The following is a 56,780-nucleotide window of genomic DNA, read 5'->3' as shown; positions in this document are numbered from 1 at the left end:
CGCTCCCGCCATTTGCCCCGTACCGAAGGTCACCGCCGTGGCGTGAAGTCGGCGCGCACGGTGATCGAGGCGTGCGCGCAGCGCGGTGTCGAAGTGTTGACCCTGTTTGCTTTCAGCAGCGAAAACTGGCGGCGCCCCAAAAGCGAGGTCAATGCCCTGATGGAGCTGTTCATCACGGCGTTGCGCCGGGAGATCGGCACGCTTGCGGAACAGGGCATTCGCATGCGGTTCATCGGCGCGCGCGAAGCCTTTTCGGAGCGGCTGCAGGCTGCGATGGCCGAAGCTGAGGCGCGCACGAGCGACAATCGTGCCATGACGCTGGTGGTGGCGGCCAATTATGGCGGGCGCTGGGATATCGTACAGGCCGCGGAGCGTGCCGAGTTGACGGGTGGCACGCCGGGGAGCCGCGAACACGGTCTCGCAGAGAATCTGACAACCTCCGGCCTGCCCGACCCCGACCTGTTCATCCGCACGGGCGGTGAGCGCAGGCTTAGCAATTTTCTCCTTTGGCAGCTGGCCTATACCGAACTCTACTTCACCGATGTATTGTGGCCCGATTTCGGCGTGGCCGAGCTGGACCTGGCCTTGGCCGACTATGGTCGGCGTCAACGGCGATTCGGCCGCACCGGTGAGCAGGTGGAAGCGCATGTTTAAGCAACGGCTGGTCACAGGATTGTTGCTGGCGGGCGCGGCTCTGGCAGCGATCCTCGGCCTGCCCAGCATCGCTTTTGCCGCGCTGGTGCTGGTGACATTCCTGATTGGCGCCGACGAGTGGTCGCGTCTGACGGGTGGACAATCCGTCTGGGTGCGATCGAGTTTCGTGCTGGTGGTCGCCGTGGCGGCCGGCGTGGCCTGGCGGGTGGCTATGCATGGCGATATCCGTCTGCCGATCCTGATGGGCGTGATCTGGTGGCTGGCCGTTGCCGGTCTGCTGCTGATCTACAGCCCAGGCCGATCCCTGAATGCCATCGGGGGGCTGCGGACGGTCTTGCGCATAGCCGTGTTGCTTTCGTTGGTGCCGGCATGGCTCGCCATCGTGTGGCTCCAAAGGTATGATCCTTGGCTGCTCGTGTTCCTGATCGTGCTGGCGGCGGTAGGCGACAGCGCCGCCTATCTGGCGGGCAGACGTTTCGGGCGTCGTCGCATGGCGCCCCGCCTGAGCCCCGGCAAAACATGGGAAGGCTTGATGGGAGAGATGCTGATATCGTTGCTGCTGGCCGTCGCGGGCGCCTGGTATTTCGTCGCCGGCGACAACTGGGCGCGCGTTGGGTTCGTATGTCTGTGCCTGGTTACGGTATTGGCTTCGGTCATCGGCGATCTGTTCGAAAGCCTGCTCAAGCGCGTGGCCGGCGCCAAGGACAGTGGGTCGCTGTTGCCGGGACATGGCGGCGTGCTGGATCGGTTCGACAGCCATCTGGCCGCGGCACCGGTCTTTCTGCTGGGCTGGCTATGGTTGCGTGGGGGCGGTTTGTGACCCAGGCGGTGCAGCGATTGACCATTCTCGGCGCGACCGGGAGTATCGGAGCCAGCACCCTGGACGTCGTGGCTCGACATCCCGAGCGGTTCCGGGTCGAGGCGCTGACGGCACATCGCGACAGCGCACGGCTGTTTGAACTCTGTCTGAATCATCGACCTGCCTATGCCGTCATGGCGGACCCGGCCGCCGCGCGGGATCTAGCGCAGCGCATACAAGGCGCCGGGCTTGATACCCGTGTGCTGAGTGGTCCGGCGGGATTGATCGAAGTCGCTTCGCTGCCGCGGGTGGATACCGTGATGGCCGCCATCGTCGGCGCGGCAGGGCTGCTGCCGACTTTGGCCGCCGTACGCACCGGCAAACGCATTCTGCTGGCCAACAAGGAGGCACTGGTGATGGCCGGCGGCCTGTTCATGGCCGAGGTTGCCGAACACCAGGCGCTGCTGTTGCCCATCGACAGCGAGCACAATGCCGTGTTCCAGTGCCTTCCAACCGGTCCCCACGCCGAGGGCCTGCCGGCTCGGGGAATCGATCGGATTCTGCTGACCGCCTCGGGCGGCCCATTCCGATGCTGCGACATCGAAACCCTGCATACGGTGACGCCGGATGCTGCCTGTGCGCATCCCAATTGGTCGATGGGGCGCAAGATATCGGTCGATTCGGCCACCTTGATGAACAAGGGCTTGGAGGTGATCGAGGCTTGCTGGCTGTTCGACATTGCGCCCGAGCGCGTGGACGTGGTGGTTCATCCGCAGAGCGTGATCCACTCTCTGGTCGGCTACAGCGACGGCTCGGTGCTGGCGGAACTGGGCAATCCCGACATGCGCACGCCGATCGCGCATGCCTTGGCCTGGCCCGAGCGGATTCGTTCTGGAGTCGGGCCGCTCGACCTGGTGTCCATCGCACGGCTGGACTTCGAAGCCGTCGACAAACAACGCTTTCCCTGCCTCGAACTCGCCTATCAGGCGATGCAGGCGGGAGGTGCCGCCACGGCGATTCTCAATGCCGCGAACGAAATCGCCGTGGCGGCGTTCCTGGATCGCAGAATGCGCTTTACCGATATACCAGGTGTCATTGAAGACACCCTATCCGCGCTGGCTCCCGGCGACGCCGAGGACCTTGACCACATCCTGGAATGGGATGCCCGCGCCCGACAATCTGCGCAGCGCAGCGTCGATGCGCGCCACCGCCGGACGCAGGCCGTCTCATGAACATTCTCTGGGATATCGCCGCCTTTATCGTGGCCGTCAGCATTTTGGTGACGGTGCACGAGTTCGGGCATTTCTGGGTCGCACGTCGCCTGGGCGTGCGCGTACTGCGTTTTTCTGTCGGTTTTGGCAGGCCGCTGCTGCGTTGGCATGGCCGCGACGAGGTCGAGTACGTGATCGCGGCTTTGCCCTTTGGCGGCTACGTCAAAATGGTCGACGAGCGCGAGGGCGAGGTGCCGGAGGCCTTGCGCGAGCGGGCGTTCAACCGGCAGCCCGTCACGCACCGCATGGCGATCGTGGCGGCCGGGCCAGTGGCCAATTTCCTGTTGGCGATCCTGCTGTATGCCGGCATGTTCATGGTGGGCGTGCAAGGTATTCGGCCTTATGTCGGTGCCGTAAGCCCGGGCAGCCCAGCCGCACTGGCCGGCTTTCACGAGCGCGATCTGATTCTCGACGTCAACGGAAGTCCGGTCCAGACATGGGAACAGGCACGTCTCATGTTGCTGGCCGACGGCATCAGCCATGGCAGTCTCGTGCTGCGAGTGCGCACGCCGGGCGGCCATCTGGAAACGCGTGAGATTCCGACCGCGGGACTGGGCTTGCTGCGCGAGGGCGACAAGGTTTTGCAGCTGATGGGGCTCTCGGTCTGGCGGCCGTCGATGCCCGTGATCGCCAAAGTCATGCCGGGCGGGGCCGCCGCGAAATCCGGCCTCAAGCCAGGTGATCGCATATTGAGCATGGATGGCAAGGCGATCACCTCGACCACAGCCTGGATCAAGGAGATTCAGGATCATCCCGGGCAAAGGATGCCGCTCACCGTCGAGCGGGACGGCAAACGGCTCGCGCTGGCACTCACGCCGCGCCCGAAGACTTCCGACGGACATGTGAAGGGCTTTATCGATGCGCAGATCGGCGGCATCGTTCCCGAAGCGGCGCGAAAACTGTTGAGCACGGAAGTACGTTATGGCCCGCTGGAGGCGCTGGTCCAGGGTGCGGTCAGGACTTGGGATATGACGGTATTGACGCTGCGGGTGATGGGCAAGCTTGTGGTCGGCGAAGCTTCGGTGCGCAACCTCAGCGGTCCGGTCACCATCGCCGAATATGCCGGCATCACGGCAGCGATAGGGCTATCCGCCTTCCTCGGCTTTCTGGCAATCGTCAGCCTCAGTCTCGGCGTGCTGAACCTGCTGCCGGTGCCGATACTGGATGGCGGTCATCTACTCTATCAAACCATTGAGCTGCTGCGCGGAAAACCGCTTTCCGAACATGCGGAACTGATTGGCCAGAAGATCGGACTGGTATTTCTCGGGGCGCTTATGTCGCTCGCCTTTTACAATGACATTTCCAGGTTGCTGACTTAATGATTTTAAAGCGTTCGCTGTGTATCCCTGTCCTGATGACGCTGCTGTGTGCGGAAGCGCATGCCGCGACCGGGGCCGATAAATTCAAGGTTTCCGGTATCGAAGTGCAAGGCCTGCAACGGATATCCGAGGGCACGGTTTTCGCGTATTTGCCGATCCATGTTGGAGAAACATTCGATGATGCGGAATCCAGCAAAATTATCAGCGCGCTTTATCACACGGGTTTTTTCAGCGACGTAAGTCTTTACCGGCAGAATCACGTGCTGATCGTGAAGGTCAAGGAGCGGCCGGCGATCAACGACATCAAGTACAGCGGCAACAAGGTCATCAGTAATGACCAGCTCAAGCTGGTGCTCATGCAGGCCCATGTCGCCAAGGCTCAGATCTACAAACCCGAAGTGCTCGAGCAATTGCAGAACGCATTGCGCGATCAGTATTTTTCGCGTGGAAAATACAACGTGAAAATCGACACCACGGTGAAGCACCTGCCGCGTAATCGCGTGAATATCGATATCAAGATCGTCGAAGGGCGCACGGCCAAGATCAAGCAGGTCAATATCGTTGGCAACCATGCCTACAACGAGCAGCATCTGCGCGATTTGCTGGATGTCGGCATTCCGCCTTGGTGGGCGTTTCTGAGCGATCGGGATAAATATTCCAGAGAGCGCCTCAACAAGTCCCTGGAAAGCCTGCGTTCAGAATATCTCGACCATGGGTATATCGATTTTGCGCTCGATTCCACACAGGTGGCGCTGACTCCTTCGCATCGGCATATCTATGTCGATATCAATATTCACGAAGGCGATCAGTACAAAGTATCTAGCGTGAAGCTTGCCGGCAATCTGCTTTATCCAAAGGCGGAGCTGGAAAAGCTGATCTCCATCAAGCCTGGTGAAATATTTTCGCGCAAAAAAGTGACCGACAGCATCAAGGCCTTGACCAAGCTTTATGGCGATCACGGTTACGCATTCGCGAACATCAATCCAATTCCTGAAATCGACCGCAAGAACAAGACGATAGGGTTGGCGTTTTTCATCGATCCCGGCAAGCGGGTTTACGTTAACCAGATCCATTTCTTCGGTAATAAGAGCACGCAGGGCGAGGTGCTGAGGCGCGAAATGCGCCAGCTGGAAGGCTCGCAATATTCCGCCAAGGAAATAGAACGCTCCAAAATACGCCTGCAGCGCCTGCCGTTTATCGAGTCGGTGAACATCGATACGCAACGCGTACCCGGTAGCGACAATGAAGTCAATCTGGATGTGCACGTGAAGGAGCGCCTGGCAGGCAGTTTCATGGCCAGCGTAGGCTATTCGCAATTCGAAGGCGTGATTCTGTCGACGAGCGTGAGTACCAACAACTTCCTTGGCGAGGGCAAGGCGATTCAGCTGGGTGTCAATACCAGCGCCATCAATACGCTCTATCAGCTGAATTACCGTAATCCCTATTACACGCTCAACGGGGTGAGCCGAAGCGTCAACCTGTATTACCAGCGCACCAATACCACGCAGGTTTACGTGGTCGACTACAGCTCCGACCGCCTCGGCGGCACCGTTACCTATGGCATACCGATTTCGGAATACGATCGCCTGGACGCCAGCTATGGTTATCAGGGCATCAAGGTTCAGCCGGGGACAACGCCTTCGCAGACCGTGACCGACTTCATCGCGCGTCACGGCAACAATTACAGCATGTTCAAGCTCGGCCTGGGCTTTTCGCACGATTCGCGCAACCGGACGGTATTCCCCACCGAAGGTAACTACCAGACATTGGATCTGAGCCTGATTACTCCCGGCAGTTCGATCAAGTACTACAAGCTCGGTTACGATAATCACCAGTACCTGCCAATCACGCATGCGCTGACGCTGTCGCTCAGCGGTACGCTTGGCTACGGTGCCGGCTACGGCGGTACGCATACGTTGCCGTTCTTCGATACCTATTATGCTGGTGGTATCAACAGCGTGGCAGGCTACCAGGATTATTCGCTGGGTCCGCAAGATCCGGTTTCAGGACTTCCCGTCGGTGGTGACCTGAAGGTCGTCGGCAGAATGAGCCTGATTTTCCCGATGCCATTCCTGAAGAACTCCAGTTCGGTGCGTTTGAGTACTTTCGTCGATGCAGGCAATGTGTTCGCCACGCCACAAACATACAAAACCAAAGACCTGCGCGCATCCGCCGGTATCGGTCTTGAGTGGCTGTCGCCCATAGGGCCCCTGAGTTTCAGTGTGGCGAAGCCGCTCAATGCCAAGCCGGGCGACCATTTGCAATTATTCCAGTTCAATATTGGTACCTACTTCTGAGGTGTTCTATGTCCGTACGTAAAAGCCTGTTGAGTTCGTTCGCGCTTACCGCGTTGCTTTTGCTGTCCCCGGTCAGCGAGGCCGCGAGCGGGAAAATCGGTTTCGTCAATGTCGCCGAAATCATGGCCAAGGCGCCGCAAGCAGAAGCGGCACGCGCTGAACTGCAGAAGGAATTCAAGCCGCGCGAGGAAAAACTTGGTCAGCTGCGCGACGAAATTCAGAAGGAGGAGGCCGATCTCAAGCGCAATGCGGCCGCGATGTCGGCCGAACGCAAGAAGCAGGCGGAAATTTCGCTGCAGAAGAAAGAGAACGATTTCAATCGCGAACTTTCTTCCTTCCGTGAGGATTTTGGCGTCAAACGCAACCAGGTGCTCCAGGCGCTGCAGAAAAAAATATCCCAGGTCATTCTGGGCATTGCGAAGAAGGGTGATTACGATATGATTCTGAGCGATGGCGTGGTGTACGTAAGCGACAAGATCAATCTGACGGACAAGGTGCTTGCGGAACTGAAGAAGTCGGCAAAATAAGACGAAACGAAAGGGGGCTGAGTCGGTGAGCATGACCCTGGGGCAGTTGGCCCAGGCCGTCGGCGCCAGCGTTGCAGCGGACGACGCCGAGAAACTGGTGACGCATGTGGCTCCGCTGCATGGCGCGGGTTCCGGTGCGTTGAGCTTCGTGGCCGATGATCGCAACCTCAAGGGATTGGCCGTGACGCAAGCGACGGGTGTGTTGCTGCGGGCAAGGCACGCGGATCAGTCTCCGGTGGCGTGTCTGATCTGCGACAATCCGCACGTGGCTTTCGCACGCGCGGCGACGCTACTGCATCCTGCCGCCCACCCTCCCGCCGGGATTCACCCGAGCGCGGTGGTCGACGAGCAGGCTTACGTGGACCCAACGGCACACGTCGGCGCACAATCGGTCGTCGCGGCCGGCTGTCACATCGGCGCAGGTGCGGTTGTCGGGCCAGGCTGTGTGCTGCTGGCGGGTGTCGAGCTTGCTAGCGATGTTCGACTGGTCGCCCGCGTGACTATCGGGCCCGCCTGTCGTATCGGTGCGCGTACGCAGATCCACCCGGGTGCGGTGATCGGCGCCGATGGTTTCGGGTTCGCCGTGGATCAAGGGCGTTGGCTCAAGGTGCCTCAGCTGGGTAGGGTCATCCTCGGCGAGGATGTCGAGGTCGGCGCCAATACCACGATTGACCGCGGCGCACTGGATGACACCGTGATCGGCGATGGCGTCAAGATAGACAATCTCGTTCAGGTCGCGCACAACGTGCGAATCGGCGAGCATACGGCGATTGCCGGCTGCGTCGGCATTGCCGGCAGTGCCGAAGTCGGGGCCTATTGCACTATCGGCGGTGGAGTCGGTATCGCCGGACATTTGCGACTGACCGACCATGTGCACGTGACGGGGATGAGCCTGGTGGCGCGTTCGCTGGATGAACCGGGCGCCTATTCGTCCAGCATGCCGGCGCAGCCGATGCGCAGTTGGCAGCGCAATGCCGCGCGTTTCCGTCATCTGGACGAAATGGCGAAACAGATCAAGCGACTTGAAGAGCAAGAAAAAAATGACCGACATGAAGACTCGTGAGTCGCGGTAGATGGAATCCTTTGAGGCGAGAACTTTGAATTCTTTCAACATCCAGGAAATTTTGAATTATCTGCCGCATCGCTACCCTTTTTTGCTGGTGGACAAGGTGGTGGATTGCGTGCCCGGGGAATGGCTGACGGCGGTCAAGAACGTCACTGTCAACGAGCCCTTTTTCCAGGGGCATTTTCCCAATCGTCCCGTGATGCCCGGCGTGCTGATACTGGAAGCGATGGCGCAGGCAACGGGACTGCTGGCATTCAAGACACGTGGCGATGCGCCGCCGCCGGAGAATTTCCTGTACCTGTTCGTATCAGTCGACCGTGCGCGCTTCAAGCGCCAGATAATACCCGGCGATCAATTGATCATGCGTGTGGAGCTGCTTCGCGTGAAGCGGGATATGTGGAAATTTTCTGCCGAGGCGCGGGTTGACGGCGATCTGGCGGCGGAGGCAGAGTTAATGTGCGCAGGGCGAGAGGTGGTGTCTTGATTCACCCACAGGCGATCATCGATCCCGGCGCCGAGCTCGCCGAGGATGTCAGCATCGGGCCGTTCAGTGTGATCGGTCCCCATGTCACCATCGATGCCGGCACGCAGATCGGGCCGCATGTCGTGATCCAGGGACCGACCCGCATCGGTCGCGACAATCGTATTCTGCAGTTCACCTCGCTTGGCGCCGATCCGCAGGACAAAAAATATCGCGGCGAGCCGACCGAACTTGTGATCGGTGACAGAAATCTCATACGCGAAAGCGTCACGATCAATCGTGGCACGGTCAATGGCAACGGCCGTACAGTGGTCGGCGACGACAATCTGCTGATGGCCTATATCCACATCGCCCACGACTGTCGCATCGGCAATAACACGATATTCTCGAACAATGCCTCGCTGGCGGGGCATGTGCACATCGACGACTGGGTGATCCTCAGCGGTTTCACCCTGGTGCATCAATTCTGCAGTATCGGCGCCCATGCCTTCACCGGCATGGGCAGTGCGGTCGCCAAGGATGTGCCGCCTTATCTGATCGTGTCCGGCAATCCTGCGCGTCCGCACGGGATCAACAAGGAAGGCCTCAAGCGGCGCGGCTTCACGCCTGAGCAGATCAATTGCCTGAGGCGGGCATACAAGCTGCTTTACCGCCAGGGACTGGCGCTTGAGGCGGCCGTGGTAGAATTGGGCGTGCTGGCCGCCAGCGAGCCAGCCGTGCAGCCGATGCTGGAATTTCTGCAGCAGGAAGTCCGCCGCAGCATCATCCGCTGAGCGGTCTTCCTCAAGTCCGGCCCTGGGGCGCGCCGAGCATTTCCAGGGCCAGGCTGGCGATGTCGGTGCTGCGGCCGTCTCCGGCCAACTGCTCGCGCAAGCGTTTGAAGCCTTCGCGGACGCGCGCCGCATACGCCGCGTCGTTCAGCAGCCGACCCAGCTCTCGCGAGATCGCTTCGGCTGTTGCCTCATCCTGTATCAGTTCAGTGGCGACGCGCTGCCCGGCGACGATATTGCATAGCGCGATGTGATCCACGCGGATCAGCCGGCGCATGATGCGATAGCTGATCGGGTTGACCCGGTAGACCACTGCGAGCGGCTTGCCCATCAGCGCGATTTCGAGCGTTGCGGTGCCGGAAGCGCTGACGATGGCATCGCAACTTTGGATCACGTCGTAGAAATGACCGGCAACCCGCGTGATCTCGACGGCCGCGCCACGCAGATGCATATCGATGGCCTCCTCGCTCAGGGTCGATGCCCGTGGCAGGATGAACTGCACCGCCGGCATTTCCGCCTGCAGGCGGCGGGCCGCCTCGATTTGCAGCGGCAGCAATCGTTGCAGTTCGCCGCGTCGGCTGCCCGGAAAGAGACCGACGACCGGTCGCGCGGGGTCGAGCCCGAATCGTGTTGCCGCCTGGTCGCGCGTCAGCGTCGAATGGGCCTCTTCGGCCAGTGGGTGGCCGACGAAGCGAGCGGGAACCCCGGCCGCTTCGTAAAACGGCAGCTCGAAGGGAAACACCACGGCCATCATGTCCACGCGCTCCCGGATGGTGTGTACGCGCTTGCGGCGCCAGGCCCAAACCTGCGGGCTGATGTAATAAAGCACCTTGATGCCCAGCGCGCGCGCGGTTTTGGCGAGGCGCAGATTGAAGTCCGGGTAATCGACCAGGATGAGCAGGTCGGGGCGTTCGTCGCGCAGACGTCGGCGCATCTGCTCCAGCGCCGCGCGCAGGGTGCGGTAGTGGATCAGCACCTCGACCAGGCCGACGACCGCGAGCGTGGCGGCATCGACGAGGATTTCCACGCCCGCGCGGCGCATGGCTTCGCCACCGATACCGGAAAATACGGTCTCCGGCGCGCGCCGCCTAACGGCTGCGACCAGTTGTGCCGCGTGCTGGTCGCCGGAGGCCTCGCCGCTGACGATCAGCACGCGGTGTGCGCGTGTCAGCGCGTCGGCGGGCGCGGCGGTGTCGTTCATCGTGCGTGGCCGGTTCAGGCGAGGCAGGCGCCTATCGTTTCGGTGATGCGATCCACGTCGGCGTCGGCCAGTTCCGGATAGACGGGTAGCGACAGGCACTCGCTGGCGACGCGCTCGGCGACCGGCAGGCGGATGTCGCGGCAGGCGTCCGCAAACACGTCCTGCCGGTGCAGGGGGATCGGGTAGTACACGGCACAGGCGATGTCGGCCGCCTGCAGCGCGGCCATGATTTCGTCACGGCGCGGGCTGAGCAGGGTGTACTGATGGTAGACGTGTTCGCCGGCCACGGCTTCGTGCGGCGGCGTGACGCCGTCGATCGCGGCGAGTGCCCGTGTGTACCGGTGGGCGACGCGGCGGCGGCCTGCATTGAATGCGTCTATGCGCTTGAGCTTGACGCGCAGGATGACGGCCTGGATTTCATCCAGGCGGCTGTTGAAGCCTAGTTCGGAATGGTGGTAGCGCTGCCAGGAGCCGTGGTTGCGCAGCACGCGCAGGTGCTCCGCCATTTCGGCCGAGCCGGTGCTGATCAGGCCGCCGTCGCCGTAGCAGCCGAGATTCTTGCTGGGGAAAAAGCTGAAGCAGCCGGCGGCGCCCAGTGTGCCGGTCTGGCGGCCGCCGGATGCGGCGCCAAAGGATTGCGCACAGTCTTCCACCAGCGTGAGCCCGTGGTGCTCGGCCAGCGCGCCAAGTGCGACCATGTCCGCCGGCTGGCCGAACAGGTGCACCGGCAGGATGGCGCGGGTGCGCGGGCCGATCGCGGCGGCCACCTGCTCGGGATCGAGATTGAAGGTCTGAGGGTCGATGTCCACGAACACCGGCGTGGCACCCACGTAGAGGATGGCTTCGGCGGTGGCGATAAAGGTGAACGGCGAGGTGATGACCTCGTCGCCGGGTTTGATGCCGGCAGCGATCAGGGCGAGGTGCAGGGCGTCGGTGCCGGAAGCGACACTGACCGCGTGCGCGGCGCCGAGGTAGGCTGCAGCTTCTTCCTCGAAGGCGCGCACATTCGGGCCGAGAATGAACTGGGTCGACTCGAGTGCCTGCAGGATGCCCCGGTCGATCTCCTCGCGCAGCGCCAGGTACTGGGTTTTAAGGTCTACCATCGGGATCATGCCGGTGTCTCCGCGAGTCGCGTGTCGTGGGGCTGTGGGGGCGGGATCAGCTGGGTGCCGAGGCGAGCAGTTCGGAAATCCGAATCGCCGTCTGCAGGGCCAGGCGGCCGTCCTCGCCGGTCACCGGCGGCGAGATATCGCGCCGGATGGCGTCAAGGAAGGCGGCGATTTCGTCGCGGATCGCGTCGCTGCTTTCGAACAGGCTTTCCTGCGAGGTGATCTCGGGAATGCCGGGGAATATCTCGCGTTCGCCCTTGCGGTGTACGCTCAGGATCTTGTCCTGGAAATCGATCGAGATGTAGGCGTCGTTCTGGAACACGCGCATCTTGCGTTGCGGCTTCATGCTGACTCGGCTGGCGGTGACATTGGCCACGCAGCCGTTTTCGAAATGCAGCCGTGCATTGGCGATGTCGATCTCGGCGGTGAGGACCGACACGCCGTTGGCGTCGATCTTGTCGATCGGCGAGCGCACCAGCGTCTGGATGATGTCGATGTCGTGGATCATCAGGTCGAGCACGACGTTGACATCGGCACCGCGAGGGTTGAAGGCGGCGAGACGATGCGACTCGATGAAACGCGGGGTGTCGAGCACGCCGTTGAGGGCGAGTACCGCGGCGTTGAAGCGCTCAAGATGGCCGATCTGCAGGACCAGATTGCGTTCGCGGGCCAGGGCGATCAGCTCGTCCGCCTCGGCCACGGTGGTCGTCATCGGCTTTTCGAGCATGACGTGGATGCCATGGGACAGGCAGTCGCGGGCTACCGCGTGGTGCAACTGGGTCGGTACGACCACGCTGACGGCGTCGACGGCGCCGAGCAACTCGCGATAATCGGTGACGGCGCGCGTGCCGCATTCCTCGGCGACGCGTTCCGCCTGTCCGCGATTGGGATCGGCGACCGCCACCAGCTCCGCTTCGGGCAAGGCGGCATATTTCTGCGCGTGGAATCGGCCGAGATAACCCACGCCGATGACTGCTGTCTTTAGTGTTTCGCTCAAGATCGAGGGCTTGCCATGAATTCGGGTTTGCGAAAACGGTGTCCGCTGCCGGGCGCCGCAGTGTTCGCGTCGGCGCATGTTCGCATTTACCGGGGGGCTTAGGCAATGCGAACCGCCTTCGTCGATGCTATCGTGCGCGCCGGGAGTAGCGACAGGATATCGGCATGGGCAACCAGCGAGCGCAGGAACCGTTCGACGGCGAAGGGCGATTGTGGACGGCGGGTGTCGACGAGGCAGGGCGCGGGCCGTTGGCCGGGCCGGTGATTGCCGCGGCCGTCGTGCTCGATCCCGCGCGGCCGATCGAGGGCTTGGCCGATTCCAAAAAGCTCAGTGCCCGGCGGCGCGAAACCCTCGCCGTGGCGATACGCGCGCACGCGTTGGCCTGGGCCGTCGGCCGCGCCGAGGTCGAGGAAATCGACCGCTTGAATATCCTGCACGCGAGCATGCTGGCGATGCAGCGGGCGGTGGCTGCACTGCCGCGGCTGCCCGAACGGGTGCTGATCGATGGCAACCGCTGTCCGGTACTGGATTGCGAGAGCCAGGCGATCGTGGGGGGCGACGACAAGGTGCCTGCGATCAGCGCGGCCTCGATCCTGGCCAAGACGGTGCGCGACGCCGAGATGCTCGCGCTGCATGCGCGCCATCCCGAATATGGTTTTGATCGTCACATGGGCTATCCCACCGCGCAGCACAGGGAGGCGCTTCGCCTGCATGGACCCGCCGACTGTCATCGACGCAGCTTCGCGCCGGTACGCCGCTGTCTGGAGTGATCCACGGCCGTTTCAGGATTGGCGCGCGCGCAGCGCAAGCAGCGCAGCGCCGTAGGCGGCCGCCTGGTGTGCGGGTGGCAGCAGCGGTACGCCGAGACGGTCGGCGCGGATGCGTGTCCAGCCGGCGTTGAGCGCGCCGCCGCCGATACTGCGCACGCTGAGCAGGCGCTCTCCGCCTGCAGCCTGCAGTCGCGCGTAGCCCAGGCGTTCGATTTCCGCCATGCCTTCCAAGATGCCCTGGAAGAAGCGGCAGCTGTCGTCAGGCCGCGGCGTCAGGCGCGGCGGCAGGGCCGGGTCGGCGATCGGAAAGCGCTCGCCCGGGTGCAACAGCGGGTAATAATCCAGCCCGGTCGGTTTCGTGGGTTGCAGCGCCTTGCTGCAGCGGGCGATTTCGTCGTCGGCGAAAAACGCGCGCAGCACCGCGCCGCCGCTGTTGGATGCGCCGCCGGCCAGCCACAACTCGCCCAGCCGATGGCTGTAGATCCCGGATGCCGGCTGGAAGACCGGTTGCTGGCATAGGAGCTTGAGCACCAGCGTGCTGCCGAGCGAGGTCACCGCCTCGCCGGGCGCAGAGGCGCCGGTGGCGAGGAAGGCGGCAACGCCGTCGGTGGTGCCGGCTACTAGCGCAATGCCGGCCGGCAGACCCAGCGCACGCGCCAACGCCGGGCTCAGCGTGCCGACGGGCGTGCCGGGTGCGTGGACCCTGGGCAGGGAGCCGGCCGGTACGCCTAGCTGTGTCAGCCACGCCGGCCAGGCGCGGGCGACGGGGTCGTAGCCGAGCTTGAGCGCGTTGTTTTCATCGCTGGTGCCCAGCGGCGCACCCAGGCGCGCGAGCAGCCAGTCGGCCTGGTGCAGGACGCGAAATGGGATGGCCGGTGGGCGTTCCCGCAGTAACCAGAGCAGTTTGGCCAGGGCCGAGCTGGCACCGTGCGCGCCGCTTTCCGCCGGCGCGGTATCGGCGATGCGCGTGGCTTCCGCTTGGGCGCGCTGGTCGGCATACATCAGCGCGGGTCCCAGCGGCTCGCCTTTGCGGTCGGACAGCAGCAAGGTGCCGGAAGTGCCGTCCAGCGCGAGCGTGCGCGCCGCAAACCCCGCAGGTATCGCACGCGCCACCGCCGCCAGCGTCGCGTGCAGCGTCAGCCACCAGATCGCAGGCGCCTGCTCGAGTCGGCCGTGGCTGCCGAGCGGCGCCGGCATCGGGCACTGGGCCTGCGCGCGCACAGCGCCGTCGTCGTCGATGGCGAGCGCGCGCACGCCAGAGGTGCCCACGTCGATGCCGATCGCGAGCGGTCGCGTCACCCGGTATCCGCCTAGGGCAGGGTGATCGGCGTGGGCGGCGCCCAGTCTGCGGCGCGATGCTCGGCGACGACGGTGGTGTAGATCCCGCCCCGCACGTTGAATTCGGAAGTCAGACGCACGAAGCGGGGCGCGATGGCCGCGACGATGTCGTCCACCATGCGGTTGGTAACCGCCTCGTGGAAGGCGCCTTCGTCGCGGTACGACCATACGTACTGCTTGAGCGACTTGAGTTCGACGCAACGCGACTCGGGTACGTATTCGAGATGCAGCGTGGCAAAATCCGGTTGCCCGGTCACGGGGCACAGGCAGGTGAACTCCGGGATGCGGATGCGAATGGTATAATCCCGATTTGGTTCCGGGTTGGCGAAGGTCTCAAGCGCCTTGCTCGGTTGACTCGGCATGGGTATATCCTGACAGGGGTGGGAAAAACCATGCAGTATATCACCAGCCCGGCGTCGACCACGCCGGCCTCCTGGCACAATTAGCGCATGCGTCTGAGCAAAATCAAACTCTCGGGTTTCAAGTCCTTCGTCGATCCGACCACGATCCCCCTGTCCAGCCAACGTGTCGGTATCGTCGGCCCGAACGGCTGCGGCAAATCCAATACCATCGACGCGGTGCGCTGGGTGATGGGCGAGTCGTCGGCCAAATACCTGCGCGGCGAGTCGATGGAAGACGTGATCTTCAACGGCTCGTCCGCCCGCAAGCCGGTAGGACAGGCTTCGGTGGAGCTGGTGTTCGACAACAGCGACGGCACCCTCGGCGGCGCCTATGCGCAGTATTCCGAGATATCCGTCAAACGGGTGGCCTCACGCGACGGCCAGTCGCAGTACTACCTCAACGGCACGCGCTGCCGTCGCCGCGACATTACCGACATCTTTCTCGGCACTGGCCTGGGGCCGCGCAGTTACGCCATCATCGAGCAGGGCATGATTTCTCGCCTGATCGAGGCCAAGCCCGAGGAACTGAGGGTCTATATCGAGGAAGCGGCGGGTATTTCGAAGTACAAGGAACGTCGCCGCGAGACCGAAAATCGCATCCGGCACACGCGCGAAAACCTCGACCGGCTCAACGACCTGCGCGAGGAGATCGACAAGCATCTGGCTCACCTCAAGCGCCAGGCGCAGACGGCCGAGCGCTTCAAGAGCCTGCGCCAGGAGGAGCGCCGTGCGCAGGCGGAGCTGATCGTGCTGCGGCTCGAGGGTCTGGGGGCGGACATCGCTCGCCGCGAGCAGGCCATTCGTGAGGCGCAGACGGCGCTGGAGGAGGCGGTGGCCAGGCTGCGTGCGCGCGAGACTGATCTGGTGCAGGGGCGCGAACGTCTCAATGCCGCCAACGAATCCTTCAATGAGGTGCAGGGGCGGTTCTACGAGGCCGGCGCGGAAATATCGCGCATCGAGCAGGCCATCCAGCACGCGGAGAACCTGCGTGCGCAGCGCGGTCAGGCCCTTGAACAGGCCGAAGCCGCGCTGAGGGAATCGCGCCGGATACTGGAGGCGGACGAAAGCAAGGCCGACAGCCTGAACCAGACCTTGAGCGCACGTGCGCCGGAGGCGGCCGATGCCGAGGTATTCGAGCGCGAGACCATGCAGGCACTCGAAGGCGCCGAACTGGCGATGGCCGACTGGCAACGCCGCTGGGACGATTTCAACCACCGTGCCAACGAGCCGGCGCAGCGCGCGCAGGTCGAACGGACGCGGATGGAGCATCTGGAGCGCCAGCTCCACGGGCTCGGGGAACGTCACGAACGCCTGAGCCGCGAGACCGATAGCCTGGATACCGCCGGCACCGAGCTGGAGATATCGCGCATCGAGGCGGACGTGCAGGCGCAGCGCCAGGGCGTCGAGGATCTCGACCGGCGTCTGACCGCCATACTCGAACGGATAGAGACCCGCCGCACCGGCATCCGCGAAGACACGCAGGCGCTGGATCAACTTCGCCGTCAGGTACAGACCATCGGCGGGCGGCTGGCTTCGCTGGAGGCCCTGCAACAGGCCGCGCTCGGCAAGCGCGAGGGTGGTCAGTCCGCCTGGCTGTCGCAACAGGGCCTGGGCGACGCGCGACGTCTTGGCGAATGCCTGCGCGTCGATGCCGGCTGGGAGTCGGCCGCCGAGGCCGTGCTCGGCGGACTGCTGGGCGCGATCTGTGTGGACGACCTCGCGGCAGTGGCCGATGTCGCCGGCGGGGACGAACGTGCACCGCGCACCTTTGTCGATCAAGCCGCCCGCGCGGGCGGCGAGACCGTTGGCCTCGCCGCGCACGTGCGCGCCCCATGGCCACTGACCGACTTGCTTGCCGGCGTCGGTACGGCCGTGGATCTTGCCGATGCACTGGCGCGGCGGGCTTCGCTGGTAGCGGGCGAGTCGTTGGTCACGCCCGCGGGCGAGTGGGTCGGTCCCGGTTGGTTGCGTCTACCGGATCGCGACGAAGCTCATGCCGGCGTGCTGGCACGCGCGGAGGAGATCGAATCCCTGCGAACGCAACGCGAATCGCTGGAGGCCGAGGCGCGCACGCGCGTCGCTTCGCTGGATGCGGGGCAGGCCGAGCTGCGCGAGTTGGAGGCCGAGCGCCAACAGGTTCAGCAGGCGGTCAATCAGGCCCATCGGGAGTTGGCGGCTGGCGAGGGCCGATTGAACAGTCAGCGCGGGCGCCTGCGCCAGCAGCGCGATCGCGCGCATGCGATCGCTCAGGAACTGGCCGAACTGGATACGCGGCGCCAGAACGACCGCACGGCGTTGGACGAGGCCACCGCTGCGCGCAATCGCGCGGTCGCGGAAATGGAGCGGCTGAGCAGCGAGCGCGCGGCATTGGAAACCGAGCGCGCTCGGTGTCAGGAGGCATTGGGTGAGGCGAGACAAGCCGCGCAGACGGCTCGCGAGACCCGACACCGTTTGAGCCTGTCGCTGGAATCGTTGCGTGTCGAAACTGCCGCCACCGAGCAGGCGCTGGCGCGCGGCCGCGCGCAGTGCGCGGAACTGGATCAGCGCGTGAACGGCCTGCGCGAAACGCTGGAGGCCGACTGCGCGCCGGTGGCCGATCTGCAGGCCGAGCGTGCGCAGGCGCTTGAGCGCCGCAGCCAGCTCGAACGCGAATTGACTGCGGCGCGCAGCAGCGTGCAGGCGGTCGAAAACGGTCTGCGCGAGGCCGAGCAGGCACGCGTGGCCATCGAGCGCGAGGTCGAGGCATTGCGCGAGGCGCTGGGTACCCGCCGCGTCGAGCTCGAATCGGTGCGTGTGCGCCACGAAACCCTGCTCGAACAGTTGGCGGAAACTGATTTCGAACGGGAAGTCCTGCGCGCCGAGATGGCTCCGGAGGCCGATATCACCGCCTGGGAGAAGCGCGTAGCCGATCTTGAACAACGCATCCAGCGCCTGGGGTCGATCAATCTGGCCGCCATCGACGAATTCAAGACCGAGAGCGAACGCGCCGAATATCTGGCCGGCCAGCACGCCGACCTCAGTGCGGCGCTGGAAACCCTGGAGTCGGCGATCCAGAAGATCGATCGCGAAACGCGGCAGCGTTTCCGCGAAACCTTCGATCAGGTCAGTGCCGGCCTCAAGGACATGTTCCCACGTCTGTTCGGCGGTGGCGAGGCGCGTCTGGAAATGACCGGCGAGGATCTGCTCAGCACGGGCGTGGCCGTGCTGGCGCGGCCGCCGGGCAAGCGCCTGTCGACCATCAATCTCATGTCGGGTGGAGAGAAGGCTTTGACCGCCGTGGCGCTGGTGTTCGCAATTTTCGCGCTCAACCCGGCGCCTTTCTGCATGCTCGATGAGGTCGATGCGCCGCTCGACGAGGCCAATGTGGGGCGTTTCGCGCGGCTGGTCCAGGAGATGTCCGAGCGCGTACAGTTCATCATGATCACTCACAACAAGGTCAGCATGGAGTCCGCCGATCACTTGATCGGCGTGACCATGCGTGAAGCCGGGGTGTCCCGCCTGGTAGCCGTGGATATCGACGAAGCGGCCCAGATGGCAGCGGGCTGAGGATTTTCCATGGATGCATTGCGTTGGATATTGCTGTTGCTCGGAGCGGTCGTGCTGATCGCGATCTATGTGCTGGGCAAGCGCGCCGAGGTGCGGCGAACCCGGCACGACGATGGGCGCGACGAGCCGCGTTTCGGAGATGAAGCGGGTTTTCAGGAGACGGATGAACCGGTCGCGCCGGAGGATGAGTGGGAAATCATCCCTGTGCACCGGCACGAGCCGGTCGCGCCGCCGCTGACGGCGCATGACGACGCGGAGCCGCAGGAACCGCAAGAACCGCGGGTCGCGCCGCCGCGCGAGGCGCAGGCCGTCGAACCCATGCGCGAAAAACCTGCCGCTGACGCTCGTTCCGGCGGGCGGGAACCCGCGGACACTGGGCGCGCACCAAGCGACGATTTCGAGGATATCCTGATCGTGCACGTGGTGGCGGGCGAGGTGCCGCTGGCTGGTACCGCGCTGGCGGAGGCCTTTGCCGAACTCGACCTCAGCCTGGACGAGCGCGGCGTCTACATCCGCGCCGACGAGCGCGGCGAAGCGCCGCTGTTCGGTGTGGTCAATATGGTCAAGCCCGGGGTGTTCGCCGTGGACGCGCTGGACGATCTCGAAACGCCCGGCATCAGCCTGTTCCTCACGCTGCCTGGCCCCGAGGCGCCGATGCGGGCCTTTCGCTCGATGAGCGACTGCGCCAAGCGGCTTGCCGAGCGCTTGGGCGGACGTCTTGAGGACGAGACCCACAGCGCGCTGAGCGCACAGACGTTGACCCACATGGAGGAACGCGTGCGTTTGTTCATCCAGCATCGTGCGCGCGTCGCGGGGCCGCTGCGGTGAGCGCGGCCGAGGCGCCCGTCGAGCGGGCGCGAATGCTGCGCGAACGTATCGAGCATCACAACTATCGTTACTACGTCCTTGACGACCCGGAGGTTTCGGACGCCGAATACGATGCCCTGCTGCGCGAGCTGCAGACGCTCGAATCGGCATATCCCGAGCTGATCACGCCGGATTCCCCGACGCAGCGCGTCGGTGCCAAGCCCGCTGGAGGCTTTGGCGAGGTACGCCACCGCGTCCCCATGCTGTCGCTGGAAAACTGCTTCGACGAGACCGAGCTGCGCGCTTTCGACCGGCGCGTGCGCGAGCGGCTGGGGCTGGGCGGGGAGATCGAGTACATGGCCGAGCCGAAGCTCGACGGTCTCGCCGTGAGTCTGCGCTATCTGTCCGGCCGGCTGGTGCAGGCGGCAACGCGCGGCGACGGCGTCATCGGCGAGGACATCACGCTCAATGCCCGCACCATCGCCAGCATTCCGTTGCGTCTGCGCGGCGAGGCGCCAGCCGTGTTGGAGGTGCGCGGCGAGGTCTACATGCCGCGCAGCGGCTTCGAAAAGATGAACGCGGCCGCGCGCGCGCGCGGCGAGAAGGTTTTCGTTAATCCGCGCAATGCCGCGGCCGGCAGCCTGCGCCAGCTGGATCCGCAGATCACCGCCGCGCGTCCGCTGGCGTTCTATGCCTATGGCCTTGGCGAAACCGAGGGCCTGTCGATCGCGCGGCGTCATGCAGCCGTGCTTGAGGCCTTGCGTGGCTTCGGCCTGCCGGTCAGCGACGAAATCCGCCGGGTGAAGGGCGTCGAAGGCTGTCTCGACTATTACCGCGCCATCGGTCGGCGGCGTGCGGAACTGGCCTTCGACATCGACGGCGTGGTCTACAAGGTCGACGATCTCGACTGGCAACAACGGCTGGGCTTCGTGGCCCGCGCGCCGCGCTTTGCCATCGCGCACAAATTTCCGGCCGAGGAGGCGCAGACACGCGTCCTCGGCGTCGAGTTTCAGGTCGGCCGCACCGGCGCGCTCACACCGGTGGCACGTCTGGAGCCGGTGTTCGTCGGCGGGGTCACGGTGAGCAACGCCACGCTGCACAACATGGACGAGGTCGCGCGCAAGGACGTGCGCGTGGGCGACACGGTAATCGTGCGCCGCGCGGGCGACGTGATTCCGGAGATCGCTCGCGTGCTGCCGGAAATGCGTCCGGCCGATGCCGCCCTGATCGCGCTGCCGGCAGCCTGTCCGGTATGCGGCTCCGAAGTCGTGCGCGTCGAAGGCGAGGCCGTGGCCCGCTGTTCCGGCGGACTGTTCTGCGAGGCCCAACGCAAGGGTTCGCTGATTCACTTCGCCTCCCGTCGGGCCATGGACATCGAGGGGCTCGGCGACAAGAGCGTGTCCCAACTGGTCGATCACGGTCTGCTGACCGATGTGGCCAGCATCTACGCGCTGCACGACAAGCGTGATCAGCTCGTCGCCCTAGAGCGCATGGGCGAAAAATCCGTGGACAATCTGCTCGATGCGATCGAGACGAGCAAGCAACGTCCGCTGGCACGGCTGATTTTCGCGCTGGGCATTCCCGGCGTGGGCGAAGAGACCGCACGCGAGCTGGCCGCGCACTTCTCCGAGCTGACGGCACTCGTCCGGGCGCAGGTGACCGATTTCATCGAGCGCCGTGGCGTGCCGGGCATCGGTCCCAAGACCGCGCAGGGGATCGTGGATTTCTTCCTCGCACACCCCGCGCTTGAGCACGGCGGCGGAGATCTGGCCGGTTTCCTGCGATCGCTGGCGATTCCGAAGGTCAAAGGCCGTGTGCTCGATGGGCTGGTCGAGGCATTCGCAAGCTTCGATGCCATCAAGGCCGCGGGCGTCGCGGATCTGGTCAACGACGAACGCGCGAACGTGTCGGGTGTCGGCCGGATCACTGCCGAAAATATCGTGACATTCTTTGCGCAGGATCATAACCGCGAGGTGATCGAACGCCTCGAACAGGCGGGGGTGAGTCCTGCCGCGGCGCCTGCGGAGCCGGCGCGCGCCAGCATGCTTGCCGGACGCACCTACGTGCTGACGGGCACCTTGTCCGGTTTTACCCGCGACGAGGCCAAGGCCGCGCTGGAGGCGCGCGGCGCGCGCGTGAGTGGCTCGGTGTCCGCCAAGACCACCGCGGTGATCGCGGGTGCCGATGCCGGTTCGAAACTGTCCAAGGCGGAAAAGCTCGGCATACCGGTACTGGACGAGGCGGGTTTGCGCGCATTGCTTGAGGGAGAGGAGACGACATGAGCTGGTGGGGCAAGGGAATCGGCGCAAGCGTCGGATTCGCCCTCGGTGGGCCGCTAGGCGCTCTGCTCGGTGGGGTGATCGGGCATCAGGTCGATCGCAAAAAGGATCAGTACGACGCGGCCCAGGTGCGTCTGTCCGATCAGCAGGCGACCACGCAGGCCGCTTTTTTTACCGCCACCTTCGCGGTGATGGGGCGCCTCGCCAAGATCGACGGACACGTCAGCGAGCTTGAGATCGAAATGGCGCGGAGCATTATGCAGCATATGCAGCTCAACGAAGCCCAGCGCCGCGCCGCCATCGATCTGTTCAACCAGGGCAAGTCGGAAGACTTCGATCTGGAGGCCGTGCTCGACCAGTTCCGCAGCGTCGTGCATCGGCGCAGCTCGCTGGTGCAGATGTTTCTTGAAATCCAGATCAGCGCCGCGCTTGCGGACGGTGCCATAGACAATCGCGAGCGCGATCTGCTGTTGCACATCTGCGAGCGACTCGGCTTCTCGCAGCTCCAGTTCCAACTGCTGTTCGCCCGCGTGGCGGCAGTCATGGGGCTGTTCGGCACCGCGGGCGAAGGTCCCGCCGGCACCGGCCGCGGGCACGCCGGCCCGAATCCGAAGGCGCGCCTAGAGCAATCCTATGCCGTACTCGGCGTCGACCCTGGCGTCAGTGACGATGAGCTCAAGCGCGCCTACCGTCGACTGATGAACCAGAATCACCCGGACAAGCTGGTATCCAAGGGTCTGCCCGAGGAAATGATCCAGCTGGCCAACGAAAAGACGCAGCAGATCAAGCAGGCCTACGAGACGATCAAGCAGGCGCGGGGCGCTTAGCCGGGGTGTCTGCCGGCTTGTGCGAGCAGGCGGCGGCCATTGAAGGAAAGGGGCGCCGAGGCGCCCCTGAACAGGTTCTCTACCGCGCCTGCCCTAAGCGTAAGCGGCAGCCTTGATCTGGTCGCTAGCAGCCGAATAGGCGGCTCGCGCGGCATCGGTCGCGGCGCCGCGAGCCGGAGCATGTCCCTGTGCGGCCAGAATGGCCTCCAGGGCGCCCAGCAGCAGGTAGACGTTGCGCGGGTTGCTGGCATAGCCCATCAGCCCGATGCGCCAGATCCTGCCGGCCAGCGGGCCGAGGCCGGCACCGATCTCGATGCCGTAGTCGTCGAGCAGCGCACCGCGTACCGCGGCTTCGTCGACGCCCTCGGGTACACGTACGGCGTTGAGCTGGGGCAGGCGGTGCTCGGGAGCCACCACGAAGCTCAGGCCCATGGCCTCAAGCCCGGCGCGCAAGGCTTCGTGGTTGCGACGATGGCGCGCCCAGGCGTTTTCGATACCTTCCGCCTGCAGCAGCACGAGCGCTTCGTGCAGGCCGTAGAGGGCGTTGATCGGCGCGGTATGGTGGTAGGCGCGTTTGGCGCCTTCGCCCCAATAGCCCATCACCAGATTGAGGTCGAGGAACCAGCTTTGCACCTTGTGCTTGCGATTGCGGATGCGCGCGACCGCGGCTTCGCTGAAGCTGACCGGCGACAGTCCGGGGGTGCAGGAGAGGCATTTCTGGCTGCCGGAATAGACCGCATCGATGCCCCAGGCATCGGTCTCGACCGGGGTGCCGCCGAGCGCGGTGACGGTGTCGACGATGGCGAGGCAGTCGTGGCGGTGGGCGATTTCGACCAGCGTGCGCGTGTCGGATTCGGCACCGGTAGAGGTTTCGGCCTGTACGAAGGCGACGGTGCGCGCCTCGGGATGCGCCTTGAGGGCGTCCTCGAGTTTTTGCGGGTCGACGGGCCGCCCCCATTCATCTTCCACCATGACCGGCGTGGCGCCGCAGCGCTCGACGTTCTCCTTCATGCGGCCGCCGAAAACACCGTTCTGGCAGACGATGACGGTGTCGCCTGGTTCGACCAGATTGACGAAGGCGGTTTCCATGCCTGCGGAGCCGGGTGCGGAGACGGGCAGGGTGAGGGCGTTGCGGGTGCGGAATGCGTACTGCAGCATGCCCTTGAGTTCGTCCATCATGGTGACGAACAGCGGGTCGAGATGACCGATGGTGGGACGGGCCATGGCTTCGAGGACGCGCGGATCGACGTCCGAGGGGCCGGGGCCCATGAGCACCCGTTTCGGCGGGTGGAAACTGTCTGTCATTGTAGTGGTCTCCTGCTCCTGCTTGCTGAGGCCACGCAGTATAAGAGGCGCGGCCTCAGCTGGCCAACGACGGCCCGCTCATTGACGGTTTGATCCGCTGCCGCAAGAATGGACCGGCGGGCGCACTTCGCTCGCGCATGAACCACAAGGAGAGGTCCATGGGATTGCAGTTGCTGGCCATTGCGCTCGGCGGCGCGGTGGGTGCGATTTTACGTTTCGGCGTATCCAACGGCGTTTATCAATGGCTGGGCCGGGGTTTTCCCTGGGGGACGCTCGCGGTCAATGTGATCGGCTCGCTGGCCATGGGCTTTCTCACCGCGATGCTGGTTGAGCGCCTCAACGTGGCACCGGAAATCCGTGCCGCCGTTATGACCGGAGGTCTGGGCGCTTTCACCACCTTTTCCACCTTTTCCATCGAGACGCTGAGTCTGATCGAGCAGGGCGACGTGCTCAAGGCAGGAGTGAATATGCTGGTCAGCGTGCTTGTCTGCGTCAGCGTCTGCTGGTTGGGTCTATTGCTCGGGAGGCAGCTATGAAGGTCACCGTCGCTCGCGTCTATCTGCACGAAAGCGCCAACGCGCACGAAAAAATCCTGCGTTATCTGCACGATGAGGCCCAGGTCTGCGGCGCGACGTTGTTTCGCGGTATCAGCGGTTTCGGCCGCTCGGGCGAGGTGCATACGAGTTCCCTGCTGACCCTGTCGCTGGACCTGCCCGTGGTGGTCGAGTTCTTCGACCGTCCAGAGCGCGTGGCCGAGGTGGTCAAGCATATTTGCACCCTGGTCGATCCGAGCCATATCCTGACCTTCGACGCGACGGCGCACGATCCTTCGAACGGGGATGCCTGAGCGTGTAAACTGACGCGCCTTCCGCCCAGCACACGGTATCCCATGCTCGACATCAAACGTCTGCGCAACGACCCCGAGGGCATCGCCCGTATCCTGGCCCGCCGCGGTTTCGACTTCGACCTGGCGCGTTTCAACGCCCTGGAGAGCGAGCGCAAGCGGCTTCAGGTCGAAACCCAGGAACTGCAGAACCTGCGCAATACGCGCTCCAAGGCCATCGGCCAGGCCAAGGCCCGGGGCGAGGACACGCAGCCGCTGCTGGACGAGGTGGCTTCGCTCGGTGGTCGCCTGGATGCCGCCAAGAGCGCGGCCGAGGCGGTGCAGGGCGAACTCGAGGCGCTGCTGCTTACGCTGCCCAATCTGCCGCACGAGTCGGTGCCCGAGGGCGCGGACGAGGACGCCAACGTCGAAGTGCGTCGCTGGGGCGAGCCGCGCGTGTTCGACTTCGAGCCGCGCGACCATGTGGATGTGGGCACCGCGCTGGGCGGGCTGGACTTCGAGGCCGCCGCGCGCATTTCCGGCGCGCGTTTCGCCGTGCTGCGCGGCGAACTGGCGCGCCTGCAGCGCGCGCTGACGCAGTTCATGCTCGACGTGCATACCCGCGAACACGGTTACGAGGAGGTCTACGTGCCTTATCTCGTGCAGTCGCAGGCCCTCCGCGGCACCGGGCAGTTGCCCAAGTTCGAGGAGGACCTGTTCAAGGTCGACGGCGAAACGCCGTTCTATCTCATCCCCACGGCCGAGGTGCCGGTCACCAATCTCGTGCGTGAGCAGATCGTGGAGGCGGACGCCCTGCCGCTGCGGTTTACGGCGCACACGCCGTGCTTCCGCTCCGAGGCGGGCTCGGCCGGACGCGATACGCGCGGTCTGATCCGCCAGCACCAGTTCGAGAAGGTGGAGATGGTGCAACTGGTCCATCCCGATACCTCCTGGGAGGCGCTGGAGGCCCTGGTCGGGCATGCCGAGGCGATACTGCAGCGACTGGAGCTGCCGTACCGAGTGATGTCGCTGTGCACCGGCGACCTCGGTTTCAGCTCGGCCAAGACCTACGATCTGGAGGTCTGGCTGCCGGGGCAGGGGCGTTACCGCGAAATCTCCTCGTGCTCGAACTTCGAGGACTTCCAGGCCCGTCGCATGCTGGCGCGTTACCGCAATCCAGAGACCGGCAAGCCGGAACTGCTGCATACGCTCAACGGCTCCGGTCTCGCGGTCGGCCGCACCCTGGTGGCGGTGCTGGAAAACCATCAGCAGGCCGACGGGCGCATCCGCGTCCCGGAAGCCTTGCGTCCCTACCTCGGCGGCAGCGAATTCATCGGTTGATCTGCGGGTGACGCGCCAACCGCCAGGCTCGCGATTGCCGGTATCCCGGACGCGGCGTGGCGTCGTGCGCGTGGCGTTGCTGTTCGCCGTGTGCGTGGCGGGGGTTCGAGCCGCACCCGCCGACCGGGCACCCTATTCGCTGCCTGCACTCGAGCGATTGGCGCAGGCAGGCGCAGATGTCAGCGTACGCGTGATCGAGCTCGAGAACGGGCGTACGCTCGCCGCGCTGAATCCCGCCAAGGCTTTGATCCCGGCCTCGGTGACCAAGCTCTACACGACCGCGGCGGCGCTACGGCACTGGGGGGCGGCACACCGCTTCAAGACACGGGTGCTGCGGCAGGGTCCGGTACGGGGTGGCGTGCTGCACGGCGACCTGGTCTTTGTCGGTGGCGGTGATCCGGGGCTGGTCAACGCGCAATTGTGGGCCCTGGCGCAGCGCGTGCGCGAGGCCGGTATCGCTGCCGTGGACGGTCGTCTGCTGGTCGATCCCCGCGGCTTCGGCCCGGTGCCTTGCGTTACCCGAGACCGTTGCCACGCCAGGATCGAGAGCGAAGACGCCTATAACGCGCCACTGTCCTCGGCGGGCGTCGACTACAGCAACGCCTGCCTGAGCGTGCGCCCCGGTGACTCGCCGGGCACCCCGGCACGGCTCGCCTTCGAACCCTTCGACCTGCCCATGCTGGCGATTCGCGGCAGTATCAAGACTTTGCCGCCGGGTCGACCGGCGCATATCCGGGTGATCCGGCGCAGCGAGAACGGTCGCGAAGTATTCGTGATTTCCGGCGGCATCCCGCAGGATGGCAGGACGCGACGATTTTATCGCTCCATCGCGCACCCCGATCGTTATGCGGGCGAAGTGTTTCGCGCGTTTCTCGAACAGGCCGGCGTTACGGTGCGGGGTGGGATCGGCGTGGTCGGTCAGGGTGATCCGTCGCCGCGAGGCGTGCGCGTGGCCGAGGTGAAGGGCACGCCGCTCGGCGAATTGCTGCGCGGGATGCTGGTATACAGCAACAACTACATGGCCGATACGCTGGCGCTCGACTGGGCGGCCGCCGAAGGCGCGGCCGTGCCCATCACCCTGCCGCAGGCGGGACGTCGTCTGACCGCCTTTGCGCGCGATGTGAATGCGGATTCGCCATTTGCCTGGGCGCATGGCGGGGGGCCAGTGCTCGAAAGCGGCAGCGGCCTGACGGTGGGCAATCGCCTGTCGGCCAACGACGTAACCGCGCTGTTGGCCCATGAATACCACCGCTATGGCGATTTCCCGGCCTTTCTGGCCGGTCTGACCGTGCCCGAGCAGACGCCGGTGGCCATGCTCAAGGGTGGCGATTCGGCTTGGGGTACGCGCGTGGCGGCCAAGACCGGTTCGCTCAATCAGCCGGTTTCCGTATTTTCGCTCGCAGGGTATTTGCGCCTGGGCGGCGGACGCTGGGGCGCGTTCGCGGTACTGGTGAACGGCAGTCGAGCGCATCCGCACATCGGCCTGTTCCGCGCGATCGATGCCGTGCGCGCCGATTTGCAGGCGCTGCTGGCGCGGGATGACGCAGCGCGCCGCTAGCGTTACAAAGAAAGCCGGCGCAGGTCGGGATGCTGCTCGGCCATGTCCCACATGGCCTGGAATTCGTGTGCGAGATCGAGTGCCCAGCGGCGGTCGTTGTGCGCGCTCAGCGCCTGTCCCTTGTCCGCCTGCTCGCGGAAGACCACGGTCTGGGTGTCGGCAATCAGCCATTCGCGGCGTTCCGCGCGATGGCGCTGCGCCAGTAGGCGGATTTCGATGAAGCTCGGCACGCGCTGCGCGAGTGCGAGCAGACGGTGGCCTCTCAGGCGCAGTGGCTGCAGGTCGGCGATCAGGATGCGGATGCGACTGTGCCGGCGACGCCGGATCGTGGCGAAAAGATGTTCCGAAACGGGCGCTTCATCGTAGAGTGCGGGATCGAGCGCGCGACTCAGGATGACGATGTCGCGTTGCGCGCCGTCGATGGCGTCGAGCGTCGCGGCCAGCAGGGCTTGGGGGCCGTCGACGGGCTGACGTTTCTGGTCGGGCGAGGGTGGGGGCGGTTCGGCCATCCTGGATTCCTGCGCAAGACGTATCGGCTCAAGTCGACTTTAGCGCAAGCGCGCGCGGGACGCCCGTCAGGCGTTTTTCAAGGGCCGGCGCATTTCCCGGTGCACAATGCCGGCATCGAGAAATTCGGGGCCGCAGACGGCGAAGCCGGCGCGCTCATAGAAGGGGATGGCGTGAAGCTGCGCGCTGAGCACGGCTTCGGCGAAATCGCGGCGTACGGCCTCGCGGACCAGTGCGTCGAGCAGGGCTTTGCCGATGCCCCGGCCACGGTATTCGCGCAGGACGGCCAAGCGGCCGATATGGCCGTCTTCAAGTAGGCGGCCGGTGCCGACCGGTTGACCGGCATATTCGGCGAGCAAATGCAGGCTGCGGGGATCGAATTCGTCGATTTCCAGCGCTGCAGGTACGCCCTGTTCGTGTACGAACACGGTTTCGCGCAATCGGTACAGGATTTCGCGCTCGGCTTGCCAGTCGGCAACGCGGATAACGGGCTTGACGCTGGCATCCATGTGAGGGGGTCCGGTCGATTGCGGCAGCGGCGCGGGCGGAGCGCGCCGGCGCCGCGTCAGTATAGGCAGGCGCCGGCAGTCTGCCAAGCGTCGCTCAATGCCGCACTGCGCGCCAGTATTCGTGCTTGAGCAGGTAGGCCACGATGATGAACAGGGCCATGAAGGCCATGACCCACAGCCCGATGTGCTCGCGTTCGGCCTGGTGCGGGTGATTGGCCCAGTAAAGAAAGGTCACGACGTCGCGCATGGCCTTGTCGAAGGCGGCAGGGGACAGCGTGCCAGACGTTACCTGCTTCAGGCCGGACAGCACTTTGACTTGCTGGCCGTTCCGGCTTACTTCCTTGTACATGGGGGCCTGCAGACCCTGCAGCTGCCAGAGCACGTCGGGCATGGCGACATTGTGGAATACGGCATTGTTGACGCCGGTCGCCCGAGTAGGATCGAGATAGAACGAGGTCAAATAGGTATAAACCCAGTTGGCACCTTTCATCTTGATGATGGCGGATAGATCCGGAGGCGCCAGCCCGAACCAGTGCACCGCGTCGGCGGGCGACATCGGGCTGACGATGGCGTCGTGTACCTTGAGGCTGGTCGAGTTGAAGTTTTTCTGGATCTCGTCGAGAGGCAAGCCCAGAACCTTGCTCATGTCGCTGAAGCGCTCTGCGCGGACGCTGTGGCATGCCATGCAGTAGGTCATGAAGAAGGCAGCACCATTGCGCAGGGCAGCCTTGTTGGCCGTATCGATCTGCACCGACTTGAGAGCAAAGTCGGCCCGTGCTGCCGGCATGATCAGGATGGCAAGCAGGAGTAGCGAAAGGATTTTTGTATATTTATTCATGCTTGCACCCTCTCAGGAACGGGTTTGTCGGCGACCAGCGATGGTTTGAACCAGGCTCCGCCCAGGATGATCGTGACGTAACCTATCGGTAGCCAAAGTGATTCAAGTAGCTGTCCCCAGCTGTGCGCTCTGACCGAAACCATCCAGGCGTCAATGACAACAAACAGCCCGGTCATGACAATCCACCAGATCAATGTTGCCATATGGCTGCGCACACGGTTCATGTAAACCATCAGCCAGAAAGTGCTGAAGAAGATCTCTGTAAACCGATAGCCGAGCAACACATACGTGTTAGTGGCGGGCTGCAGACCGAGGTAGCCGAGCAGAATGAATGAGAACGAGAGCACCAGAATGTTGATGCGCACGAAAACCCCTCTGAAGCGCGCGGATTTTACCGGGTTGCGATCCAGCCAGGGTATCAGGAACATCAGAATGTAAACCGCGGCTAGACTGGCTACACCCAGGAGCTTGCTGGGCCAGGCACGCAGAATGGCGTAGTAGGGTGTCAGGAACCACAGTGGGTGGATGTCTGGCGGAGTCTTCAGTGCGTTGGCTGGCACGTAGTTCAGCTTGTCCAGGACGATACCCCAACCCGAGGGCTTGAAGAAAATCAGACCCATGTATATGGCCAGGAACACGGCGACGCCGAGAATATCCTTGACGGTGTAGTACGGGTGAAAGGGAATGCCGTCGAGCGGAATGCCGTCGGCATTCTTGTGTTCCTTGATTTCGATCCCATCAGGATTATTGGAGCCCACTTGATGCAGCGCCAGGATATGGACGAACACGAGGATCACCAGCACAAGAGGTACAGCGATGACGTGCAGTGCAAAGAACCGATCCAGCGTTGGGGAGCCAACGACGAAATCGCCACGTATCCATTGCGCGATGCTCTGCCCGATGACAGGGATGGCGCCGAACAATGAAATTACTACATTAGAACCCCAGAATGACATCTGACCCCAGGGCAGTAGATATCCAAAGAAGGCTTCGGCAGACAAGGCGACATACAGCAGCATGCCCACAAGCCAGAGCAGCTCACGCGGTTTTTTGTAAGACCCGTACATCATTCCGCGGAACATGTGGAAGTACACCAGCACGAAAAAGCTGGAGGCACCCAGCACGTGCATATAGCGGATGAACCATCCACCTTCCACATCGTTCATGATGCCTTGGTTGATAGACCAAAATGCGAGTTTCGCATTCGGCTGGTAATGCATGGTCAGGAATATCCCGGTAATGATCTGAATAACCAGGACGAGAATGAGCAGGGAACCGAAGAAATACCAGAAATTGAAATTCTTGGGTGCGTAATATTCGGTCAAATGCTCACGCATCATGCTACTAAATGGGAAGCGGCGGTCTATCCAACCCATAATCCCAGGCTTTTGTTCTGTTTGACTCGTATCCATTGGGTTTTCCTCAACGCTGCGGTTTGTCAAGGCGATCCGTTATTGGCTGCTGCTCGGGTTGCATAATGCAGCTCAGAGTTGCGGCGTCTTGGCGGGTGTGGGCTTGGCGTTCTTGCTGGCCACCTGATCGGCCGGTACACCAATCAGAGGGGTTTGGTTTCTTCGGGTTTTCATTTGTTCGTAGTTTTTAGGTCCATCGCCAAGCACCAACCCAGGATTTAGAGACTGTACGTAAAAGGCTACGGCCGTCATCTGGTTTTTGGTGAGTTTGCTCGCGATCATCCGCATCATGCTGTGTGGATCGTTACTGCGCTGACCGTCGCTGAACTGCTCAAGTTGAGTGAAAACGTATTGTTCGTGTTGTCCCGCCAATCTGGGGATGGCCATGGGGCCATTGCCCATGCCGTCGGCCTCGTGGCAGGCCATACATGCAGGTATGCCAGATGCAGGCATGCCTGAGCGATAAATGTGCTCGCCCAGAGTCAAAACCTTGAGTGTGGTTTTAGGATCGGTCGCATTGGCATTGATCTTTGGGTTCAATTTTTGCTGTGAGAAATAATACGCAAGGTCTTTTACATCGGCGGCAAAATTGGCTGGAGGGATTGTCGCTACCATGGCCTGCATGATCTGGTTGGTGCGGGCTCCTGTATGGAAATTCTCCAGTTGCTTAATGAGGTAGCTCTGGTTTTGGCCTGCAAGATTAGGATATTGCGCCATCAAGCTGTTTCCATGTGCGCCGTGGCAGGCTGAGCAGGTGTTGGCAACGATGGATTTGATTTGTGCGACATCCCCCCCGGGAATTTGTCCCAGATAGCTGGGAGCCGTCGCAGCTTGCGCACCTGATGCAAGGAGTAAAGGGGCCGCTGCAGTCAGTATTTTTCTTGCAACGCGTTTGCTGATATTCATAACTTTTTCCCGGTTGTTTTTGTGGCTGGCACGATTCGGGATTGTTCTTGAGTTCGGCTGCTTACCATATTGCAGGAACCCAGTTTTGATATTTCCCGTCCTCGGTTTCCCCGATGCGAACCAGCGTGTCGGTTTTATAGAAATACGGAGGGATGGGGATATTCAGCGGGGCTGGTGAGCCGTCGAAGACGCGTGCTGAGAAATCGTACATGGATCCATGGCAAGGGCAGTGGAATCCACCTGGCCACCAGGAGTTAACAGATTTCGGTTTAGGCGCGTAGTTCGGCGAGCACTGCAGGTGGGTGCAGATCGCTACCGCAACAAAGACATGTTTCTTGAGCGAACGGTAAACTCCATTCACGTATGCCTTGGTCGGTTGTTGCGGTTCCAGAGACTCGGGATCCTTGAGTCTGGGCTTGTTCTTGACCAGGGTATCGAGCATCCATTGCTGGCGATTCAGTATCCAAATAGGGCGCTGCCGCCACTCGACGATGATGAGCTGTCCGGGTTCAAGTTTGCTGATGTCGACATCGATAGGGACACCTGCGGCGGTTACTGCCTTGTCAGGCTCCATCGATTCGATGAAGGGTAGAGCCCACGCGGCTACGCCAACCGCACCGACCACGGTGGCCGATGCGATGAGAAATCTGCGGCGGGTCTGGTCGACTGCTTCAGGATTGAGCGAATCGATGACGACGGGGATGGCGTCGTTACGTGCCATGGATCAAGTCCTCGCGATCCCCCTTTCCGGGCACGATGAACGTGATCCCAGCCTCCCGATCGTTTCCCGGCGTATCCCTTTCGAAGTCTGCTGTCACCGCGTATATGTACGCGGTTCGTGTGCTTCTTCATGCCCTGGATAACCGCCGCCGGGTCCGACGAGCGTGTTGCTCGTTTGCCGTGTTGGTAGGAGGGGATGCTACGAGGGTAGCCGGCAAGGCGTCACGCGCTCACCCGGATTCACTTGATATGCATCAAGTGCACTGATGCAAGCCGAAGCGGCTGGAGATCATGCCCGGCCCGAGCAGGTTCGACCGGCGGTCGCTACGTTATCAGGCGATCACGTGGAAGGTGCTGTTGCCGCCGGCGCCTGGAGGCGTGCCGGCGGTCACGATCTGTGCCGATACGGCGTTTGCTGGCGTTTGCTGCCGGTTTTGTTGCAGAGCGGCCAGTGCGTCGCGTGCGCCGGTCAGGTCGCCATTTTGCAGCGCCTGTCCCAGTGACGCGAAGGCGGAATTGCCGGCCACGCTATTGCCGACCTGACCTTGCGGCGCGGTAGAAGTTTGCTGCAGCGCGGCATAGGACTGCTGCGCGCCCGCGAGATTGCCGTTGCCGAGCGACTGCTGAATCTGCTGCAACTGGTTCTGAACCTGCTGTGCGGGCGTGGCCTGCGGGTTGATCTGCGGGTAGAACGAAGCGGAAAGCTCGTTGACGTTCATTGTCGCGGTACCTGGCGGAACGGGTGTGGTCACAAGTATAGGCGTACGTCGGCGCTAACGCTAAGTGGCGGGTCGCAATCGCACCAAAAGTGTGCTTGGCTACCAAGGCGGAATCGTTCCGGACGGAATTTGCTCCATTATGGGGCGTTTCGCCAGGGCTGAGCACGAAAGAGGTGCTTGATAAGCGTTGATGATCGGCGTATTGAGTGGGTCGAAGCCGCATTCGACAGGGCGCCCATGGCTGGCATGACTTTCGCATCTGGTGCCCGCGTGCCGTATCAACGATGGGAGACAAGCATGCAGCGCAGAGAATTTCTCAAGGCCATGGGCTTGGCCGCAGCAGCGACCACGATGAGCGCCTCTTTGACCGAGGCCGCCTTCGCCGCCACCATGAAGATCAAGCCCGGTGGCCGCATGGTGGTGACCTACAAGAGCGATCCCGGCACCCTGGATCCCGCGATCGGTTACAACTGGCAGAACTGGCCGATGATGCGCGCCCTGTTCAGCCGGTTGGTGACCTACGAGCCGGGTACCACCAAGCTGATCCTGGATGCGGCGGAAAGCTACCATGTGTCCGACGACGGTACGGAATATACCTTCAAGCTGCGTCCGGGCCTCAAGTTCGGTGACGGTTCGGCGCTGACCGCCGCGGACGTGGTGTTTTCGATCAATCGCGTGGTTGATCCCGCGACGGCGAGCCCGGGGCAGAGCTTTTTCAGCCCGATTTCGGGCTATGACGATTTCGTCAATGGCAAGGCCAAGCAACTGGCCGGCGTGAAGGCGCTCGACGCCCAAACGGTGCAATTCAAGATAGACAAGCCCAATGTGGTGTTCCTGCAGGTGCTCGCGATGAATTTCGCCAGCATCGTTTCTGCCAAGGCCGTGGCCGAGCACAGCAAGGACGTGGCGCATCATCCGATGGGTTCAGGCCCCTTCCGCATGACCTCGTGGAAGCCGGGCAACGAGGTGGTGTTCGAGAAGAATCCACATTATTTCATCCCCGGCATTCCCTATCTCGACGAGGTGCGCTTCACGCTCGGCATCGATAGCCTGACGGCCTATTTCAAGCTGCTGCGCGGAGAAGTCGACCTGCTCGGCGACGGTGTGCCTGGTTCGCAGCTGGCGCTGGTCAAGCACAACCCCAAATATCGTGGCATGCTGGTCGAGGGGCACCCGCTCGAAACCAGCTACATCACCATGAATACCCAGATCAAGCCCTTCGACGACGTGCGTGTACGTCGGGCCATCAACATGGCCATCGACAAGCCGGCGATTGTGCGGGCCATCAACGGCCGCGGCAAACCCGCCAATCAGATCCTGCCGCCGGGCATGCCTGGCTACGATCCGAAGTACAAGGGCTATGCCTATGATCCGGCTGCGGCAATGAAACTGCTGGCCGAGGCGGGACATGCGGGCGGCTTCGAGACCGAGCTTTACGCCATGAACAGCGATCCCAACCCACGCATCGCCCAGGCGATCCAGGCACAGCTGTCCAAGATCGGGGTCAAGCTCAAGTTGCATATTCTCAGCCAAGCACAGGTGATCGCCATCGCCGGCACGCCGGGGAAGGCACCCATGGTGTGGTCGGGCGGTCTCGCCTGGGTGGACGATTTTCCGGATCCCTCGGATTTCTACGGCCCCATCCTGGGCAGCGGCAGTGCGGTCAAGGGCGGCTGGAACTGGGCGTTTTACAAGAACCCGAAACTCGACAAGCTGGCGGCGGAGGCCGACGGCATGTACAAAGCCGACGAACACGAGAAGCGTCTTGCGCTGTATCGGGAAATCTTCAGCGACGTGATGCACGATGCCCCCTGGGTGCCGGTGTTCAATCAGGTCGACTACACCATGCACAGCAAGAATATCGAGGGCCGGCCGGGCAACGTGTTTGCGGACCCCGGGGTTTATCCGTTCACTTATTCGCGGATGTTCAGCGTCAAGGCCCAGGGTTGACGTATACGGGTTCGATGGCCGGCGAGCTGGACGCTCGCCGGCCATTTTTTCTGTGGCGCGGCCTGTCTGGGGTCGAGCGCGCAACGGTTTGATGGCGGTTAGTGGAGCGGCGGATTGTCATGAGGGCGAGAACCGAAGGGGATATCCGGCTTGGCTTGACGGCGAGCGGCCTGACGGTGACCAATGCCGCGGGTGATGCCGTGCTCGATGGCGTGCGCTTTGCTCTGGATCGAGGCGAGCGCGTGGGCATCATCGGCGAGAGTGGATCGGGCAAAAGCGTGTTGCTCAAGGCGATGCTGGGCCTTTTGCCACCGGGATTGAAGGTGACGTCCGGCACGCTCGAACTCGCCGGGCGCCGCTACTCGCTGGATGCCGGCGGGGGGTCCGCGCGCGAGGCCTTGCGAGGGCGCGTGCTCGGCTACGTGCCGCAGGATCCCTTGTCCTCGCTGACGCCGGTGCGCAAGATCGGATCGATGGCGAGGGAAACGCTGCGCAGTTCCAAGGCGGCGGGCGACACATCGCGTATTGCGGCATGCTTTCGGGCGGCAGGTCTGCCTGAGATCGACGACGTGCTACCCAAATACCCGCACCAACTGTCGGGCGGCATGCGCCAGCGCGCCCTGATCGCAATGGCACTGCTGAGCGATCCGGAATACCTGTTCTGCGACGAGGCGACCACGGCGCTGGACGTGCTGGCCCAGCGCCAGGTCGTGGAGACGCTGACGGAAATCGCGCGCGAGGCCGGCAAGGGCGTGGTCCTGGTATCGCATGACATCGCGCTGATCGCGGAAATGGCGGAAAAGGTTTACGTGCTGTATGGCGGCCAGGTGCTCGAGTGCGGGCCTGCGGAATCGGTGACCTGCCGGCCGGGACACCCGTACACGGCTGCTTTGTGCGATGCCATCGTGACGCTGGGAGACGAGACGCTGCCGCGCACGATCCCCGGGGAGGTGCCCGATCCTGGCCGGCGGGGCCCGGGTTGCGTGTTCGCGCCGCGCTGTGGCCATGCGGACGCACGCTGCCGCGTCGAACGCCCGCCGTTGCAAGGCAACGGGCGGCACGATACGGCCTGCTGGTATCCGCTGAACCGCTCGGTTGGTCGGGAGATGTCCTTCGCGAGCGGAGTCGACGATTCGGAGGTCCGCCTATGAGTGGCGACAAGGTCATTGCATTGCGCGACGTTTCGTTGACCTACCGCAGCGGCTGGGGGCGTAAGCGTCGGCAAACCCTGGCCGTCGACGGCGTCAGCCTGACGGTGCAGGCAGGCGAATGTCTGGGACTGGTGGGCGGCTCCGGCAGCGGCAAGTCCACGCTGGCGCAGATCATGACCGGCCAGCTCGCCGCGAGCGCAGGCGAGGTGCGGTTGTGGTTGCGCGAACCGGGCGACGCACCTCGGCGGGCGGTGGTTGCACCGCATCCGCGGGACGTTGCTGGCCATGTCGGCCTGGTGTTCCAGGATCCATTTTCCTCGTTCGATCCGTTGTGGTCGTTGCGCCGCTCCATCGAGGAGGCGCTCATGCTCAAGTACGGCGCATCGACCGACCCTCTTGGGCGCGGCGCGCACGACTTTCTGGGGCTGGTGGGGCTCAACCCGAGTTTTGCCGCGCGTCGCCCTGGCGGTTTGTCCGGCGGCCAGGTTCAGCGTGCCGCGATCGCGCGCGCGATCGCCATCAACCCCGATCTGCTCGTGCTCGACGAGGCCTTGTCGTCGCTGGACGTTTCCGTGCAGGCGAACGTGCTGGGTCTGCTGGCGCGTTTGCGGCGGGAGTTGGACCTGACCATCGTTTTCATCGGTCACAACCTGGCGGTGGTCGGGGCGATCGCTGACCGTGTGGCGGTGATGGCCAGCGGCCAGCTGGTCGAGATCGGGCCGGCGGCGGAGCTGTATCGCTCGCCGCGCAGTGAATACACGCGACAGCTCATCGCCGCGGTGCCGCGGTTGCCCGGGCGCGAGCCGCGTCCTGCCGTGGCTGGGGGGGCGAGCGGATGCTGAAAAATCGGTGGCGTTTGGGCGGACACGCCCGTCGGTTCGGCTTGATGCTGAGTTTGGCCGTGATCGTGCTCATCGTGCTGGGCGCGGTGCTGGCGCCGGTGCTGGCGCCTTATTCGCCGGATGCGCAGCTGGCAAACGGCCTGAGCGTCGACGGCCTGCCGCAGGCGCCGTCCTGGTCGCATTGGTTCGGTACCGACAACCTCGGGCGTAGCCTGCTTTCGCGCGTGCTCTACGGCGCGCAGGCCACCCTGCTGGTGGGTATCGTGTCGAATACCATCGCCGTGCTGATCGGCGCGCTGATCGGCGGCCTGGCCGGCATGCTGGAGGGCAGGGCGCAGGCGGCCGTGATGCGTTTCGTCGATCTGATGCTGGCCTTCCCGGCCCTGATTCTCGCCATCGCCATCGCTTCGGTGATCGGCCCGAGCTTGTGGAACGCGGCGCTGATCATCGCGCTGGCGAACTGGACCTGGATCGCGCGCGTGGCCTATACCAAGACGCTCTCGATCAAGGAGCGCAATTACATGACGGCGGCGAGAATGCTAGGCGCCGGACGCTGGTACCTGTTCACGCGCCATCTGCTGATGCATCTGGCGCCGATCATGCTGGTCTGGGAGACGCTGGGCATCGCCACCACCGTGCAGATGTCGGCCGCACTGTCTTTCCTCGGCGTGGGTGTGCAGCCGCCCACCCCAAGCTGGGGCAACATCATCCACGACAATCAGAACTACTTCACGGTGGCGCCCTGGACGGTGCTGATCCCCGGCGTGTTCATCCTGGCGCTGTCGTTGTCGTTCAATATCGTCGGCGAATACCTGCATGAGCGCATGGAAAACATGGAGGCGCGCGGCGCGCGCGAGGAGGCCCCGGGCGATAAATCCGGCAAGGCTCGGCTGGAGGAACTCGAGCATGGTGGCTGAGTCGTCACGGATCCGCCTGTACGGCAAGGGAGGCGAGGCGTGAATTTTTTGGTCTTTTTGCTGCGCCGCCTGGGGCAGGGCGTGATTGTGCTGATCGGCGTGTCGGTCATCACCTTCCTGCTGTTGTATGTCATCCCCAGCGATCCCGCCAGCCTCATCGCCGGCAGGGCGGCGAATCCCGATACGCTGGCACGCATCAATGCCCAGCTGGGACTCGATCATCCCTTGTGGATGCGCTACCTCATTTACATGGGCAATCTGCTGCACGGCGATCTCGGCTGGTCCTACGTGCAGCGCAGCAGCGTGGCGCACGAGCTGTTCTCGCGAGTGCCGGCAACACTGGAACTGGTCTCCGGCGCCATCTTCTGGGAGGTGCTGATCGGCGTGTCGCTGGGCGTGATCGGCGGACTGTGGCGCGGCCGCTGGCCGGACAAGCTGGCGATGGGCTTCGCCTACGTCACCGTCGCCGCGCCGCAGTTCGTGACCGGCCTGCTGTTCCTCTATCTCTTCGGCTTCAAGCTCGGCTGGCTGCCGCTCGGCGGTTACGGCGGCCTGAGCTATTTGATACTGCCCTCGCTGACACTGGGCCTGCTCAATGCCGCCTGGCATACCCGGGTGGTGCGCTCCGAGGTCGTGCGCGAACATCGCGAACCCTATGTCGAGGCGGCGCTTGCCAGGGGTGTTCCTCGGCGCACCGTGGTATTGCGGCATATTCTGCCGGGCGCAGTACTGCCGGTGCCGACACTGGTGGGGCTGGATTTCGGTTTTCTGATGGGCGGCGCGGTCATCATCGATCAGGTCTTCGGCTGGCCCGGCATCGGCCAGTACATGTGGCAGGGTATCCAGAACACCGACGTCCCCGTGATCATGGGCGTGACCCTGTTCGCCGCCTGTTTCGTGGTCGTGGCCAATATCGTGGCCGATGTCATTTCATATCTCATCGATCCCCGCATTCGCGTCAGCTAAGCGGGGCGCAAGACCCAGGGAGGAGCGGGCGTGAGCCAATATCAGACCATCCACAGCCACCATTCGCATTATGGTTGGGACAATGGCATCGAAGCGGTGCGCCAGGTCGCGCCCGGCGAGATTCTCGAATTCGAGGTGCGCGACGCCTCGGGCGGCCAGCTTAGCGCGCGCTCCGACGCGAGCGCGGTCGGTACCCTGGATTTCGATAAGGTCAATCCGGTTACCGGGCCGATCGAGGTCGACGGCGCGGAGCCGGGTGACGCGATCCGCATCGAATTGCTCGACTTCGCCGGCGTTGGCTGGGGTTGGACCGCCATCATTCCCGGCTTCGGCCTGCTCGCTGACGAGTTCAAGACGCCTTTTCTGCATATCTCGGAATACGACGAGCAACGTGTGCGTTTCGTCGACGGCATAGAGCTCGAAACCGCACCGTTTCCAGGCACCGTCGGCCTGGCGCCTGCCGCGCCTGGCCATCACAGCGTGGTGCCGCCGCGGCGGGTGGGCGGGAACCTCGATCTGCGTGACCTGACGCGCGGCGCAACGCTATATCTGCCGGTCGAGGTGGCCGGCGGTCTATTGTCGGTCGGCGATACCCACGCCGCACAGGGCGACGGCGAGGTCTGCGGTACGGCGGTGGAAACCCAGTTCAGCGTCAGCGCGCGCATCGGCCTCGTGAAGGGCGCGAACCTGCCAGCCCCCCAGTGCGAAACGACCCGGCCTTTGCGGCGTTCGCGCCGTGACGACAAGGGCTTCTACGTGACCACCGGCGTGGGGCCCGATCTGATGCAGGCGTCCCGCGACGCGATACGTGCCATGATCGATCATCTCGGTAAACACTACGGGCTCGCGCCCGAGATGGCCTACGCACTGTGTTCGGTCGCGGTGGATCTGCGTATCGGCGAGGTCGTCGACGTGCCCAACTGGGTGGTCGCGGCGCAACTTCCCAAGGGTATCTTCCTCTAACCGAAAGGCCGCCGGGACCTTACAAGGAGACGCGTATGCACTGGAAGGAAAAATACCGCTCGCTGTACTACCTCGACGCCGAAATCCCCGACGTGAGCCTGGACCCTGAGCACAGCGCGCTGTTGGTGATCGATATCCAGAACACCTACGTCGAACGCCCGTCGCGCGAGGCCCTGCCCGAGGCGGAACACCGTGCCTGGGATCTTTGGACACCCTTTCATACGCGCATGCGCAAGGTGGTGATCCCGAATACGCGTCGGCTGCTCGATACCTTCCGCGCGCACGGTGCCGATGTGTTTCACGCCCGCATCGCCTGCCTGACACCGGACGGGCGCGACCGCTCGCTCAGCCAGCGGCGCCCCGGATTCAACAATCTGCTGTTGCCCAAGGACGAACATGCCAGCCAGATAGTGCCCGAGCTCGCGCCGCTGCCGGGCGAGGTGGTGGTCACCAAGACTACCGATTCCGCGCTCACAGGCACCAATTTGCGGCTGGTGATGCAGAATATGGACGTGCGTCATGTGGTCGTCGCCGGCATCTTCACCGATCAATGCGTAGCCTCCACCGTGCGCAGCCTCGCGGACGAGAGCTTCGATGTCGTCGTGGTGGACGACGCCTGTGCCGCCGCCACCGATGCCCTGCACGAGCAGGAACTGACCATCCTCAACAATATCTATTGTCAGGTGATGTCGCGCGACGACGTGCTTGGGGAGCTGGGATGGGCATCTGCCTGAATCGCGCGGCTACGTATCGCGCATGACCCGCTCGGCACCTTGTCTGCTCTTCATGAGCGAACTTGACGACCCGCGGGTCTGGCGCGAAGCTCTGCAGCGTGCCTGGCCCGAGCTCGACGTGCGCGTCTGGCCCGCAACCGGCGATCCGGATGAGATCGATTTCGCGCTGGTCTGGCAACCGCCGCCCGGTGTGCTGGGGAGCTTCGCGAACCTGCGCCTGATCGTCAATCTGGGCGCTGGCGTCGACGCGATCGCGGCGGATGACTCTCTGCCGGCGCACGTGCCCATCGCACGGCTTGCCGATCCCGGTCAGGCGCAGATGATGGATGGTTATGTGCTGCTGGCGGTGCTTCGCCATCATCGCGAATTGCACCGTTTCGAGCAGGCCAGGCGCGAACGTCGCTGGGCCTACAATTATCCGCGGCCGCACAGTGCCTGCCGCGTAGGGGTGATGGGGCTGGGTTATCTGGGCACGCACGCGGCCCGCGCGCTCGCCGCGCAGGGTTTCGATGTCGTCGGCTGGTCGCGCAGCGCCAAATCCCTGCCGGATATCGAGACCCACGCCGGCCCCGAGGGGCTGGCCGCCTTTCTGTGCGCTATCGATATCCTGGTGGCGATGCTGCCAGCGACCGCAGAAACCCGCCGAGTGATTGGGCGCCAGGTGTTCTACGGCCTGCCGCGCGGGGCCAAATTCGTGAGCGTGGGTCGCGGTTCGACGGTGGACGAGGCGGCGTTGCTAGACGCCCTGCGCGAGGGCCAGATCGCCGAGGCGACGCTGGATGTGTTCGCAACCGAGCCGCTGCCGCCCGAACATCCTTTCTGGGAGATGGATCAGGTTCTGATCACGCCGCATCTGGCCAGCGCCGCGGTACCCGAAACGGCGGCCAGGCAGGTTGTCGACAACTGCCGGCGCGTACTCTCGGGACAGATGCCCGAATACGTCATCGACCGCGCCCGCGGGTATTAGCCGCAAACCGCGCCGGATCGCGGCATCCAGAGTTCAAAACCGAACCCCAAACGAAAAAGGGCCGCGACGTGTCGCGGCCCTTCGAAACCTTGGCTCCCCAGCGCGGACTCGAACCACGGACCCGGTGATTAACAGTCACCTGCTCTACCAACTGAGCTACTGGGGAATTGCAAGACGACGAATCTTAATGGACCCTCATGCGACGGTCAACCCGCCTGCAGGCGGGTAGCGATGCGGCGCAGGGCCTCTTCGAGATTGGCCATGCTGGTGGCGAAGGACAGGCGGATATGGCCGGGCGCGCCGAAGGCGGAGCCGGGCACCACGGCCACGCCGACTTCGTCGAGCAGAAACTGCGCGAAGCCGATGTCGTCCTCGATATTCGGCAGCCGTTCGATAGCGCCGACCACATTCGGGAAGGCGTAGAAGGTGCCGGAAGAGGGCAGGCAGTCGATGCCGGGCATGGCATTGAGGCGCTCGCTTACCAGCCGCTGGCGCTGCTCGAAGGCGCCGCGCATGGTTTCGACGCAGGCCTGGTCGCCGTCGAGCGCCGCAGCGGCCGCCGCCTGGGCGATGGAGTTCGGATTGGAGGTGCTCTGCGACTGGATTTTTTTCATCGCGCCGATCAGCGCCTTGGGGCCGGCGGCATAGCCGATGCGCCAGCCGGTCATGGCATAGGCCTTGGATACGCCATTCATGACGACGGTGCGGTCGGCCAGCTCGGGACAGACGTTGAGCAGATTGGTGAAACGGGTATCGCCGAACACGATGGGCTCGTAGATGTCGTCGGAGGCGATGATGATCTGTGGGTGGCGCTTGAGCACTTCGCCCAGGCCGGCCAACTCGGTCGCGGTGTAGGTCGCGCCGGTCGGATTGGACGGGCTATTGAGCACCAGCAGGCGCGTGCGTGTCGTGATCGACGCCTCGAGCTGTGTCGGAGTGATCTTGAAGCCTTGCGCCTGGTCGGCCAGGACCGGCACCGGGGTGGCGTCGGCAAGCAGTACGATGTCTGGGTACGAGACCCAGTATGGTGCGGGGATGACGACCTCGTCGCCAGGGTTGAGCAGCGCCTCGCACAGGTTGTAGAAGCTTTGCTTGGCACCGTTGGAAACGAGTATCTGCTCGGGCGTGTAGGCGAGGCTGTTGTCGCGCCGGAACTTGCCGATGATGGCGGCCTTGAGCGCGCCGGTGCCGTCGACGGCGGTGTAGCGTGTCTGGCCGGCGTGCATGGCTTCGATGGCGGCCTCCTGGATGTGGGCCGGGGTGTCGAAATCGGGTTCGCCGGCGCTTAGGCTGATGATGTCGCGCCCTTCGGCCTTGAGCTGTGCGGCGAACGCCGTAACGGCCAGGGTGGGCGAGGGTTTGATACGTTGGACGCGTTGCGCCAGTTGAATGTCCAAGGCGAGGGTTCCACGGTTGATTTGGGGTAGACTGGACTGCACATGATACTCAAACAGCCCAGCTGGGATAAGGTCTCCGGGACGCGATGAGCGAGTTGTTCAAACTGGAAACGGATTACGACCCCGCAGGCGATCAGCCGACCGCCATCGAGGCGCTGGTCGAGGGCATCGGGGCCGGGCTGGCACACCAAACGCTGCTCGGTGTGACCGGCTCCGGCAAGACCTTCACGATCGCCAACGTGATACAGCAGGTGCAGCGGCCTACCGTGGTGCTGGCGCCGAACAAGACCCTGGCGGCCCAGTTGTATGGCGAGATGAAGGACTTCTTCCCGCACAACGCGGTGGAGTATTTCGTCTCGTATTACGACTATTATCAGCCGGAGGCCTACGTGCCGGCCAGCGACACCTTCATCGAGAAGGACGCGGCGGTCAACGATCACATCGAGCAGATGCGCCTGTCGGCGACCAAGGCGTTGCTGGAGCGGCCGGATGCGATCATCGTGGCCACCGTATCGGCCATCTACGGCCTGGGCGATCCCAGCGCCTATCATCGCATGGTGCTGCACCTGAATCGCGGCGAGCGCATCGACCAGCGGCGGCTGTTGCATCGCCTCGCGGAGCTTCAGTACACGCGAAACGACGTCGAACTGCGTCGCGGTACCTATCGCGTGCGCGGCGAGGTTATCGATATACGCCCGGCCGAATCGGAGATCGAGGCCGTGCGCGTGGAGCTGTTCGACGACGAGATCGAGCAGCTTTCCTATTTCGATCCGCTGACCGGCGAAATCCTGCGTCGTGTGCCGCGCCTGACGATCTATCCGAAAACCCACTACGTGACGCCGCGCGAAACCCTGCTCGAGGCGGTGGACCACATCAAGGAGGAGCTCAAGCTGCGCCTGGCGGAATTGCGCGAACAGGATCGGCTGGTCGAGGCGCAGCGACTCGAACAGCGGGTGCAATTCGACGTCGAAATGATCATGGAGCTGGGTTATTGCTCCGGGATCGAAAACTATTCGCGCTATCTGTCCGGGCGCGGTGCCGGTCAGCCGCCGCCGTGCCTGCTGGACTATCTGCCGCGCGATGCGCTGATGGTCATCGACGAGAGCCACGTGACCGTGCCTCAGCTCGGGGCCATGTACAAGGGCGATCGTTCGCGCAAGGAAACCCTGGTGCAATACGGCTTCAGGCTGCCCTCGGCGCTGGACAACCGACCGTTGCGTTTCGAGGAATTCGAACAACTCTCGCCGCAGACCATTTTCGTTTCGGCCACGCCAGGTCTGTACGAGCTGGATCGTTCCGGCGCAGTGGTCGAACAGGTGGTCAGGCCGACCGGATTGGTCGATCCTTTGGTCGAGATCAGGCCGGTGGCGGGGCAGGTGGACGATGTCATGTCCGAGATCGTGCAGCGGGCCGCACGCAACGAGCGGGTACTGGTCACCACGCTGACCAAGCGCATGGCGGAAGATCTGACCGAATACCTGATGGAGCACGATATCCGCGTGCGGTATCTGCATTCGGATATCGATACCGTCGAGCGCTCCGAGATCATCCGCGATCTGCGCCTCGGTGCCTTCGATGCCCTCGTGGGGATCAATCTGTTGCGTGAAGGCCTGGACATGCCCGAGGTTTCGCTGGTGGCGATTCTGGATGCCGACAAGGAGGGCTTCCTGCGCTCGGAGCGCTCGCTGATCCAGACCATTGGGCGGGCGGCGCGCAACCTGAGCGGCATGGCGATCCTGTATGCCGACGTCGTGACCGGCTCGATGCGGCGTGCGATCGACGAAACCGAGCGGCGCCGTCACAAGCAGACCGCTCATAACGAACGGCATGGCATCGTGCCGCGGGGCGTGAGCAAGCGCGTGACGGATGTGATGGAGGGTGCGCATGGCGGCGGGCGCCGCGAAAGTCGTCGCCGCGAGCGTGCCGGCGTGACGGATGCGCCGGCGTTTTACGAAGACCTTTCGCCGGCGGCGGCGCTCAAGCGGATCGAGGTCCTGGAGAAGGAAATGTATGCGCATGCGCGCAATCTTGAATTCGAAGAGGCCGCCCGGGTTCGCGACCGCATTCATCAGTTGCGCGAACAGGTGTTGGGTACCGCGCACGCCGACCCAGGTTAGGATGCGAGGCGGGCTTGCGGAAAGCCGGTACGGGGGGTAAGATGCGCCCTCTTTTGCAGGCGCGTAGCTCAGTTGGTTAGAGCACCACCTTGACATGGTGGGGGTCGTTGGTTCGAGTCCAATCGCGCCTACCAATGCTTCGAAAAAGGCTGTTGTGTCGCCGGGGTCCTTGCCCGCGATACCGCAGCCTTTTGTTTGTGGCCGGTGGCCCCTCGTATAGGCCACTTCTGGAGAATGCCATGCCTGTGATTACCCTGCCGGACGGCAGCGAGCGTCGTTTCGATCACCCCGTTTCCGTGGCCGAGGTCGCCGCAGACATCGGCGCCGGCCTGGCGAAGGCAGCGCTGGCCGGCCGCGTCGACGGATGCCTTGTCGATCTGTCCCGCGTCATTGATGCCGATGCCCAGGTGGCCATCGTGACCGCGAGGGATGAGGACGGCCTGGAGATCATACGTCATTCGACGGCGCACCTGCTGGGGCAGGCGGTCAAGGTGCTGTTTCCCGAGGCTCAGGTCACGATCGGCCCGGTGGTTGACAACGGCTTTTACTACGATTTCGCATATTCGCGCCCGTTCACGCCAGAGGATGTCGAGGCGATCGAGGCCAAGATGCACGAGCTGGCCTCGCAGGATCTGCCGGTCAGTCGCAGCGAGATGCCGCGCGACAAGGCGATCGCCTTTTTTCGCGACATGGGCGAGGAATACAAGGCGCGGATCATCGAGGACATCCCCGCCGACGAGGTGCTGTCGCTCTACAGCCAGGGTGAATTCATCGATCTGTGCCGTGGACCGCATGTGCCGAGCACCGGCAAACTGGGTGCGTTCAAGCTGACCAAGCTGGCAGGCGCCTACTGGCGCGGTGACGCCAGCAACGAAATGCTGCAGCGCATCTATGGCACGGCCTGGCCCGACAAGAAGGCATTGAAGGCGTATCTGCATCAGCTGGAAGAGGCCGAAAAACGCGATCACCGGCGGATCGGCAAGCAGCTCGACCTGTTTCACGTCCAGGAAGAGGCGCCTGGCATGGTGTTCTGGCATGCCAAGGGCTGGAGTATCTGGAACACGGTCGAACAGTACATGCGCCGCGTATACGTCGACTGTGGCTACCAGGAGGTGCGTAGCCCCCAGGTCGTCGACGTATCGCTGTGGAAGCGCTCCGGGCACTGGGAGAACTACAAGGAACACATGTTCTTTACGGAGTCGGAAAAGCGCGAGTACGCGCTCAAGCCGATGAACTGCCCGGGGCATGTGCAGATATTCAATCATGCCTTGCGCAGTTACCGCGACCTGCCGCTGCGCTACGGAGAGTTCGGCGCCTGCCATCGCAACGAAACCTCGGGAGCCCTGCACGGCATCATGCGCGTGCGCGGGTTCACCCAGGACGACGGCCACATTTTTTGCACCGAGGCGCAGATCGAGGAGGAAGTGGCCGCTTTTCACGAGCAGGCGATGCGCGTGTATGCCGATTTCGGCTTCAACGACGTCTCGGTGAAGATCGCCCTGCGGCCCGACGTCCGCCTCGGTACCGACGAGGATTGGGACAAGGCCGAGAACACGCTGCGCGACGCGTTGCGCCGCTGCGGTGTCGAGTGGGAGGAGCTTCCGGGCGAGGGGGCCTTCTACAGCCCCAAGGTGGAATACCATCTGAAGGACGCCATCGGGCGGGAGTGGCAGGTCGGCACGATCCAGGCCGATTATCATATGCCGGTCAAGTTGGGCGCGGAATACATCGACGAACATTCCCAGCGCAAGGTGCCGGTGATGCTCCACCGGGCCATCCTGGGTTCCCTGGAGCGCTTCATCGGGATACTGATAGAGCATCATGAAGGGCGCTTCCCGCTGTGGCTCGCGCCGACGCAGGTCGTGGTGATGAACATCACCGACCGACAGGCCGCGTTCGCGCGCGAAGTGGCGAAAACCCTCTGCGCACGGGGGCTCCGGGCCGCCGACGACTTGAGAAATGAAAAGATTGGCTTTAAGATTCGCGAGCACACGCTTAGGCGTGTCCCCTTCCTATTGGTTGTTGGGGACCGCGAAGCAGATGAACGTACCGTTTCCGTGCGCACGCGGGAAGGCGAAGATCTCGGAGCGATGACCCTTGATGCCTTCTTTCAGCGACTTGCCGAAGAGCCTGCGCCGAACGGGTATTGAGTGTAATTGGAGGAGCGACGTATCAGCGCGCAGAAGAACGTAAGGCTGAATGGCGAAATCGCCGTTCGTCAGGTCCGCTTGATTGATGCCGAGGGTGAGAATCGCGGGGTGGTTTCGATAGAGGAGGCCCTGCGGTTGGCGGAAGAGGCCGATCTGGATCTGGTCGAGATCGTACCCAATGCCGACCCGCCCGTCTGTCGGGTGATGGACTACGGCAAGTTCAAGTTCGAGCAGAGCAAGAAGGCGGCTCAGGCGCGCAAAAAACAGAAGCAGGTCCAGGTCAAGGAAGTCAAGTTCAGACCTGGTACCGAGGAAGGCGACTATCGGGTCAAGCTACGCAACCTGATGCGCTTCCTCGAGGAAGGAGACAAGGCCAAGATCACCATAAGGTTTCGTGGTCGCGAGATGGCCCACCAGGAGCGCGGCATGCAATTGTTGAGCCGTGTGGAGGGCGATCTCGGTGAGTTGGCCAGCGTGGAACAGCGGCCGAAGATGGAAGGGCGACAGATGGTGATGGTGCTCGCCCCCAAGAAAACGTCGTAGGCCGGTGGCCTGCGCAAGCAGACGCGGAGTAGAGAGGCAATGCCCAAACTGAAGACCAACCGTGGTGCGGCCAAGCGCTTCAAGCGCACGGCTTCCGGCCGTTTCAAGTGCGGCCAGTCGCACCTGAACCACATCCTGACCAAGAAGAGCACCAAGCGGAAGCGCCATCTGCGTTCGATCAGCCTCGTCGCCGAGTGCGATACGCCGGCGATCAAGCGCATGCTTCCGTACAGCTGATCGGCGCGAGAGGATATAGAAAATGCCCCGAGTAAAACGTGGTGTCACCGCGCATGCGAGACACAAGAAGGTTCTGAAGAAGGCCAAGGGTTATTATGGCGCGCGCAAGAACGTATATCGCGTCGCCACCCAGGCCGTTACCCGTGCCGGCCAGTATGCCTATCGCGACCGCCGTCAGCGCAAGCGTCAGTTCCGCGCCCTGTGGATCGTTCGCATCAACGCCGCTGCGCGTCAGTTCGACCTGTCCTACAGTCGCATGATGGATGGTCTCAACAAGGCCGGCGTCGAGCTGGACCGCAAGGTGCTGGCGGACCTCGCCGTGCACGATCTGGTTGCGTTCGGACGTATTGCCGAGCAGGCCAAGGCCGCCCTCGTCGCCGGTTGAGCGACGCGGTTCACGACCCTGCTGCCCGGGCGGGCGTCGTGTTTCGGACGTAAAGGGGAAAGGCCTGCCTTTCCCCTTTTTTATTGGTATCAAAACGAAGGAAGCGTAGCGTGGAGCTGGATGCGTTGAAGCGTGAGGCCTTGTCCCGGGTGGGGGAGGCGACGGATCTGGGCGCACTAGATGCGCTGCGGGTCGAATATCTCGGCAAGAAAGGCGTGCTGACGGAGCAGCTCAAGCGCCTCGGCAGCCTGCCCGCCGAACAGCGCCCTCAGGCCGGGCAGGCGATCAACGCCATCAAGCAGGAAGTGGCCGAAGCCATCGCCGACCGCCGTGCCGCGCTTGAAAACGAAGCGCTGAGCGCGCGTCTCGAGGGCGAGCGCGTCGATGTGACCTTGCCCGGCCGTGGCCAGGAAACCGGCGGCCTGCACCCGCTGACGCAGACCATAGAACGCATCAAGTCGCTGCTGTCCCAGGCCGGTTTCACGACCGAGGAAGGCCCCGAAATCGAAGATGATTTCCATAATTTCGAGGCCCTCAACATCCCGAACAATCACCCGGCGCGTGCGATGCACGACACCTTCTATTTCCCCGACGGGCGCCTGCTGCGCACGCAGACATCGCCGGTGCAGATCCGCGTGATGGAAACCCAGGAGCCGCCGCTGCGCTTCATAGCCCCCGGCAGGGTGTACCGCTGCGACTCCGATCTGACCCACAGCCCTATGTTTCATCAAGTGGAAGGACTGGCCGTCGACGAGGGCATCACGTTCGCCGATCTCAAGGGCGTACTGGGTGATTTCCTGCGTGCATTCTTCGAACAGGACGATCTGCGAACCCGTTTCAGGCCTTCCTATTTCCCGTTCACCGAACCATCCGCCGAGGTGGACATCGAGTGCGTGCACTGCCGGGGCGAGGGCTGTCGCGTCTGCGGGCATACCGGTTGGATCGAGGTGCTGGGCTGTGGAATGGTGCACCCGCAGGTGTTCGCCCAGGTCGGCATCGACAGCGAACGCTTCACGGGCTATGCCTTCGGCATGGGTGTCGAACGCCTTGCGCTGCTGCGCTACGGCGTCACCGATCTCAGACTGTTCTTCGACAACGACTTGAGATTCCTGCGTCAGTTCGGTTGATCGGGAGCAGGAGCCGCCGTTGCTGTGGCACTTCGAGATTCAATGACTCAGTGTTTTAACCTATCGGGACGGACAGGATGCGTTTGAGCGAGCATTGGCTTAAGGAATGGTTGCCGGAACTGACGCTGGAGGCGGAGGCGATCGGCAGGCGTTTGACCATGGCCGGCCTGGAGCTCGATGGTGTCGAGCCGGCGGCGCCCGCGTTCAGCGGCATTGTGGTGGCGCGCGTGAGTGCGGTGGCGCCGCACCCGGAAGCCGACCGTCTGCGTATCTGCCAGGTGGATGCCGGCGACGATCAGGCGATCCAGGTGGTCTGCGGCGCGCCGAATGTGCGCGTCGGCATGTTCGCGCCGTTCGCGCGCGTAGGCGCCGTTCTGCCAGGCGGCATGCGCATCAAGGCTGCCAAGCTGCGTGGCGTGGCTTCGCAGGGGATGCTGTGCTCCGCTGCCGAGCTGGGGCTGGCGGAAGCCAGCGACGGCTTGATGGAACTGCCGGATGGCGTCCTGCCCGGACAGGACGTGCGCGTGGCATTGGATCTGGACGACCCCGTGCTCGAAATCGACCTGACGCCGAACCGCGCCGATTGCCTCAGCGTACTCGGCGTCGCGCGCGAACTTTCGGCGCTGGAGTCGACGCCACTGAGACCGATGGATTTCGTCGAAGTGAAGGCCGCCTGCGATGCGGCTGTGCGCGTGCAGCTGGAGGCGCCGGAGGCCTGCCCCCGTTACGTCGGACGCGTGATCCGCGGCGTTGATGCCTCCGTGCAGGCGCCCCTATGGCTGCGCGAGCGTCTGCGGCGCAGCGGCGTGCGCAGTATCAGCGCGGTGGTCGATGTCACCAACTACGTGATGCTGGAACTGGGGCAGCCGATGCACGCCTTCGATCTGGCGCGTCTGAATGGGGGCTTGCGCGTACGTATGGCGCGCCCTGGCGAACACCTGGCTCTGCTTAACGAGCAGAATGTCGAATTGCGTGACGATATGCTGGTGATCGCCGATCAGCGTGGAGCCTTGGCTGTGGCCGGGGTCATGGGCGGTGCCGCCAGCGCGGTCGGTGACGCCACCCGAGACATTTTTCTCGAAAGCGCCTATTTTGCGCCTGATGCCGTAACGGGCAGGGCGCGTGCGCTGGGTCTGCACACCGAGTCGTCGCACCGTTTCGAACGCGGCGTCGATCCATCGTTGCAACGTACGGCCATGGAGCGCGCTACCGCGTTGATTCTCGAAATCGCCGGTGGTACGCCCGGGCCGCTGACGGAAGCCTGTTCAGAACGCAACCTGCCCGTGCGCGATCCGATCGATCTGAGGCGCGCGCGCATCGGGCGTGTGCTCGGCGTGCATTACGAGGATGCGCAGGTAGCCGGTATGCTGACGGCGCTGGGTTGTGTGCTCAATCAGACGGCAGATGGGTGGTGCGTGGTCCCGCCTTCGCACCGTTTCGATCTGGCGCTTGAAATCGACCTCATCGAGGAACTCGCGCGCGTGCACGGTTACGACCGCATACCGGAGCGGCACATGCCCGTCAGGCCCGGGATCGTAGCCGAACCAGAGGCATTTGTTGACGTTCCGGAGTTTCGTCAAGCCTTGTGTGGTCGCGGTTACCGCGAAGCCATTACCTACAGTTTCATCGAGGCCTCGATGGCCGGTGCCTTTGCGCCGGGCGAGCAGCCGATCGCATTGAGCAATCCCCTGTCCGCGGAGTTGGCCGTCATGCGGCCCAGTCTCTGGCCTGGACTCGTCAAGGCATTGGCGCATAATGCCAAACGTCAGCAAGCACGTGGTCGGTTATTTGAGACGGGTTTGAGATTTACGTCACAATCTGTTGATAAAGAACAGGAGGCAATGATTGCCGGGGCGATATATGGTGCCGTGGAACCGCTCCAGTGGGGTGCCGCCTCGCGAGAATGCGACTTTTACGACATCAAGGGCGACGCCGAGGCGCTTCTGGCACTGGGCGGCTGTTTGGATGAGACGACTTTCGTGGCGGATGGTCATCCCGCGCTGCACCCAGGCCAATCGGCCAGAATCGAACGCGCGGGCGAGACGATAGGATGGGTGGGTATGCTGAGTCCGGATCTCGAAAAAGCGCTGGGACTTGAGCGACCAGTCGGACTCTTCGAGCTCCGGCTGGCACCTTTGAGCGAAGGGCGCGTCGCACGCTTTGCGCCGCTCTCCCGATTCCCTGCTACCCGCCGCGATCTTGCGGTCGTGGTCGACGAAAGCGTGCCCGCGGGCGCGCTGACGCGTGCGATCAGGTCTTTGGCGATCGAAGAACTGCAGGAACTGCAGCTGTTCGACGTTTATGCCGGCGAGGGCGTGCCAATGGGTCGAAAAAGCATCGCTTTCGGCTTGATTTTACAGGGATTAACGAGCAGTCTTACGGATCAGGCAATCGAAGCTATAATCAGCCGGGTTCTCAAGGCGCTTGAGGACGGGTTTGGGGCGACACCGAGGGGGTAAATCCATGGCTTTAACCAAGGCGGACATGGCTGAACGCCTGTTCGAGGAGCTCGGATTGAACAAGCGCGAGGCCAAGGATTTCGTGGAGATGTTCTTCCGCGAACTCAGCCAGGCATTGGAAAGAGGCGAGGAGGTCAAGCTTTCGGGTTTTGGGAACTTCTCTCTACGCGACAAGCGCCAAAGGCCCGGACGCAACCCCAAGACGGGTGAGGAAATACCGATTACGGCCCGCCGCGTTGTCACCTTCCGTCCGGGACAGAAACTCAAGGCAAGGGTCGAGGCCTATGCTGGAGGCGAGTAACAACAGCGAACTGCCGCCGATCCCGACCAAACGCTATTTCACGATCGGGGAAGTCAGCGAGCTGTGCGACGTGAAGCCCCACGTGCTGCGGTACTGGGAGCAGGAATTCCCCGCGCTCAAGCCCGTCAAGCGGCGCGGCAATCGCCGTTATTACCAGCGCCAGGACGTGATCCTCATTCGTCAGATCCGCAGCCTGCTGTACGAGCAGGGCTATACGATCGGCGGCGCGCGGCTCAAGCTCGAAAGTGCCGAGTCCAAGGCCGACAGCACGCAGAGCCAGCAGATCGTGCGCCAGCTCAGAGCCGAGCTGGAGGCCTTGCTGCAGGAGCTCAAGCATCTCGACGGCTAGGTGCCTGCCGGTGCCCGCGTGATTCTATGTGATTCTGTATCGGAGCCGTGCTAGAATGCGCGCCCTCTACGCGCAACCGTTTTTAATGACCGTTTTTCTTGGTGGGAGTTGTTATTAGATGTCGCTGACCACGGAAGATAAGGCCAACATCGTTGGCAAGTTTCAGCGGGCCGATTCCGATACCGGATCGCCCGAGGTGCAGGTGGCGCTGCTGTCTGCCCGGATCAGTTATCTGACCGAGCATTTCAACACGCACAAGCACGATCACCATTCGCGCCGCGGGCTTCTGAAGCTGGTCAATCAGCGTCGCAAGCTGCTCGACTACCTGCGCGGGAAGGATCAGCAGCGCTACCAGTCGCTGATCAGCGAACTCGGCCTGCGCCGATAAACCCGCCCGATACCACGCTTTAGGAATGGAACGTGCCAGCCATTAAAAAGTCCTTCCAGTACGGTGATCGCACCGTCGTAATCGAAACGGGCGAGATCGCCCGCCAGGCTGACGCAGCCGTCATCATCAACATGGACGATACCGTCGTCCTGGTCACCGCGGTCGCACAGAAGCAGGCGATCCCGGGTCGCGACTTCTTCCCTCTGACCGTCAATTACCAGGAGCGCACCTACGCTGCTGGCCGCATTCCGGGTGGCTTCTTCAAGCGCGAAGGGCGTCCGAGCGAGAAGGAAACCCTGACCTCGCGACTGATCGACCGTCCGCTGCGCCCCCTGTTTCCGAAGGGCTTCTTCAATGAGGTGCAGGTCGTGGCCACGGTGATGTCGGTGAATCCCGAGGTTGACCCCGACGTGCCCGCGATGCTGGGGGCTTCCGCAGCCGTGACGCTGTCGGGCATTCCGTTCAAGGGCCCCATCGGTTGCGCGCGCGTCGGTTACAAGGACGGCGCCTACCTGCTGAATCCCAGCAATTCCGCGCTCAAGGACTCGGCGCTGGATCTGGTTGTCGCGGGTACCGAACAGGCCGTGCTGATGGTCGAGTCCGAGGCGCACGAGCTGTCCGAGGAAGTCATGCTCGGCGCGGTGATGTATGGCCATGAGCAGATGCAAGCGGCCATCACGGCGATTCGGGAGCTGGCGGCCGAAGCCGGCAAGCCCGCTTGGGACTGGCAGGTTCCCGAAGCCGATCAGGGCTTGCTGGAGCAGGTCCGCGGTCGTTGCGAGGCGGATCTTGCCGCCGCCTATCAGATCGCCGAGAAACTGGCGCGTCAGACGCGTGTGGCGGAACTGCGCGAACGGGTGGTCGGCGAGCTGGCCGTCGCCGAGGGCGAAGGCCCGAGCGCGGACGATGTCGCCAATGCCTTTTCCAAGATCGAGAAAATGTACGTGCGCGGCCGCATTCTGGCCGGCGAGCGCCGCATCGACGGGCGCGATACCAGCACGGTGCGTCCGATCACCATCCGCACCGGCGTGATGCCGCGCACCCATGGCTCCGCGCTTTTCACACGCGGTGAGACGCAGGCCATCGTGACCTGCACCCTGGGCACGGAGCGCGATGCACAGATCATCGATGCGATCGAGGGCGAGCGCCGTGAGCGTTTCCTGCTGCACTATAATTTCCCGCCCTACTGCGTCGGCGAGACCGGTATGGTCGGGTCGCCCAAGCGCCGTGAAATCGGTCACGGGCGTCTTGCAAAGCGCGGCATTCAGGCCGTGATGCCTGACGAGAAATCGTTTCCCTACGTGGTCCGCGTGGTTTCGGAGATCACCGAATCCAACGGTTCCAGCTCGATGGCCTCGGTGTGCGGCACCAGCCTTTCGCTGATGGACGCTGGCGTACCGCTGAAAGCGCCCGTGGCCGGCATCGCCATGGGGCTGATCAAGGAAGGCGAGCGCTTCGCCGTGCTCAGCGACATCCTCGGCGACGAAGATCACCTGGGCGACATGGACTTCAAGGTGGCCGGCACCGAAGCGGGCGTCACCGCCCTGCAGATGGACATCAAGATCGACGGGATCACCCGCGAGATCATGGAGCGCGCGTTGGCGCAGGCACGCGACGGCCGCATCCATATCCTCGGCAAGATGGCCGAAGTGATCGATGCGCCGCGTACGGAGATGTCGGCCTATGCGCCGCGATACATCACCATGCGCATCAACCCGGAGAAGATCCGCGACGTCATCGGCAAGGGTGGTAGCGTCATCCGTTCGATCACCGAGGAAACCGGCGCCACCATCGATATCGACGACGACGGCAGCATTCGTATCGCCTCCGTCGACAAGGCTGCGGGCGAGGAAGCCCGACGCCGTATCGAGGAAATCACCGCCGACGTCGAGGTAGGACATATCTACGAAGGTCGGGTTGCCAAGATCATGGACTTCGGCGCCTTCGTCACCATTCTTCCCGGTCGCGATGGCCTGGTGCATATCTCGCAGATATCCAACGAGCGCGTGGAAAGCGTTGCCGACAAGCTCTCCGAGGGCGACGTGGTGCGCGTGAAGGTGCTCGAGGTCGACAAGCAGGGCCGCATTCGCCTGAGCATGAAGGCCATCGAAGCGGCCTGATCCTCGCTCCAACCGGATTCGACCGTTTAGAAACAGGGGGCCATGGCTCCCTGTTTTTTTATGGCCGGTATTCCGCGCGCTGCTTCACGCCTCTGATTGCGGCGGAGCGCTGGTATCGCCCCGTCGGACTTCCGAAACGCAGTGGGCTTCTAGCCAGGCGGCCAGGCGGGATTCCAGCCAGGGCCTGCTCAAACCCGGCATCGGTCCGCTGACGAAGCCCACATGCCCGCCGGTGTCGGTCAGCTCCAGCCGTACGGCCGCCGAGAGTTCGTCGGCGCCGGGTATGCCGTGGGGCAACAGGAACGGGTCGTCGCGCGCTTGCACGATCAGCGTCGGCGTCTCTATGCGATGCAGCCAGGGCCGTGAGCTGGACCGACGATAATAGTCCTCGACACCGGCAAAGCCATGCAGTGGTGCGGTGATCCGGTCGTCGAATTCGCGCAGTGTGCGCAATCGCGCCAGGGTGTCGCGCGCGACCGGCGGCGGGATGCCGCGCAGCTTGTGCTTGCGAATCTGGGCGCGGCGCAGAGGGCGTAGCAGATAGGACTGGTAGATGCGTGACGCGCCACGTTCCAGACGTGCTGCTGCGGCCTGAAGGTCGAAGGGTACCGAGACGGCCGCTGCTGCTGTGAGCGGGGAATCCGAGGCGCTTTCGCCGAGCCATTTGAGCAGCACGTTGCCGCCTAGCGAGAAGCCGATGGCGCCCAACGGGCGCGTCGGCTGGCGCATTCGCAGATGCCGGATCACGCGGGCGAGATCCTGAGTCTCGCCTGCGTGATAGGCACGCGGCAACCGGTTGGGTTCGCCACTGCAACCTCTGAAATGCAGGATTGCCGATTGCATGCCGTGAGCCGCCAGCACGGGCGTCAGACGACGGATGTAGCCGGATTCGCTGGAGCCTTCCAGCCCGTGCAGGACGAGTACCAGCGGACCGGGCAGAGGTGGCGTCCAGTCCAGGTCGAGGAAGTCGCCATCGGGTAATTCGAGCCGTTCGCGTCGCAGCGCGAGCCGGCGGCGCGGCGAAAACAGATAGGGCCAGAGGGTCTGCAGGTGGGGGCCTGGCAACCACCAGGCCGGCCTGAAGGGCCTACCCGGCATCGCCCGCGGTTGCATTGCGCGTGAACAGAGGCAGCTCGTGCCGGCGCGCATTGGCGGCGAGGAAGCTGCCGCGCCCGTCGCGGTCGCGATCGAGCGATGCGAGGCACTGCGAAGGCTCGCCGAGCAGGGTGGCGAAATAGACCTCCAGCTCCTCGGGCGCCACTCGGGGCCATCCGTACGCGGTATCGGCGCTGGCAATCCAGAACAGCCGCGGCGCCCAGTTGTGTGTGGTGATTGCCGGATGTGCCGACCAGTCGCGCAGTTTGCATGCGAGAGGTGAATCGTCGAAGCGGTCGGACATGGGTATCACTGGCGTCATGGATAGATGCGGCGCGCGGATCGAGCCGTGCGCCGGTCATCATACCCTGGCGGCGTAGGCGCTGCGAGCGAACGCCGTTTCAGCGCACCTCGATCTTCCCCCACATGCCGAAGGAGGCGTGTACCGGGAAAAGACACACGTAGTAATACGCCCCAGGCTTGTCCGCGGCCCAGCCGACCTTGGCGTAACTGTAATGGCCGGGA

At 63.5% G+C, this 56,780-nt stretch carries 54 protein-coding genes and 2 tRNA genes (2 of these 56 cut by a window edge); 38 read left to right on the top strand and 18 right to left on the bottom strand.

Features of this window, described 5'->3' with window-relative positions; genetic code table 11:
- The 9 genes in view from uppS to lpxA are tightly spaced (at most 34 nt apart) and all read left to right on the top strand, a layout consistent with a single transcriptional unit that may run on beyond the window.
- Positions 1-654, top strand: the 3' portion of a protein-coding gene (gene uppS / locus THPRO_RS03850) for a polyprenyl diphosphate synthase (protein ID WP_038086790.1). It extends 78 nt beyond the left edge of the window; only the last 654 of its 732 coding nucleotides appear in the window; the start codon falls outside the window, past its left edge; the stop codon is at positions 652-654.
- On the top strand, positions 647-1,474 hold the full coding sequence (locus tag THPRO_RS03845; protein WP_038087057.1) for a phosphatidate cytidylyltransferase: 828 nt from the start codon (positions 647-649) through the stop codon (positions 1,472-1,474). The genes uppS and THPRO_RS03845 overlap by 8 nt, the downstream gene beginning before the upstream one ends.
- Positions 1,471-2,685 (top strand): 1-deoxy-D-xylulose-5-phosphate reductoisomerase, encoded by a 1,215-nt coding sequence (gene ispC / locus THPRO_RS03840; protein ID WP_038086787.1) that lies wholly within the window; start codon positions 1,471-1,473, stop codon positions 2,683-2,685. Before THPRO_RS03845 ends, ispC begins: the two co-directional genes overlap by 4 nt.
- Complete coding sequence (rseP, locus tag THPRO_RS03835) at positions 2,682-4,043, top strand: RIP metalloprotease RseP (protein ID WP_038086786.1); 1,362 nt, start codon at positions 2,682-2,684, stop codon at positions 4,041-4,043. The genes ispC and rseP overlap by 4 nt, the downstream gene beginning before the upstream one ends.
- Complete coding sequence (bamA, locus tag THPRO_RS03830; protein ID WP_082954411.1) at positions 4,043-6,340, top strand: outer membrane protein assembly factor BamA; 2,298 nt, start codon at positions 4,043-4,045, stop codon at positions 6,338-6,340. The genes rseP and bamA overlap by 1 nt, the downstream gene beginning before the upstream one ends.
- An 8-nt stretch (positions 6,341-6,348) precedes the next feature.
- Positions 6,349-6,867, top strand: a complete 519-nt coding sequence (locus tag THPRO_RS03825) for an OmpH family outer membrane protein (protein WP_065089229.1) — start codon at positions 6,349-6,351, stop codon at positions 6,865-6,867.
- Positions 6,868-6,898: 31 nt separating this feature from the next.
- Entirely contained in the window at positions 6,899-7,930 is a 1,032-nt protein-coding gene (gene lpxD, locus THPRO_RS03820; protein ID WP_065089228.1) for a UDP-3-O-(3-hydroxymyristoyl)glucosamine N-acyltransferase, read from the top strand.
- Between the two features lie 34 nt (positions 7,931-7,964).
- Positions 7,965-8,417 carry a 3-hydroxyacyl-ACP dehydratase FabZ gene (gene fabZ / locus THPRO_RS03815; protein ID WP_038086785.1) on the top strand — a complete coding sequence of 151 codons (453 nt, stop codon included), beginning with the start codon at positions 7,965-7,967 and terminating at the stop codon, positions 8,415-8,417.
- Positions 8,414-9,187 (top strand): acyl-ACP--UDP-N-acetylglucosamine O-acyltransferase, encoded by a 774-nt coding sequence (gene lpxA / locus THPRO_RS03810; protein WP_038086784.1) that lies wholly within the window; start codon positions 8,414-8,416, stop codon positions 9,185-9,187. The genes fabZ and lpxA overlap by 4 nt, the downstream gene beginning before the upstream one ends.
- Positions 9,188-9,197: 10 nt before the next feature.
- Here lpxA and lpxB read toward each other — a convergent pair whose 3' ends face one another.
- From lpxB to THPRO_RS03795, 3 genes are read right to left on the bottom strand one after another with little or no spacing between them, the layout of a single operon-like run.
- A complete protein-coding gene (gene lpxB / locus THPRO_RS03805; protein WP_065089227.1) occupies positions 9,198-10,385 on the bottom strand; it encodes a lipid-A-disaccharide synthase in 1,188 nt (395 codons plus the stop codon).
- 14 nt (positions 10,386-10,399) lie between these two features.
- Positions 10,400-11,497: a DegT/DnrJ/EryC1/StrS family aminotransferase gene (locus THPRO_RS03800; protein WP_038086783.1), complete on the bottom strand. Its 1,098-nt coding sequence runs from the start codon at positions 11,495-11,497 to the stop codon at positions 10,400-10,402.
- Between the two features lie 46 nt (positions 11,498-11,543).
- A complete protein-coding gene (locus THPRO_RS03795) occupies positions 11,544-12,494 on the bottom strand; it encodes a Gfo/Idh/MocA family protein (protein ID WP_038087054.1) in 951 nt (316 codons plus the stop codon).
- Positions 12,495-12,655: 161 nt separating this feature from the next.
- Here THPRO_RS03795 and rnhB point away from each other — a divergent pair, with 161 nt between their 5' ends.
- Positions 12,656-13,261, top strand: coding sequence for a ribonuclease HII (gene rnhB, locus THPRO_RS03790; RefSeq protein WP_065089226.1), 606 nt, complete (start codon positions 12,656-12,658; stop codon positions 13,259-13,261).
- 12 nt (positions 13,262-13,273) lie between these two features.
- On the opposite strand, the gene THPRO_RS03785 is transcribed toward rnhB, so the two are convergent.
- Positions 13,274-14,560: an FGGY-family carbohydrate kinase gene (locus tag THPRO_RS03785; RefSeq protein ID WP_038086782.1), complete on the bottom strand. Its 1,287-nt coding sequence runs from the start codon at positions 14,558-14,560 to the stop codon at positions 13,274-13,276.
- 11 nt (positions 14,561-14,571) lie between these two features.
- Complete coding sequence (gene queF / locus THPRO_RS03780) at positions 14,572-14,961, bottom strand: preQ(1) synthase (protein WP_038086779.1); 390 nt, start codon at positions 14,959-14,961, stop codon at positions 14,572-14,574.
- An 87-nt stretch (positions 14,962-15,048) separates the two neighbouring features.
- Between queF and smc the strand changes: the two genes are divergently transcribed.
- Genes smc through djlA form a run of 4 tightly spaced genes read left to right on the top strand, consistent with a single transcriptional unit; the run spans position 15,049 to position 22,459 of the window.
- On the top strand, positions 15,049-18,546 hold the full coding sequence (smc, locus tag THPRO_RS03775; RefSeq protein ID WP_065089225.1) for a chromosome segregation protein SMC: 3,498 nt from the start codon (positions 15,049-15,051) through the stop codon (positions 18,544-18,546).
- Between the two features lie 9 nt (positions 18,547-18,555).
- Positions 18,556-19,374 (top strand): cell division protein ZipA, encoded by an 819-nt coding sequence (zipA, locus tag THPRO_RS03770; RefSeq protein ID WP_052064033.1) that lies wholly within the window; start codon positions 18,556-18,558, stop codon positions 19,372-19,374.
- A complete protein-coding gene (gene ligA / locus THPRO_RS03765; RefSeq protein WP_407922437.1) occupies positions 19,371-21,635 on the top strand; it encodes an NAD-dependent DNA ligase LigA in 2,265 nt (754 codons plus the stop codon). The genes zipA and ligA overlap by 4 nt, the downstream gene beginning before the upstream one ends.
- Positions 21,632-22,459 (top strand): co-chaperone DjlA, encoded by an 828-nt coding sequence (djlA, locus tag THPRO_RS03760; protein WP_038086777.1) that lies wholly within the window; start codon positions 21,632-21,634, stop codon positions 22,457-22,459. Before ligA ends, djlA begins: the two co-directional genes overlap by 4 nt.
- Positions 22,460-22,552: 93 nt before the next feature.
- Here the strand turns inward: djlA and THPRO_RS03755 are convergent, their stop codons facing one another.
- Entirely contained in the window at positions 22,553-23,764 is a 1,212-nt protein-coding gene (locus tag THPRO_RS03755; RefSeq protein WP_052064032.1) for a pyridoxal-phosphate-dependent aminotransferase family protein, read from the bottom strand.
- A gap of 158 nt (positions 23,765-23,922) precedes the next feature.
- Here THPRO_RS03755 and crcB point away from each other — a divergent pair, with 158 nt between their 5' ends.
- The 4 genes from crcB to dacB are packed head-to-tail and all read left to right on the top strand — an operon-like array spanning position 23,923 to position 27,486.
- On the top strand, positions 23,923-24,300 hold the full coding sequence (crcB, locus tag THPRO_RS03750) for a fluoride efflux transporter CrcB (RefSeq protein ID WP_038086773.1): 378 nt from the start codon (positions 23,923-23,925) through the stop codon (positions 24,298-24,300).
- Positions 24,297-24,611, top strand: coding sequence for a DUF190 domain-containing protein (locus THPRO_RS03745; RefSeq protein ID WP_038086770.1), 315 nt, complete (start codon positions 24,297-24,299; stop codon positions 24,609-24,611). The genes crcB and THPRO_RS03745 overlap by 4 nt, the downstream gene beginning before the upstream one ends.
- Positions 24,612-24,653: 42 nt before the next feature.
- A complete protein-coding gene (gene serS / locus THPRO_RS03740; RefSeq protein ID WP_038086768.1) occupies positions 24,654-25,928 on the top strand; it encodes a serine--tRNA ligase in 1,275 nt (424 codons plus the stop codon).
- A gap of 7 nt (positions 25,929-25,935) precedes the next feature.
- Positions 25,936-27,486, top strand: coding sequence for a D-alanyl-D-alanine carboxypeptidase/D-alanyl-D-alanine endopeptidase (gene dacB, locus THPRO_RS03735; protein ID WP_236717241.1), 1,551 nt, complete (start codon positions 25,936-25,938; stop codon positions 27,484-27,486).
- A gap of 2 nt (positions 27,487-27,488) precedes the next feature.
- Here dacB and THPRO_RS03730 read toward each other — a convergent pair whose 3' ends face one another.
- From THPRO_RS03730 to THPRO_RS03700, 7 genes are all read right to left on the bottom strand, one after another.
- Positions 27,489-27,995: a DUF7931 domain-containing protein gene (locus THPRO_RS03730; protein ID WP_052064030.1), complete on the bottom strand. Its 507-nt coding sequence runs from the start codon at positions 27,993-27,995 to the stop codon at positions 27,489-27,491.
- 66 nt (positions 27,996-28,061) lie between these two features.
- Positions 28,062-28,502 carry a GNAT family N-acetyltransferase gene (locus THPRO_RS03725; RefSeq protein WP_038086767.1) on the bottom strand — a complete coding sequence of 147 codons (441 nt, stop codon included), beginning with the start codon at positions 28,500-28,502 and terminating at the stop codon, positions 28,062-28,064.
- Positions 28,503-28,596: 94 nt separating this feature from the next.
- Positions 28,597-29,340: a cytochrome c1 gene (locus THPRO_RS03720; RefSeq protein ID WP_038086766.1), complete on the bottom strand. Its 744-nt coding sequence runs from the start codon at positions 29,338-29,340 to the stop codon at positions 28,597-28,599.
- Complete coding sequence (locus tag THPRO_RS03715; RefSeq protein ID WP_038086765.1) at positions 29,337-30,752, bottom strand: cytochrome b; 1,416 nt, start codon at positions 30,750-30,752, stop codon at positions 29,337-29,339. Before THPRO_RS03715 ends, THPRO_RS03720 begins: the two co-directional genes overlap by 4 nt.
- A 72-nt stretch (positions 30,753-30,824) precedes the next feature.
- Positions 30,825-31,658: a c-type cytochrome gene (locus THPRO_RS03710; RefSeq protein ID WP_082954408.1), complete on the bottom strand. Its 834-nt coding sequence runs from the start codon at positions 31,656-31,658 to the stop codon at positions 30,825-30,827.
- Between the two features lie 61 nt (positions 31,659-31,719).
- Positions 31,720-32,379 (bottom strand): ubiquinol-cytochrome c reductase iron-sulfur subunit, encoded by a 660-nt coding sequence (gene petA, locus THPRO_RS03705; RefSeq protein ID WP_065089223.1) that lies wholly within the window; start codon positions 32,377-32,379, stop codon positions 31,720-31,722.
- A gap of 331 nt (positions 32,380-32,710) precedes the next feature.
- Complete coding sequence (locus THPRO_RS03700; RefSeq protein WP_038086763.1) at positions 32,711-33,097, bottom strand: hypothetical protein; 387 nt, start codon at positions 33,095-33,097, stop codon at positions 32,711-32,713.
- 297 nt (positions 33,098-33,394) lie between these two features.
- On the opposite strand from THPRO_RS03700, the gene THPRO_RS03695 reads away from it, so the two are divergent.
- From THPRO_RS03695 to THPRO_RS03660, 8 genes are all read left to right on the top strand, one after another.
- Positions 33,395-35,047 (top strand): ABC transporter substrate-binding protein, encoded by a 1,653-nt coding sequence (locus THPRO_RS03695; protein WP_145930681.1) that lies wholly within the window; start codon positions 33,395-33,397, stop codon positions 35,045-35,047.
- Positions 35,048-35,166: 119 nt separating this feature from the next.
- Positions 35,167-36,198: an ABC transporter ATP-binding protein gene (locus tag THPRO_RS03690; RefSeq protein ID WP_038086762.1), complete on the top strand. Its 1,032-nt coding sequence runs from the start codon at positions 35,167-35,169 to the stop codon at positions 36,196-36,198.
- Positions 36,195-37,040, top strand: coding sequence for an ATP-binding cassette domain-containing protein (locus tag THPRO_RS03685; RefSeq protein ID WP_052064027.1), 846 nt, complete (start codon positions 36,195-36,197; stop codon positions 37,038-37,040). Before THPRO_RS03690 ends, THPRO_RS03685 begins: the two co-directional genes overlap by 4 nt.
- Before the next feature lie 44 nt (positions 37,041-37,084).
- Positions 37,085-37,957, top strand: coding sequence for an ABC transporter permease (locus THPRO_RS03680; RefSeq protein ID WP_065089222.1), 873 nt, complete (start codon positions 37,085-37,087; stop codon positions 37,955-37,957).
- Between the two features lie 39 nt (positions 37,958-37,996).
- Complete coding sequence (locus THPRO_RS03675) at positions 37,997-38,923, top strand: ABC transporter permease (RefSeq protein WP_201786927.1); 927 nt, start codon at positions 37,997-37,999, stop codon at positions 38,921-38,923.
- A gap of 30 nt (positions 38,924-38,953) precedes the next feature.
- Positions 38,954-39,886 carry an acetamidase/formamidase family protein gene (locus THPRO_RS03670; RefSeq protein ID WP_038086761.1) on the top strand — a complete coding sequence of 311 codons (933 nt, stop codon included), beginning with the start codon at positions 38,954-38,956 and terminating at the stop codon, positions 39,884-39,886.
- 35 nt (positions 39,887-39,921) lie between these two features.
- Entirely contained in the window at positions 39,922-40,620 is a 699-nt protein-coding gene (locus THPRO_RS03665) for a cysteine hydrolase family protein (protein WP_038086747.1), read from the top strand.
- A gap of 52 nt (positions 40,621-40,672) precedes the next feature.
- Entirely contained in the window at positions 40,673-41,587 is a 915-nt protein-coding gene (locus THPRO_RS03660) for a 2-hydroxyacid dehydrogenase (RefSeq protein WP_201786926.1), read from the top strand.
- Between the two features lie 90 nt (positions 41,588-41,677).
- On the opposite strand, the gene THPRO_RS03655 is transcribed toward THPRO_RS03660, so the two are convergent.
- Positions 41,678-41,753 (bottom strand) — tRNA-Asn (locus THPRO_RS03655).
- Positions 41,754-41,793: 40 nt separating this feature from the next.
- Complete coding sequence (locus tag THPRO_RS03650; RefSeq protein WP_038086745.1) at positions 41,794-42,984, bottom strand: pyridoxal phosphate-dependent aminotransferase; 1,191 nt, start codon at positions 42,982-42,984, stop codon at positions 41,794-41,796.
- 86 nt (positions 42,985-43,070) lie between these two features.
- Between THPRO_RS03650 and uvrB the strand changes: the two genes are divergently transcribed.
- The 12 genes from uvrB to pnp all read left to right on the top strand — a co-directional run bounded on the left by uvrB (position 43,071) and on the right by pnp (position 55,160).
- On the top strand, positions 43,071-45,101 hold the full coding sequence (gene uvrB, locus THPRO_RS03645; protein WP_038086743.1) for an excinuclease ABC subunit UvrB: 2,031 nt from the start codon (positions 43,071-43,073) through the stop codon (positions 45,099-45,101).
- Positions 45,102-45,158: 57 nt separating this feature from the next.
- Positions 45,159-45,235: transfer RNA gene (locus THPRO_RS03640), tRNA-Val, on the top strand.
- Positions 45,236-45,340: 105 nt separating this feature from the next.
- Positions 45,341-47,251: a threonine--tRNA ligase gene (thrS, locus tag THPRO_RS03635; RefSeq protein ID WP_065089220.1), complete on the top strand. Its 1,911-nt coding sequence runs from the start codon at positions 45,341-45,343 to the stop codon at positions 47,249-47,251.
- Positions 47,252-47,257: 6 nt separating this feature from the next.
- Positions 47,258-47,794: a translation initiation factor IF-3 gene (infC, locus tag THPRO_RS03630; protein WP_201786925.1), complete on the top strand. Its 537-nt coding sequence runs from the start codon at positions 47,258-47,260 to the stop codon at positions 47,792-47,794.
- A 39-nt stretch (positions 47,795-47,833) separates the two neighbouring features.
- On the top strand, positions 47,834-48,031 hold the full coding sequence (gene rpmI / locus THPRO_RS03625) for a 50S ribosomal protein L35 (RefSeq protein ID WP_038086741.1): 198 nt from the start codon (positions 47,834-47,836) through the stop codon (positions 48,029-48,031).
- 22 nt (positions 48,032-48,053) lie between these two features.
- Positions 48,054-48,416 carry a 50S ribosomal protein L20 gene (gene rplT, locus THPRO_RS03620; protein ID WP_038086739.1) on the top strand — a complete coding sequence of 121 codons (363 nt, stop codon included), beginning with the start codon at positions 48,054-48,056 and terminating at the stop codon, positions 48,414-48,416.
- Between the two features lie 110 nt (positions 48,417-48,526).
- Complete coding sequence (gene pheS, locus THPRO_RS03615; protein WP_038086737.1) at positions 48,527-49,543, top strand: phenylalanine--tRNA ligase subunit alpha; 1,017 nt, start codon at positions 48,527-48,529, stop codon at positions 49,541-49,543.
- A gap of 77 nt (positions 49,544-49,620) precedes the next feature.
- Positions 49,621-52,002 carry a phenylalanine--tRNA ligase subunit beta gene (gene pheT, locus THPRO_RS03610; RefSeq protein WP_065089219.1) on the top strand — a complete coding sequence of 794 codons (2,382 nt, stop codon included), beginning with the start codon at positions 49,621-49,623 and terminating at the stop codon, positions 52,000-52,002.
- A gap of 4 nt (positions 52,003-52,006) precedes the next feature.
- Positions 52,007-52,303, top strand: a complete 297-nt coding sequence (ihfA, locus tag THPRO_RS03605; protein ID WP_038086728.1) for an integration host factor subunit alpha — start codon at positions 52,007-52,009, stop codon at positions 52,301-52,303.
- Positions 52,287-52,652 carry a MerR family transcriptional regulator gene (locus THPRO_RS03600; protein ID WP_038086725.1) on the top strand — a complete coding sequence of 122 codons (366 nt, stop codon included), beginning with the start codon at positions 52,287-52,289 and terminating at the stop codon, positions 52,650-52,652. Before ihfA ends, THPRO_RS03600 begins: the two co-directional genes overlap by 17 nt.
- A gap of 118 nt (positions 52,653-52,770) precedes the next feature.
- Complete coding sequence (rpsO, locus tag THPRO_RS03595) at positions 52,771-53,040, top strand: 30S ribosomal protein S15 (protein WP_038086722.1); 270 nt, start codon at positions 52,771-52,773, stop codon at positions 53,038-53,040.
- Positions 53,041-53,072: 32 nt separating this feature from the next.
- Positions 53,073-55,160 (top strand): polyribonucleotide nucleotidyltransferase, encoded by a 2,088-nt coding sequence (gene pnp / locus THPRO_RS03590; protein WP_038086719.1) that lies wholly within the window; start codon positions 53,073-53,075, stop codon positions 55,158-55,160.
- A gap of 84 nt (positions 55,161-55,244) precedes the next feature.
- Here the strand turns inward: pnp and THPRO_RS03585 are convergent, their stop codons facing one another.
- The 3 genes from THPRO_RS03585 to THPRO_RS03575 form a co-directional block, all read right to left on the bottom strand.
- On the bottom strand, positions 55,245-56,258 hold the full coding sequence (locus THPRO_RS03585) for a hydrolase (RefSeq protein WP_038086717.1): 1,014 nt from the start codon (positions 56,256-56,258) through the stop codon (positions 55,245-55,247).
- Complete coding sequence (locus tag THPRO_RS03580) at positions 56,248-56,559, bottom strand: hypothetical protein (RefSeq protein ID WP_038086715.1); 312 nt, start codon at positions 56,557-56,559, stop codon at positions 56,248-56,250. Before THPRO_RS03580 ends, THPRO_RS03585 begins: the two co-directional genes overlap by 11 nt.
- A gap of 97 nt (positions 56,560-56,656) precedes the next feature.
- Positions 56,657-56,780 carry the end of a cupredoxin domain-containing protein gene (locus THPRO_RS03575; RefSeq protein ID WP_052064026.1) on the bottom strand. It continues 458 nt past the right edge of the window, so the window shows 124 of its 582 coding nt (coding positions 459-582); the start codon falls outside the window, past its right edge; the stop codon is at positions 56,657-56,659.

This window comes from Acidihalobacter prosperus (assembly GCF_000754095.2).
GTDB lineage: Bacteria > Pseudomonadota > Gammaproteobacteria > DSM-5130 > Acidihalobacteraceae > Acidihalobacter > Acidihalobacter prosperus.
This window is presented reverse-complemented; position numbering and strand designations above follow the sequence as displayed.

Excerpts from the sequence above, each read along its gene's own strand:
- THPRO_RS03845 (WP_038087057.1), top strand. The coding sequence starts at position 647 with ATGTTTAAGCAACGGCTGGTCACAGGATTGTTGCTGGCGGGCGCGGCT.
- rseP (WP_038086786.1), top strand. The coding sequence starts at position 2,682 with ATGAACATTCTCTGGGATATCGCCGCCTTTATCGTGGCCGTCAGCATT.
- bamA (WP_082954411.1), top strand. The coding sequence starts at position 4,043 with ATGATTTTAAAGCGTTCGCTGTGTATCCCTGTCCTGATGACGCTGCTG.
- THPRO_RS03825 (WP_065089229.1), top strand. The coding sequence starts at position 6,349 with ATGTCCGTACGTAAAAGCCTGTTGAGTTCGTTCGCGCTTACCGCGTTG.
- lpxD (WP_065089228.1), top strand. The coding sequence starts at position 6,899 with ATGACCCTGGGGCAGTTGGCCCAGGCCGTCGGCGCCAGCGTTGCAGCG.
- lpxB (WP_065089227.1), bottom strand. The coding sequence starts at position 10,385 with ATGAACGACACCGCCGCGCCCGCCGACGCGCTGACACGCGCACACCGC.
- THPRO_RS03800 (WP_038086783.1), bottom strand. The coding sequence starts at position 11,497 with ATGATCCCGATGGTAGACCTTAAAACCCAGTACCTGGCGCTGCGCGAG.
- rnhB (WP_065089226.1), top strand. The coding sequence starts at position 12,656 with ATGGGCAACCAGCGAGCGCAGGAACCGTTCGACGGCGAAGGGCGATTG.
- queF (WP_038086779.1), bottom strand. The coding sequence starts at position 14,961 with ATGCCGAGTCAACCGAGCAAGGCGCTTGAGACCTTCGCCAACCCGGAA.
- smc (WP_065089225.1), top strand. The coding sequence starts at position 15,049 with ATGCGTCTGAGCAAAATCAAACTCTCGGGTTTCAAGTCCTTCGTCGAT.
- zipA (WP_052064033.1), top strand. The coding sequence starts at position 18,556 with ATGGATGCATTGCGTTGGATATTGCTGTTGCTCGGAGCGGTCGTGCTG.
- djlA (WP_038086777.1), top strand. The coding sequence starts at position 21,632 with ATGAGCTGGTGGGGCAAGGGAATCGGCGCAAGCGTCGGATTCGCCCTC.
- THPRO_RS03755 (WP_052064032.1), bottom strand. The coding sequence starts at position 23,764 with ATGACAGACAGTTTCCACCCGCCGAAACGGGTGCTCATGGGCCCCGGC.
- crcB (WP_038086773.1), top strand. The coding sequence starts at position 23,923 with ATGGGATTGCAGTTGCTGGCCATTGCGCTCGGCGGCGCGGTGGGTGCG.
- THPRO_RS03745 (WP_038086770.1), top strand. The coding sequence starts at position 24,297 with ATGAAGGTCACCGTCGCTCGCGTCTATCTGCACGAAAGCGCCAACGCG.
- serS (WP_038086768.1), top strand. The coding sequence starts at position 24,654 with ATGCTCGACATCAAACGTCTGCGCAACGACCCCGAGGGCATCGCCCGT.
- THPRO_RS03730 (WP_052064030.1), bottom strand. The coding sequence starts at position 27,995 with ATGGCCGAACCGCCCCCACCCTCGCCCGACCAGAAACGTCAGCCCGTC.
- THPRO_RS03725 (WP_038086767.1), bottom strand. The coding sequence starts at position 28,502 with ATGGATGCCAGCGTCAAGCCCGTTATCCGCGTTGCCGACTGGCAAGCC.
- THPRO_RS03720 (WP_038086766.1), bottom strand. The coding sequence starts at position 29,340 with ATGAATAAATATACAAAAATCCTTTCGCTACTCCTGCTTGCCATCCTG.
- THPRO_RS03715 (WP_038086765.1), bottom strand. The coding sequence starts at position 30,752 with ATGGATACGAGTCAAACAGAACAAAAGCCTGGGATTATGGGTTGGATA.
- THPRO_RS03710 (WP_082954408.1), bottom strand. The coding sequence starts at position 31,658 with ATGAATATCAGCAAACGCGTTGCAAGAAAAATACTGACTGCAGCGGCC.
- petA (WP_065089223.1), bottom strand. The coding sequence starts at position 32,379 with ATGGCACGTAACGACGCCATCCCCGTCGTCATCGATTCGCTCAATCCT.
- THPRO_RS03700 (WP_038086763.1), bottom strand. The coding sequence starts at position 33,097 with ATGAACGTCAACGAGCTTTCCGCTTCGTTCTACCCGCAGATCAACCCG.
- THPRO_RS03695 (WP_145930681.1), top strand. The coding sequence starts at position 33,395 with ATGCAGCGCAGAGAATTTCTCAAGGCCATGGGCTTGGCCGCAGCAGCG.
- THPRO_RS03690 (WP_038086762.1), top strand. The coding sequence starts at position 35,167 with ATGAGGGCGAGAACCGAAGGGGATATCCGGCTTGGCTTGACGGCGAGC.
- THPRO_RS03685 (WP_052064027.1), top strand. The coding sequence starts at position 36,195 with ATGAGTGGCGACAAGGTCATTGCATTGCGCGACGTTTCGTTGACCTAC.
- THPRO_RS03680 (WP_065089222.1), top strand. The coding sequence starts at position 37,085 with ATGCTGAGTTTGGCCGTGATCGTGCTCATCGTGCTGGGCGCGGTGCTG.
- THPRO_RS03665 (WP_038086747.1), top strand. The coding sequence starts at position 39,922 with ATGCACTGGAAGGAAAAATACCGCTCGCTGTACTACCTCGACGCCGAA.
- THPRO_RS03660 (WP_201786926.1), top strand. The coding sequence starts at position 40,673 with ATGAGCGAACTTGACGACCCGCGGGTCTGGCGCGAAGCTCTGCAGCGT.
- uvrB (WP_038086743.1), top strand. The coding sequence starts at position 43,071 with ATGAGCGAGTTGTTCAAACTGGAAACGGATTACGACCCCGCAGGCGAT.
- thrS (WP_065089220.1), top strand. The coding sequence starts at position 45,341 with ATGCCTGTGATTACCCTGCCGGACGGCAGCGAGCGTCGTTTCGATCAC.
- rpmI (WP_038086741.1), top strand. The coding sequence starts at position 47,834 with ATGCCCAAACTGAAGACCAACCGTGGTGCGGCCAAGCGCTTCAAGCGC.
- rplT (WP_038086739.1), top strand. The coding sequence starts at position 48,054 with ATGCCCCGAGTAAAACGTGGTGTCACCGCGCATGCGAGACACAAGAAG.
- pheT (WP_065089219.1), top strand. The coding sequence starts at position 49,621 with ATGCGTTTGAGCGAGCATTGGCTTAAGGAATGGTTGCCGGAACTGACG.
- ihfA (WP_038086728.1), top strand. The coding sequence starts at position 52,007 with ATGGCTTTAACCAAGGCGGACATGGCTGAACGCCTGTTCGAGGAGCTC.
- THPRO_RS03600 (WP_038086725.1), top strand. The coding sequence starts at position 52,287 with ATGCTGGAGGCGAGTAACAACAGCGAACTGCCGCCGATCCCGACCAAA.
- rpsO (WP_038086722.1), top strand. The coding sequence starts at position 52,771 with ATGTCGCTGACCACGGAAGATAAGGCCAACATCGTTGGCAAGTTTCAG.
- THPRO_RS03585 (WP_038086717.1), bottom strand. The coding sequence starts at position 56,258 with ATGCCGGGTAGGCCCTTCAGGCCGGCCTGGTGGTTGCCAGGCCCCCAC.
- THPRO_RS03580 (WP_038086715.1), bottom strand. The coding sequence starts at position 56,559 with ATGTCCGACCGCTTCGACGATTCACCTCTCGCATGCAAACTGCGCGAC.